The sequence below is a fragment of the Pedobacter frigoris genome (genome assembly GCF_032678645.1).
Lineage (GTDB): Bacteria > Bacteroidota > Bacteroidia > Sphingobacteriales > Sphingobacteriaceae > Pedobacter > Pedobacter frigoris_A.
The window spans coordinates 1-57,671 of sequence record NZ_JAVTSP010000005.1 but is presented as its reverse complement, the minus strand read 5'-3'; the positions used below and the strand labels follow the sequence as shown (position 1 = coordinate 57,671).

Genomic DNA, 57,671 nt, shown 5'->3' with positions numbered 1-57,671 from the left:
TACGGTGACTGATAAGTTTGGGGGCATGTCTCCAATCTTATTGCCTATGGTAATTTGCGGACTTGGTATTATTTTCTCTATCATAGGAACCTGGTTTGTAACAATCAAAGATGAAAATTCGAATGTTCAGAATGCATTGAACCTGGGAAACTGGTCATCTATTGTGATCACGGGTATTGCATCTTATTTCATTGTAATGTGGATGCTTCCTGAAAACTTAAGTCTTCGTGGCTATGAGTTTTCAAACGTGAATGTTTTTTATGCCATTATCGTCGGACTTGTAGTTGGAACAATTATGAGTATCGTGACGGAGTACTACACAGCTATGGGTAAAGGACCGGTTAATTCGATTATACAACAATCTTCAACCGGACATGCGACAAATATCATCGCCGGATTATCGGTAGGTATGAAATCTACTGTAATTCCAATCCTGGTTTTAGCCGGAGGTATTATGGCGTCGTACTATTTTGCAGGACTCTATGGTGTGGCTATAGCCGCTGCTGGAATGATGGCAACGACTGCTATGCAATTAGCGATCGATGCGTTTGGACCGATTGCTGACAATGCAGGAGGTATTGCTGAAATGAGCCAGTTGCCGCCGGAGGTACGTGAACGTACAGATAATTTAGATGCTGTGGGTAACACGACAGCTGCTACCGGAAAAGGATTTGCAATTGCTTCCGCAGCATTGACGTCATTGGCGCTATTTGCTGCTTTTGTAGGTATTGCAGGCATATCAGCAATAGATATCTATAAGGCCCCTGTTCTTGCAGGTTTATTTGTGGGTGGTATGATCCCGTTCGTATTTTCTGCGCTGTGTATTCAGGCAGTTGGTAAAGCTGCTATGGATATGGTACAGGAAGTGCGCAGACAATTCCGGGAAATTCCGGGAATTATGGAATATAAAGCAAAACCTGAGTATGAAAAATGCGTAGCCATTTCGACCAAAGCATCTATTCGTGAGATGATGATGCCTGGTGCAATTGCGCTGATCACCCCGGTTGTTGTAGGCTTTACATTTGGGCCCGAAGTTTTAGGAGGTCTGTTGGCAGGCGTTACTGTTACCGGTGTATTAATGGGTATTTTCCAAAGTAACGCTGGTGGTGCATGGGACAATGCAAAGAAATCATTTGAAAAAGGTGTGGAGATTAATGGAGAAATGTATTACAAAAAATCTGAACCTCATAAAGCTTCTGTAACTGGTGATACCGTAGGTGATCCATTTAAAGATACATCCGGACCTTCTATGAATATTTTGATCAAATTGATGTCCATTGTTTCTCTGGTTATTGCACCTTATATCGCAATCGCCACTTCTGATGCAACAACAATGCAGAAGGGAGTAGTGGAGATGCAGCAGCAAATGCAGCAACAATTGCAAGAGCAGATGAATCAAATGATGCAGCAGACGCAACAAAACACCATTGATTCAGCACTTGAGTTCCCATCAAATCCTACTGAGGCGGAAAAACATGTAGCTATGGTCTTGCAAAAGATGAGGGCGCAAAGAGAACAAATACAGAAACACGCTGATCAGGCAACATCAGAAACTACGATTGACACCGTACCATAACATTATAATTGTTACCAATAAAAGGGATTTTGAAAAAGAATCCCTTTTATTTTTTAATATATTTTATTTAGGTTTGACATTCAAATTACAAATTAAACGACGCTATAAATACACTTTAAACTAAACTTTAAACTATGAATTTTAGAAAGTCAATTGACTTACTTACAAAAGAAGCGGCAGAGAGTGGCGAAGGATCCCTAAAACGGACCCTTGGCCCGGTGAATCTGGTAGCTTTAGGGATCGGTGCAATTATCGGTGCTGGCTTATTCTCTATCACCGGATCAGCTGCAGCCAATAATGCAGGCCCTGCTATTACCATCTCTTTTGTCATTGCGGCATTAGGATGCGCCTTTGCTGGTCTTTGCTATGCAGAATTTGCTTCTATGATCCCTGTAGCAGGTAGTGCCTACACCTATTCTTATGCCACCATGGGTGAATTTATCGCCTGGATCATAGGTTGGGATCTTGTACTTGAATATGCTTTAGGTGCAGCAACCGTTTCCATTAGCTGGAGTAGGTATCTGGTCAAGTTTCTGGCATATTATGACATTCATCTCCCCGCTCAGGTAACCATGTCTCCTTTTGAACATGCTACGCTGATGGATGGAACTGTTGTTTCAGGAATGTTTAATCTGCCTGCTGTATTTATCATTGTATTGATGTCGTTCGTATTGATCAGAGGAACAAGCGAATCTGCATTTATTAACGGTCTTATAGTAGCCATTAAAGTTGTAATTGTTTTCATATTCATCCTTTTGGGATGGAAATACATCAATTCTGATAACTATTCTCCTTATTTTATCCCTGCTGACAAAGCTGGTCACGAAAGTGTATTTACACATGGATGGGGAGGCGTCATACGGGCAGCCGGAATTGTATTCTTTGCCTATATAGGCTTTGATGCTGTTTCTACAGCAGCTCAGGAAGCAAAAAATCCGAAGAAAGATATGCCTATTGGTATCCTGGTTTCGTTATTTATCTGTACTATTCTCTATATTCTTTTTGCACACGTAATGACAGGTGTTGCCAACTATGACATGTTTAAAGGTCAGGATGGTATCGCTCCAGTTGCTGTTGCGATTGACAATATGGGTGTTAAAGATGCTGCCGGAGTCGTTACTCCAGCTTATCCATGGTTAAATAAACTAATTATCCTGGCTATTTTGGGAGGCTATGCGTCAGTTATCCTTGTAATGCTATTGGGACAATCAAGGGTATTCTTCTCGATGAGTAAAGATGGATTATTACCTAAGGTTTTCTCAAAAGTGCATCCTAAATACAGCACCCCTGCAAAAAGCAATTTATTGTTCATGGTGTTTGTGAGTTTATTTGCAGCATTCGTACCTGCAACTGTTGTTGGTGAGATGACCAGTATTGGAACCTTGCTTGCCTTTATCCTGGTATGTGTTGGTATTGTTATTTTAAGAAAACGTATGCCTGACTTGCCTAGGGCTTTCAAAGTTCCTTTGGTTCCACTTATCCCTATTTTAGGTGTACTGGTATGTTTGGGAATGATGGTATTCTTGCCACTAGATACATGGGTACGTTTATTGGTATGGATGATCATAGGTATCAACGTATATTTATTCTATGGAATGAGAAATAGTTTGCTTTCTGATAACCAACACAAAACTTTGGTGAAGAGTACCAAAACAGTTTCTTATGTAGGTATGGGACTTTCTGTTCTATTGGTTATTGTTGCAATAATCCACCATAGCATCACTAACGGAACAGATGTAGGATTGTACTACTTCTCATTGATCTTTGCGGCAGCACACATTGTGTTGTATTTGTACCGTTCGATGACCGCTGGTAATGTTCAGATAAAATAATTATTGAATTTAAATATTAAAAGCCACTCTTAACAGGGTGGCTTTTTTTGTTAGATTTAATTCTACCTTTGTCAGATAAAATTAACTGCTATGGAATTTAATTTCAGCCAAATCTTATCTACCTCAATGGTACTTTTTGCCATTATTGATATCCTGGGAGCGATACCCGTTGTGATTGAACTGAGAAAGAAAGCCGGTCACATTCAATCCGAAAAAGCCGCCATCGTAGCCACAGTATTAATGATAATTTTTCTGTTTGCAGGAGAAACGCTTTTAAAAGTGATAGGATTAGATGTAGAGTCTTTTGCGATAGCAGGTTCATTTGTGATCTTCTTTATTGCCATGGAGATGGTATTGGGACTAACCATCTTTAAGGAAGGTGATGCACCTGAAACAGTTTCTATTGTTCCCCTTGCCTTCCCGTTGATTGCAGGAGCAGGTACCATGACTACATTGCTATCTTTAAAAACTGAATATGCCACTCAAAATATCATTGTTGGTATCCTGATCAATATGCTATTTGTATATTTTGTGCTAAAGAATACCGAGCGTCTGGAAAGGTTATTCGGGAAATCAGGATTGAATGTACTACGGAAAGCATTTGGAATTATTCTATTAGCAATCGCTATAAAACTGTTTAGGAATAATACCGGACTATAACCAACCTGATTATCGACTGTCAATCTTCCGTATGATATGAGCCTTTCGTTAGACCTAAGGTCTAACAAAACTCTGAGGAGAGTCTGACAAGAGTCTGATCTGTTATAAGCTATTATGCAGCCTAAATTATTGTTTGATCAAGCGAGCAGCGAACATTGTATCCGATTTGCTGTGATACCCTTTGATCAGTTCCATCTTTTCGAGCTTTACCGGAAGATTCTGAAGCATCCACTCTACTACCTCTTCATTTTCCTGCTTAAATACCGAGCAGGTAATATAAACTAAGGGTTTTCCTTCCTTAAGGTATTTAACTACATTTTCTGCTATCGTCTTTTGCAGTTTTGAAAAGTAACTGATCTTGTGCTCATCAAAATAATAAAGCATCTCCGGGGTACGGCCCCAGGTGCCTGAGCCAGAACAAGGTGCATCCAGTATGATCCCATCAAACTCATAATGATGCAAATCCTGCTCATTGTTTTGCAATAAGTCCAGCACTTTCTTCTGATATTTTTTCACCCCTGCTTCCTGGAAACGTTCGTCCAGGTTATTTAGGCTGTTTTCACGAATATCACTGACCAGTAACTGCACAGTGGGTTCCAGATCATACAGCAACAAAGATTTACCTCCGGAGGCTGCACAGCAGTCCCACCAATAGTCCCAGGCTTGAGGCTGAAAAAAAGAGCTGGTTTTTTGCGAAGAAAGATCCTGTACCTGATGGTATTTTTGATCAGGAATTATTTTCTCCAGTTTAGTACCATTAGGTAAAGCAACAGTTTGATCTCCAATAATCTCCGGATCAATTCCTTCTTGCTTTAAGGTAACAACAAACTGTTCAAGTTTACTTTTTTGCACGCGGACAAACAAATCCGGCTGGGTAAAAAAAGATTCATAAAAGTCTTCTTTTTCCAGACTTTGGCTGAGGTTCTCATGAAAACAAAATACGTCTGCCAGTTTAAAATCAGGATGGCTTTCAACAATCAATGCGATTTTATCACTCACTGACAACTCCAACTGTCCTTGAAGTTCAGGCAATTTTGAAGCTATGACTAAACTGGAAGTCTGATTGCATAAAAAATCCCCTATTGCCAAACGGAGAATCTGGTCAGCCTTTGGCATTGCTTTTCCCAGGCGGAAAAAACTATATATATATCGTGTTGCCCATCTGCGATCAGATGACCCCATCTGTTTGTTTTGCTTGAAATAAGCAAAAAGAAAACGGTGTAAAGGTGTAGCACCATCATATTTATCGAAGATCTGTTCAAATGCCCTTATTTGATGTTCTACTCTCATTCAATAATGTTTAAAGCAAAATTCTGGTACCTAAGCAGCATCAGACTTGTATTGATAAAGCCAAGCTTCTCATTGTAATAAAATGAAAATCTGTTGTGCAACCCTTTATATTTTTCTTTGGTTAAATGCGACAGATAATCTGTTCCGTGTTCTGCCAGCAGCTTTGCAAAGTAAAAGCCAACATCGAAACCTTTGAATGCATACTCTCCTGGTTCAAAATTAAACTGCTGCCGATATTTTCTGATAAAACTATTGACGGCGCTACTGGTATAATCGATCTTAAAAGAAGAAGTCACGGCTGTGCGCAATGCCTGCAGCTTGTCTACATTATAGTTTTGTTTTACCCAATCCGGATGGCCATACAAATCAATAGCTAAGCCGGCATTTTTTATTTTGACCAGTTTATCTATGGTAGGAACAACAAATTTTCTATCATCACTACTTACAACGATTACATATTTCTTATTCTTAATCAACTTTGTCTCCATTGTAAATACGGAAGCAAACTCTTGAAAGGTAAATTGTTTTCTACTGTTTGTAAAATAAGCCCTTATAGGAGCTGCCATCACCTCATCATCCGGAGCTTTGGGATTAATGAGAACAATAATAGTATTTGCTGGATTATAAGCAGAAGTAATATAGTCTCCCAGTTTATTGGCATGTAGATCTATATTATTTACTATAGAAATAAGATTGGGATTGTTAAATTCAACAGGATGTGTAGCTGCCAGTGGATTTACGACAGGAATATTTTTCGAGATCGAATATTTAGTAATGTGTTTCAAACCTTCAGGGAACACAGGGCCAACAATCAGATTGCTACCACTTAAATTCCCATCTTCAATTAACTCATCAAGATGAGCATTACTATTACGTGAGTCAAACACCTTAAGCTTAAAATTAAGGCCAAGTGAAGCCGCGGAATCTACCCCAAGTTTAAAGCCCTGATAGAAATCAATAGCCATAGCTGATTTCTCAATCTCGGTTTTAGTAGCAGTTTTTAGTTTAAGGTCATTTAACCTGAAAGGAACCAGCAAAGAGATATTAGCCTGCGTAAACTTTAACGCAGGCTTTTCTATTTCTTTCTCTACCTTGGGAATATCGGGCTTTTTAACAACTGTCTTCTGTACCTTTGGTGAACAGGCCGAGATGAACAGTATAATAAAAATAATTAAGCAATATTTATTCCCACTCAATTGTAGCTGGTGGTTTTGAACTAATGTCATATACAACGCGGTTAATTCCTTTTACTTTGTTAATTATTTCATTAGAAATTTTAGCGAGTACTTCATATGGCAAATGACACCAGTCTGCTGTCATCCCATCTACAGATTCAACTGCACGTAAGCAAATTACATTTTCATAGGTCCTCTCATCTCCCATTACACCTACAGAATGTACCGGAAGGAAGATTGCTCCTGCCTGCCATACTTTATCATATAAACCAGCTTCTTTCAGGTTATTGATGTAAATGGCATCTGCTTCCTGTAAAATGGCTACTTTTTCAGCCGTTACATCTCCAAGAATTCTGATGGCTAAACCGGGACCAGGGAAAGGGTGACGACCAATAATGAAATCTTCCAGTCCGAGTGACCTTCCAACTCTTCTTACTTCATCTTTAAACAAAGTATTCAATGGCTCTACCACCTTAAGTTTCATGAAATCAGGTAAGCCACCTACGTTGTGGTGAGATTTGATGGTTGCTGAAGGACCTTTAACAGATACGGACTCAATTACATCCGGATATATAGTGCCCTGCGCAAGCCATTTCACATCTTGCACAAGATGTGCTTCATCGTCAAATACTTCTATAAATACACGCCCTATCGCTTTACGCTTTAATTCAGGATCTTTTACATCTGCAAGCTGACTTAAAAAACGCTCCTTTGCATCAACACCTTTTATATTCAGACCAAGGTGTTTGTATTGTTCAAGAACAGCTTCGTACTCTCCTTTTCGTAACAATCCGTTGTCTACAAAAATACAATGCAGGTTTTTACCGATAGCTTTGTGAAGCAGGATTGCAGCAACACTTGAATCTACACCTCCCGAAAGAGCAAGAACCACTTTATCATTACCCAGTTTCTCCTGAAGTGCAGCAATAGTTGTGTCTACAAATGCATCCGGCGTCCATTCCTGCTTACAACCACAGATGTCTACAAGAAAGTTCTCCAACAATTGTTTACCATCAGTGCTATGTGTTACTTCAGGGTGGAATTGTATGGCGTAAGTTTCAGAATCTTTAACCTGGTAAGCAGCAACCTTTACGCTGTCTGTACTTGCAATCAGTTCAAAGTTTTCAGGTACTTTAGTAATGGTATCACCATGTGACATCCAAACCTGTGAACCTGTACTGATATTTTTAAATAATTTATTATTTGAAGCTACATAATTCAGGTTAGCTCTACCATACTCACGAGTTGAAGATGGCTGAACGTCTCCACCTGAATGCTGTGCAATGTATTGTGCACCATAGCAAACAGCAAGTACAGGATATTGGTTATGAAACTTTTTTAAGTCAATCTGTGGTGCGTCTTCCTGACGAACAGAGTATGGACTACCTGAAAATATGATGCCTTTAACGTCAGATGAGATTTCAGGAATATTATTGAAAGGGTGAATTTCGCAATAAACATTTAATTCGCGTACCCTGCGGGCAATTAACTGTGTATATTGGGAACCAAAATCGAGGATTATGATTTTTTCTAGCATGGCCAAAGTTAAGAATATTTAATTACTTCTACACCGAACCGGTTTAGAAAATCTACCCCTTCATCACTTGGCAAGCCTTTATATTCAGCATAAGAGTCTTTGTAAAAGACCGTTTTTATCCCGGAAGATAAAATAAGCCTCGCGCAGGCTATACATGGGGAAAGTGTAGTATACAGTGTCGAACCACTTATTTTAGAACCATTTTTTACGGCATACAGGATCGCATTCTCCTCTGCATGCAAAGCCAGTGAGCAACTACCTCTCGAATCCCGGGCACAGCCAGTATCCGGCCATTCCTCGTCACAATTATGTGTTCCCGCAGGCGGACCATTATAACCTATAGAAATAATCCTTGTATCCTTAGTGAGCACTGCCCCTACCTGTGCCCGGACACAATGAGACCTGAAAGCCAGATCTGTTGCCAGATTCATATAAATATCTTTGAAACTTTTCTTCATCTAATTAAAATAGGGTTGCAAATATAAGTGAAAAGAAAAGAGGCTGTATCATTAATCATGATCAGCCTCTTTTCTTTTTATAAGGATAAAAATTAGTGCCCGCCAGAAATCTTCTTATCGAAGGAAATTCCTTGCTTCCTTAAAATCCCACTTACTGTCCATGCATAGTATGCCAAGTAAGCAAAACAAAGGATACCTATGATATAGCTATACTGAATACCCGTAAATTCGGAAACATATCCTTGTAACCAGCTGATAACCCCGCCACCCATAATCATCATGATTAAAAAGCTACTTCCCTGACTGGTATGTTTACCCAAACCGCTAACAGCAAGTGTAAATATACATGGCCACAGTGTACTGCAGAATAACCCGACACTCGTAAAAGCGTAGACACTTACCATGCCGGTTGTGAACATACCAATAATTAAGGCAGTGATACCAACAAAAGAGAAGATTAACAGCATTCTTGCCGGGTTCCCTTTACTTGCCATATCGGCAATAATTAATACTAAAATAATTAATCCGTAAACATAGAATGGAGCCAGATCATGGTTAAACATTGCATTTACGCCTAAAAAGATACCAAAAGCTAAATAAGGGGCGATGAATCTTAATACTTTTTGTTTGTTTACATTATCTGTAAAGGCTTCAACCGCGCCGGTCCACCTTCCAATCATCATACTTGCCCAGTATAGAGAGATATAAGGCGCAATGTCTTTTATTTTGAAACCAAGGTCTTTTTCCATGTAAGCAGGAAGATTACTTGCTGTAGAAACTTCAACACCTACATAAACAAAAATGGCAATCATCCCTAATACCAGCTGAGGGTATTTTAAAGCTGAGCCTTTTAAACCGTCGTCGTCGATTTTAGCTTCTATCAATGTTGGTTTATCAGGAAGTGAAGACATTTTTAAAAATATTGCAACCAGGATAAAAGCTGCACCTAAAATCAGGTAAGGGATTTTTACACTTTCGATACTCACATTTGCACCGTCTTCCGAAATTGAACCAAAGATTGCGAAACTTACGATCAACGGTCCTATTGTTGTTCCGAAGTTGTTTATTCCTCCTGCTAATGTTAAGCGCTGCGATCCTGTTGTAATCGGGCCTAAAGCAATGGCCAATGGATTGGCAACGGTTTGCTGTAGCGAAAACCCGAGTGCTACGATAAATAATCCGGATAACATCAAAGGAAATGAACCTAAATTTGCCGCTGGATAAAATAATAATGTACCCACTGCGGAGATAACCAAACCTAATGCTAGACTATTCTTATACCCGATGGTATTTACAACATCCTTCTTTATCAGCATAGATATACCCATATAAATCAGAGATCCTACGGTATAGGCGATGTAGAAAGCCAATGACACCAACTGACTCTGGCTTTGAGACAAATCAAAAGCATGCTTAAATACAGGGATTAAAATGTCGTTACTTGCAGCTACGAATCCCCAAAAGAAGAATACCGTAACTAAGGGTATAAACTGGGCCCATTTTGTTTGTGATTGCTGTTCCATATATGTTTAATAAAAATTTGGTTCTCTAAACATAAATAAAAAAAATTGTAAGGTAAAGCATTGACATGCTAAAACGGTTTATTTTTCCCAAACCTCAAACAGGAGACAAATCAACAGCTAATATTATATTCCATTTACAGGGTGACTAATAGAACATTTCAGAGATAAAACTTCACAAAAAAATAACTGTACTTTATGTTTAAAATTGCATATTAGCATAATATATAAGGTTTAGCCGAATGTTTGAAGCAATATTACAAGGGATAGGTGCGGGTATTTTATTTTCGTTTTTAACGGGTCCCGTGTTTTTTTCCATGATTAAAACAAGCATAGAAAAAGGTTTCAAAGCAGGATTTTCATTAGCTATAGGTGTCATTTTCAGCGACATCATCTTCATTACACTAACTATATTCAGTTCTCAATTTGTCGACTACAATTCCGAATACAATCAATATGTTGGAATCATAGGGGGTCTGTTTCTTTTTGGGATAGGCCTTTATTATTTATTCAATAAAGTAAAGGTCAACTATGATATTTCCGAAACTGTCAGGATCAAAAAAAGAGGATATATATTAAAGGGTTTTTTAATGTGCCTGCTTTCTCCTTCTACCCTAATGTTCTGGATTATGGTTGGAGGGATAATTTCTGTTCAGCTCCACTATGATATGACAGAAAAAGTTGTTTTTTTTGTCATCGCTATGGCAACTCAGCTTTCTGTAGACTGTGTCAAAACTTATTATGCAGCCAAATTGCGGTACCGGATTAAAGAAAAAAACATACAGACTCTAAATAAAATAGCAGGAGCGGTAATCATCATATTTGCAATCCGCATTTTCATTGAGGTAATTCTAAAATACTATAAATAAAAAGAGGCTGATCATTCATCATGACCAACCTCTTTATCTTTAAAAGTGCTTATCTGCTAATAAGCTCTTTGATTATTGCCTTCTTTCCAGTTTACAAAAGCTTTATTCACTACTTTATTCCCTCCAGGTGTTGGATAATTTCCTGAGAAATACCAATCTCCTGTATGATTTGGACATGCCACATGAAGGTTATCCAACGTCTGGTAAATCACCTCGACTTCTGCATTGATGTTTTCAGGAGTAATGATCTTTGTGATCTGCGCTGAAATTTCTTGCTGAGTAAATGGTCTGTAAATATCCTTAACGTGGTTAGTTATCTCCTCTTTAGGTAACAACAATGAGGATTTACATTTCTGATATACTTCTTCAATAACGTGCTCCATACCACGGGCCTTCAGCAATTGAATTGCTGCTTCAAAAGCAACAAACTGCCCCATCTTCGACATATCGATACCATAGCAATCCGGATAACGGATCTGAGGTGCAGAAGAAACGATAATAATCTTTTTAGGATGTAATCTATCGATGATCTTAATGATACTTTGTTTTAGTGTTGTACCACGAACAATAGAATCATCAACCGCAACCAAAGTATCTGTATGGTTTTTAATCACCCCATAAGTTGTATCATAAACATGGGCTACCATGTCTTGCCTGTCTGCATCCTGAGTGATGAACGTTCTTAACTTTACATCCTTTATGGCCAATTTCTCCACCCTTGGACGCATAGAAAGTAATTCGTCGAGTTCTTTATCATCCAATACATCTTTTCGGTGTAACAATGCTTCTTTTTGGAAATCTCTGATATAAGCATGTAAACCATCTACCATTCCATAAAACGAAACCTCGGCAGTATTAGGGATAAAAGAGAATACTGTATTTTTTAAGTCTGCGCTTACAGCATTTAAAATCTGTTTGCATAATAATGCACCGAGGTGCTTACGCTCTTTATATATTTCAGCATCACTGCCTCTTGAGAAATAAATCCGTTCAAATGAACAGGCTCTCTTTTCCTGAGGTTCTCTAAAGATTTCCTGAGTTACTGTACCATTCTTTTTTACAATCAGGGCATGTCCTGGCTCAATTTCCTTTACATCCTTGAATGCTATATTGAAAGCTGTTTGTATAGCCGGTCTCTCAGAGGCCGCTACAACGATCTCATCATCCTGATAATAGTAGGCTGGACGAATTCCAGAAGGATCACGCAATACAAATGCATCTCCATTACCTACAATACCTGAAATCGCATAACCGCCATCCCAGTTCTTTGCGGAACGTCTTAGTATTTTTGCAATGTCAAGGTGTTCTGAAATTTTATGTGTGATCTCAACGTTGTCGAGCCCTTCTTTTTTGTATTCATCAAACAACTCCTGATTTTCATCATCAAGGAAATGCCCTATTTTTTCAAGCACTGTAACAGTATCCGCCTTTTCTTTTGGATGTTGGCCCAGTTCGTATAATTGTTCCAATAACTCATCAACATTAGTCATGTTGAAATTACCGGCAATAACGAGGTTACGAGTCATCCAGTTGTTCTGACGCAGGAATGGATGACAGTTTTCGATGCTGTTCTTTCCATGTGTTCCGTAACGCAAGTGTCCCAGTAAAACTTCACCAATAAAACTAACATTTTGCTTTAACCATTCCGCATCCTGCATTAATTCAGGAGTTTCATTCTGGATGTCTACAAATTTGTTTTGCACATATCCAAAGATATCTGCAACAGCATTTTGAGCCATTGAACGGTACCTGCTAATGTAGCGGTTTCCTGGTTTCACATCCAGTTTAATGGTTGCAATACCGGCTCCATCCTGCCCACGGTTGTGCTGCTTTTCCATTAAAAGATAAAGCTTATTTAGTCCGTAAAGTGCAGTCCCGTATTTTTCCTGGTAGTATGAGAGCGGTTTTAAAAGGCGGATAAAGGCTATTCCGCATTCGTGTTTTATCGAGTCACTCATTAGGTGTGTTATTTGAGCCGCAAATTTACCGTTAAAAATAATTAGAACCTAGAAAGAAATAGAATCTTTCATTCAGATTATAATTTAGTGTTTAAACATCTAAAAAATTGGGGTTGAGATCTACATGCTCAGAGTGAACTTCCTCACCAAAAAAGATCGAAGCATGTTCATCGAACGTATTACGATCCCCCGACGTAAAGAATGATTTAAAGCTATCTCTACCTATAACTGAGGAAATTTCAGGATGATTCGAGAGGTAATTCTCGAGACTGTTTGCAACAATTTCTCCCTGACCTAACAGACCAATGCCTTCGGGAAGTATAGCTTTGATTTTAGGGATGAGCAAAGGATAATGAGTACAGGCAAGAAGGAGGCAATCTATATCTCCATTCTTTTGCAATAACTCCTCTACATACTTTCTCACAAAATAATCTGCTCCCGGATCAAGATGTTCATTGTTTTCAACCAAAGGCACCCACATTGGACAACTCTGCTGGAATACATTAATTTCAGGGAAGAATTTTTTAATCTCTAAAAGGTAAGACTGAGAATTGACAGTTCCCCTTGTTCCCATTACTCCTATTGTTTTAGAATTGGTATAGGCCCCAACAATTTCTGCGGTCGGCCTGATCACCCCCAGTACTCTATGATTTGGATATTTAACCGGAAGTACTTTCTGCTGGATTGACCGCAGTGCTTTTGCTGAAGCTGTATTGCAAGCCAATATCACAAGTGGACATCCCTGCGCAAACAACCACTCTACACACTCTAACGTATATTGGTATACCGTTTCAAAAGAATGGTCACCATAAGGCGAACGGGCATTATCACCGAAGTAAATATAGTTGTATTGAGGTAGCTTCTTGGCTATAGATTTAAATACAGTCAGGCCACCGTAACCAGAGTCAAAAACACCAATAGAATGTTTAGTATCCATTTAAAAAAAAGCGGGACCGGATTTTATCATCCGGTCCCGCAATTTAAATATTTTTACCCAAACCTTTCATTCAGGTCTAAGTCTTATTTCTGTAAATTACTTTTTAGGCGCAGGGGCTGTTGCTGCTGCTGTCAAAGGAATGCCTAATTTAGTCTTTACTAAATTGGTAATATCTTCTCCACCATCCCAGTATACCAAAGCTTGGTTTGCAGTATCAAATACATAAGCAAAACCTTTTTCTTTAGACACAGCTTTAATCGCAGCATCAGCTTTCACTTGAATTGGGTTAAACAACTCTGCATTTTTTGCTTCCATTTCTTGCTGAGCTTTTGTTCTTGCATCAGTGATGCGTTTTTCAAGATCCTGCAATTCAGCACCCTTTGTCTGCAAATCTTTACCTACGGCTTCTTTATTGGCTTCGCTCAAGGTTTTTTCTAAAGCCTGAGCAGCCTGATATTTGCTTTGGTATTCAGCGATCATTTTCTCAATATCAGCAGTTTTTGTTTTATTCAAAGCTTCAAGGGTTTCTTTGGCTTTTTTAACTTCAGGCATCGCTTCAATAATCATAGCTGAATTCAAATGTGCCAATTTTTGTTGTGCACTTGCAACGTTAGCAGTAAACAATAATCCTGCTGCTACAAAAAATGCGTTCATTAACTTTCTCATCTCTATTTTTCTTAATAATTGTTTTTTAGTTTATTTATATTCTTACTGAAGGATTGAACCCGGTTTGTAGCCTAATCTTGTGATTACATCATTGCTGACATCGTAAGTACTGCTTGCATAAATCATCATTGTAGCTTCGCTGCTTTTATCAAAAATAAAATCAAGCAATTTCACTTTCGCAACTTCAGATACAGCTTTCGCAACTTTTGCCTGTATGGGATTCAATAATTTTGTGCGGTTTTGAAAAAGCTCGCCTTCCGGTCCAAAAATCTTACGTTGAAATTCTTTCGCCTGCTTTTCTTTTTCAATAATTTCGTTCTCTCTTCTCTTACGCATATCTTCAGTGAGCAATACCTGATCTGCCTGATAAGTCTTATACATTTTATCAATTTCCGTAAAATTATTATCTACCTGTTGCTGCCATTGCTGAGACAACACATTCAATTGATTTAATGACGATTTATATTCCGGCAAATGTTTCAATATATATTCTGTATCTACATATGCAAACTTTTGTGCAAAGGCACCAAGTCCGGCAAATAATAAAAAGCAAATTAAAAAGTACTTCTTCATTTTCTTAAGCATTAATTAGTTAAATCCACCTAGTTGCTGAGCGATGCTGAAATGGAACTGACCTTTATTGGCATCAGGTAAACCAGGTATCTTATCAAATCCGTAACCATAATCTATTCCCAACAGTCCGAATATCGGTAAAAATATCTTTGCTCCCAAACCTACTGATCTTCTAACATTAAATGGATTAAAATCACTGAATTTGTTCCAGGTATTACCAGCTTCAGCAAATGCTACCACAAAGGCTGTTGCCTGCTGACTTGCAATAACAGGGTATCTTAGCTCCATTACATATTTTGTAAATATTGGGCTTCCTGAGTTCTGAGCAATCGTTGGGTTCGCTCCAACAGGGATTACTGTATTATTAGCATATCCACGCATAGCGATCAATTCCGATCCCTGTAAGAAGTCAAAACCTTGCATACCATCTCCACCTAATTTAAATCGCTCAAAAGCCGACTGTCCAACCTCGCGGTTATATAAACCTAAGAAACCAAACTGAGCCTGAGCTTTTACTACCAATTTTCCTGCCAGTTTCTGGAACCACTGTGATTCAAATTTCCATTTATGGTATTCTGTAAACTTATAACGTTGCTTATCAGACGCGGTTGAATAGTTTAATTTGTTAATTAATGAATATGGAGGAGTAGCTTGAATAGTGAATCTGAAATAAGATCCTTCCGTAGGGAAGATCTGATGATTTCTGGAATCCCTGCTTAGCTCCTGAGTTAAGTTGAAGTTATACGAGGTACCTGAACTGAATAGATATCCCGGATAATTGTTCAAAATATACTGTTGTGCATTAATTGAGTGACTCAACTGGAAATAGTTATCAGGGAAGTTCAATCTTCTACCCAAACTAACAGTGACACCGTTCAAACGTATTTTTTGGAATCTTGAATCCGTTACATCTGCACCATTTGATTGCAATGAAGTAAATGCACTAACTCCAAAACTGATTGGCTTCTTACCACCTAACCAAGGTTCTGAGAAAGAGAAACTGTAAGACTGGTAATACTTACCATTGGTTTGACCACGCAAACTCAATTTCTGCCCATCTCCTTTAGGGAGTGGTTTGTAAGCATCAAGATTAAACAGATTCTTCAACGAGAAGTTATTAAATGTAAGTCCAAGCGTACCGATGATATTACCACCACCGAAACCACCCGACAATTCAATCTGATCCGAAGGTTTTTCTTCTACTGTATATTCGATATCTACCGTACCATCCGCAGGATTTGGTTTAGGAACCGGATTTGTTTTTGACTCATCAAAGTTACCCAGGGCACCAATTTCACGTACCGTACGAATCAGCGCAGCTTTAGAGAACTTCTCTCCTGGCTTAGTCCTGAGTTCTCTCAACACTACCCGGTCATTCGTAATCGTGTTACCCTTAACAGTAATGCGGTTATTAGTATACTGTGGACCTTCATAGATACGCATTTCTAATTCTACAGTATCATTATAGATTTTAGTCTGTACAGGATCTACCTGAAAAGTAAGGTATCCATCATCAAGATAAACGCTGGAAACATCATCTCCGTTAGCACTACCTCTTAATTTCTTTTCTAATTTTTCTTCACTAAATACCTCGCCCTTTTCAATACCCAAAACTCTTTCTAAAGTTTGTGTATCGTATTTTGCATTTCCAACCCAGGTAATATTTCCAAAATAATATTTAGGACCTTCATAAAGATCTATTTTAATACCTACAGCTTTCTCGCTATACTGATAAACGCTATCCTTTAAGATCACCGCATCACGGTAACCATTGTCCTGCATTTTTGCAATTAGTTTAAGTTTATCTTCTTCGTATTTTTCTTTATTAAACTTCCCAGATCCAAACACTTTGTAGAACGCTTGTTGTTTAGTCTTTTTCAGGAACTTTCTCAATTTTGCGGACGAAAAGTCCTTATTACCTGTGAAGTTGATTTCGTGTACTTTAACTTTCCTCCCCTTCTCAATAAATACTTGTAAAACCATACCGTTTTCCATATTAGGATCTGGTTTAGTCTTATAGTCTACAGAAGTAAAGAAATAACCCTTGTCAAGTAAAAACTTCTTAATCGTAGCAGTGGTTGAATTGTATAAATTATCATTTATGATTGCCTTGCCACTTTTTTCATTGATCTTTTCAAGGATATCCGTTTTTTGTGATTTACTTACCCCATTGATCTCAAAAGAAGCCAGACGTGGACGTTCAACTACATCAATATCGAAGAAAACAGAATCACCCTCAATTTTTGTAATGTCAAGTTTTATATCATCAAATAAACCCTGGGCCCACAGAATCTTAATCGCATTGGAAGTTGCTTCTCCTGGCAATGTTATAGTCTGTCCTTTAATAAGCGTTGAAAGCGTTATGATTACGTCTTTTTCCACATGTTTCGTTCCGCTTAATGTTGTTCCACCTATGATGTATTCTTTAGGATTGAAATAATCAAGATCCAACCCATTAACTTTTAAGCTAGGCGGCGTAGGATTTGGCTGAGGACGTGTGATCTGTGCCATTGACGGTAACCCGATCAATAACAATAATATGAGTTGATATATTCTTTTCATTTACAATCTAAAAATCGATGCTAAGTTAATTTAAACACATGTTAAAAAGTGTTAAAAGTAAAATTAGTTCAATTGTTCACTAATTTTACCAAAGCGGCGTTCGCGTTTTTGGTAGTCTACAATAGCCTCAAACAAATCTTCTCTTCTGAAGTCGGGCCACAACGTATCTGTAAAATACAGTTCGGTATATGCCATTTGCCAAAGCAAAAAATTACTTATTCTATGTTCGCCACTTGTCCTGATCATTAGCTCAGGATCAGGAATATTTAATGTTGTTAACTGAGCCGCAAAATTCTCTTCATTAATCTCATCTATACGAAGACTTTGATCCTTAACAAGCTGAGCCAATTTTTTTGCTGCTTCTATCAGCTCCCATTTTGCACTGTAACTTAAAGCAAGTGTCAAGGTACAACGTGTATTACCCGCCGTTTTATCCATAGCACTTTTTAAATCTTCAATACATTTTTGTGGGAGAGAGGCAATATCACCTATAGCATTCAGCCTGATGTTATTTTTTGTAAGCGTTGCTGTTTCCTGATTTATGGTAGAGATCAATAATTCCATTAAAGCATTAACCTCTTCAATAGGTCTGTTCCAGTTTTCGGTAGAAAAAGCGTAAACTGTAAGGTGCTTTATTCCTATATCTGCACAGCCTTCCACAATGTCCTTCACGGACAACACACCACTTTCATGACCAAAGTGCCTGAATTTACCCTGATTTTTTGCCCATCTTCCATTACCATCCATGATGATTGCAATGTGCTCTGGCAAGCGTGTAACGTCAATTTGTTCTTTAAATCTCATTAATTCTGTGCAAATATGCCTAAAATGTATAACATTTTTGGGACACAAAGGTATAAGATATGCCAATACCTACAAACATATATGTATCTCTTTTTCTAAAATCACCTCTCTGTGTACTAGGAGCCCCATAACCAGCAACCTCGGAAGGATTGGAAAGCATTTGCCTGATTAATAAATTATTATCAGTCGGCCAGTTCGAATTATTCGGATTCGGATATTTGGTACTCACATCATCAAGATAATCTGTATAAGCGGTCCGGTATCCAATCTGGGTAAATAACCCCCAATTTTCCTTTAATCTAAATTTCATACCAACACCATAAGGAACAGTTAACGCATAATTCTTATAGGGTTCTGCCTGTCCTTCTGTTTTATAAAATCTCAGTTTATAGGTTTCATCACCTAGTATAGAGTTTTTTGGATAACTTGCTTTTGGGCTAAAGAAAACGCCACCTATACCAGCGTAGATATAAGGACTAAATCCTTTAGTCCCTCCTCCGGCAAAATATTCCAGAAAATTAAAATCTACCTGAAGACTCACTTCATTTAATCCCGTATTGAAATTTAATCCCCTATTTCTAAAATCTTCATTGTATGATTTAAGATCATCGGCCTTTATTTTACCATAGGTGTAGTGAGCGCCAAGAGCCCAATAAGGGTCAAAATTTATTTTCACATAACCACCGGCAGAAACACCACTTAATTTTAGGGGTTTCGTTTGATTCAGGTCTCCAAGATAACCCGCCCCACCGCCATGGATACCAAGCTCCCATGTCTGAGCTTTTGAATTCACGCCAAACAGGGAAAGCAGAAAAAGGTAAAATAATGGTCTTTTATATTGCATTCTAGTAATTCCGGGTATCAATGCCCCAAAGTAATTTATTCCTTAACGTAGTTAAATAGCTTTCATTGTTCAAACGAATAAGATTCACGTGAAAAGCAGCTTTATGCAGCGTCACCTTTACGGACCGGTCTACAGTCTCAGTTCGCGAATCACAGGAAACCAGGAATTTCGAACTCCTGGCCTCTATCTCGAATGTCAAAGAGACATCATCAGGAATAATAACAGGACGCACATTCAAATTATGAGGGGCAATTGGTGTAATTACAAAATTCTGAGAGCTTGGATAAATGATTGGGCCACCGCAGCTTAGAGAATAAGCGGTAGATCCAGTGGGAGTAGCAATAATTAATCCATCTGCCCAATATGAGTTTACAAATTCATTATTCATATAGGCATGGATGATCATCATCGCTGAATTATCTCTTCTGTGAATTGTCACATCATTAAGTGCAAAGTTCTCGTCACCAAACAATCCTTGTTTAGATTCCAGATTTAGCAGGCTTCGTTTATCCAACGAATATTCCTTATTTTGCAGCGCTTGTATGGCTGTTTTGATTTCGTCCTTATTGATACTTGCTAAAAAACCAAGTCTTCCAAAGTTGATCCCTATCACTGGAATTCCAGAATCACGGACTAGAGATAGCGTATCCAATAAAGTACCATCTCCTCCCAGACTGATCAAAACATCTGTCTTATTTAATAATTCTCCATGGCCTGAAAAAACCTCGATATTAATTGGAAGCTTAATCTTATCTTTTATGAAATCAAGGTATTTTTTGTAAACCAAGATTGGCGTTTGGCTCGACTCAAGAACATTAAATACTTCCTGCACATAGGGCAAAACACTGTTATTGAATTCTCTACCGTAAATTGCAATCTTCATTAAGTTATGTTGGTTTTGTAAGCTATGTTATTTTTTTATCAGATATTTATCAATATAGCGTACAAAAATAGGAATTAAACATTTAAGTAATTCATAAATGAATTAAACCTGTCTTCGGTCCCATTATCTGAGATTGTACTGTTAAAGACTGCCTTAACCTGATAATTATAGCGTTCAAAAGAAGCGATAATACCCGAGAGATCTGTCTTATTGATCTTTAACGTAACCTCCAGTTTAGTAGAATCAGGGAAAGACTGTACATAAGACGATAGTACCTGCGCATTATCCGCTTCAACTATTTGAGCCATATGTGCCAGAGAATTATTTCGGTTACTGATTTCAAGTACGATAATTCCCCCGTATTCTTTAACAGCATAAATATTAGAAGTATATTCGAGCAGGTTATTAATCGATATCAAACCCAGGTAATTTTTTTTATAATCCAGAACAGGTACAACAGAAAGATGCAATTGATTAAATAGCCTGATGATATCGTAAACGTGCGCATCTTCGTAAACAAATGGATTCAAGACAGACAATGACAAGCCTCCTATTGGCTGACTGGCATCTCTGACTTCTATCAATTCTTCTTCAGCAAGCAGTCCTAAAAACTGCGTTTCATTTACAATAGGCAAATGGTACAATTTGAACTCAATCATCCTTTCCAAAGCTTTCTGAACAGAATCAGACGTTTTTAGAGGGGGAATTGAATTGGATATGAGCTCTGATGCAAACATTTATTTAAGTAAAACTCTATTTAAAAATTTCTCCAGGTAACCGTTAAAAACCTCAGGTCTTTCCATCATTGGTGCGTGACCACATAAATCTACCCAATTCAATTCTGAATTCGGCAAAAGTTCATGAAATTCTTCAGCTACTTCTGGTGGAGTTACTTTATCCTGCTTTCCCCATATCAAAGAAACAGGAATAGTTATTCTTGAAAGATCTTTGGCCATATTGTGTCTGATCGCAGATTTTGCTAGTGCCAGTATGCGTATTACCCTCGATCTTTCATTTACACTCTTATACACTTCGTCGACAAGTTCTTTAGTTGCCGTAGCGGGATCATAAAAAGTAAATTCCACTTTTTCACGCACATAATCATAGCTTTCTCTTCTTGGGAAAGATCCTCCAAAGGCATTTTCATACAAACCCGAACTCCCCGTAAGCACAAGCGCCTTCACATTTTCCTGATGCGACGTTGTAAATACGAGTCCGACATGTCCGCCTAAGGAATTTCCAATCAACACTACCTGTCCTAACTTTTTATATTTTATAAATTTGTTGATGTATTTGGATAAACTTCTTACTCCCAACGTGAGGATAGGAAGTTCATAGATTGGCAAAATAGGAACAACAATATGATATTTGTCTTTAAAATGATCTATTACCGGCTCCCAGTTGCTCAACTCACCCATTAAACCATGAAGTAATACCAGGGTCTCACCTTTTCCAGCTTCTATATATTTAAACCCGTCTTCTTCTATTACTTCGTATGTCATATAAATAATTATGTATGGTATGCTACTAAGTTAGTAGACTAAAATTAAATTAATGTAATTTAAAATATTATTTTTAAGAAAAACGGTCAAATTATTATAAATCAGCAGCAGAATTTATGCCAATTGTGATTTAACAATTTCTGCAATCAGTTTTCCATCGGCTTTACCAGCCAGCTCCTTATTCGCCAACCCCATTACTTTACCCATATCTTTAGCTGAACTTGCTCCGGAATTTTTAATAATTACCGAAATCAATTGCTCTATTTCTGCTCTGTCAAGTTGCTTGGGCATAAAGGCACTGATCACCTCAACTTCTTCCTCCTCTATAGTACTCAGATCTTCCCTGCCTTGCTGCTTATAAATATCTGCCGATTCTTTACGTTGTTTAATCAACCTCTGTAAAATTTTCAGCTCTGCTTCTTCAGTGATCTCTTCCGCAGATCCTTTTTCAGTTTTGGCCAACAATAAAGCTGCTTTAATTGCTCTTAAACCTCTTAATCTGGCTTGATCCTTCGCCAGCATAGCCTGTTTTATTTCTTGATCTATTGTATTTGATATCATATAATTCCTTATTTTCTGTCTATAATCGTTCCTGTAGCCTGTGCAGCAGGCATGATTAACATATCATTTATATTCACGTGTGCAGGTCTGCTCACAACAAACCAAATTGCTTCCGCAATATCGTTCGCAACAAGCGGTTCCAATCCATCATAAACTTTTTTAGCCCTTCCTTCATCTCCTTTAAAACGAACTTTGGAAAACTCTGTTTCTACCATCCCAGGGTTTATAGCGGTCACCTTAATGCCATGCGGCAGCAAATCGATTCTCATTCCCTTATTTAAGGCATCAACCGCATGTTTTGTAGCGCAGTAAACATTTCCGTTAGGGTAAACTTCCTGTCCGGCTATAGAACCAATGTTAATAATATGACCGCTCTTTTGAGAAACCATCCAGTTTGAAACAATCCTGGTAGTATACAGCAAGCCTTTCACATTTGTATCTATCATGGTATCCCAATCTGCTACATTCCCCTTATCAATGGGATCCAGACCCTGACTTAACCCAGCATTGTTGATGAGTACATTTACTTTTTTCCATTGGACAGGCAACGTTTCCAATCTATAGGAAAGATCTTCCTGATCTCTGACATCGGCAACGATACGTTTAACCTCGATAGCGTACTTATCTTCGAGATGCTTTGCTGATTCAGCCAGCAACTGCTCTCGTCTTGCAAGCAAAATTAAATCATAACCCTGAGCTGCAAACAAGTGAGCGCAAGCAGCCCCAATACCCGAAGTAGCTCCTGTAATTAATGCAATCTTTGACATCCTTGATTTTATTTATTGAACAAAGCTATAATTTTTTTGAAAGCTACAGCTACTCAAAAAATAAACTGAATGTAACGTGACGTAACATGAGTTTGTCTATGGGCGCCGCATAACGATTAGGCTCGTCTTTCAGAACACTATTTAAAGAATAAGATAACTTAAGCTCCGGAGACATCTTAAAATACTCGAAATAGAGATCAAATCCCAAACCAGTTTCATAAGAGATAAAGCTCCGTTTATTGTTTAAAAATTTCTCGGCAGGATCAGTTACCAGATCATTGTTTGTTTTCTTTTTTGAAGATATATCTGTCGAATATTTTGCACCCCCCAGGATATACGCCCTGAAATTATTTCTTCTGTTTGATTTTATCTTCAATCCCAGCGGAAATTCAACAAGTGTTGACTGCACTTTTTTTTCAATATCAAATTTGGATTCTGTGAACTGATAGGACATAATCCGATCATTAAATACCAATATTGGTGTAAACCTCACATCTGCATTTTCACTGATCCGCTTATTTACCACAAAACCAATCCCAAATCCCGCAGATGGTTTCGATGATATTGCAATTAACGGTGAGGTCATAACTGTAGGATCAACGTCTGGATACGGATTCCTCCAATCACTCTTCTTTAAGATTTTATATTCTGAGGACAGGTATTGAAAGGTAAAACCAAAGTGTATGTTATCATCATCTACACCGCCTCCCCAATTTTGGGCTTTCAAAGACACCGATACAAATAAGCATAAAAGAAGTAAGGCGGACTTTAATTTCATTTTGTACCTGTGTAAATTGCACTTATACCAAACGTTAGTCTCCTGTCTTTAGTATTCTCAAACCCTACCTTATCCATGAGAGTTGTAAATTCTTTTCCGTCAGGAAATGCTGAAACAGATTCAGGAAGATAAGTATATGCACGGCTATCCTTAGAAAACATTTTCCCAAGCATAGGAGTAACGTATTTAAAATAGAAATTATAACCTTGTTTAACCGGAAACTTTCTGGGTTTAGAAAACTCAAGAATAACGATCTTCCCTCCTGGTTTTAAAACACGATGCATATCCCTGAGACCTTTTTCCAGATTTTCGTAATTCCTAACGCCAAAAGCGACTGTTATCGCATCAAAATGGTCATCGCTAAAATGCAGACCTTCGGAATCGCCAACCTGAACAGAGAAAATATGCTGTAAATCCCTGTCATGAATTTTTTTTCTGGCTACTTCCAGCATTCCTTCGGAAATATCAACACCAATAATTTTTTCAGGTTGAAGAATTTTTATAGCCTCAAATGCAAAGTCACCAGTACCTGTAGCAACATCAAGCATAATTCTGGGTTGAAGTGACTTTAGTTCTCGTATAGCCTTCTTACGCCAGATAATATCAATTCCCAGGGACATAAAATGATTTAAAAAATCATAAGTTTTAGAAATATTATTGAACATACTGGCAACTTGCTCCTTCTTTGTTGCCGTCTCAGATTGATATGGTGTGATGTTTTCGTTCATGGTGAGCCGCAAAGATAAGTATTGTTGAAAACTAATTTTCTACCTTTGTCAAATGATTATAAAATCAGCAACATTTATTTGCAGCAATACAAAGGTTTCAGCATTGCCTGTAGCCAATATGCCGGAATATGCTTTTATTGGCCGGTCAAACGTAGGAAAGTCCTCTTTGATCAATATGCTGGTTAACCAGCATGGTTTAGCCAAAACATCCCAAAGGCCTGGAAAAACGCAATTGATCAACCACTTTTTAATTAATGAAAAATGGTACATCGTAGATTTACCAGGTTATGGGTATGCCAAGGTTTCCAAAAGCAGCAGGGAAAAATGGGAAAAATTCATACGCAATTACATCACAAAACGCGAAAGCCTTCAATGCGTATTTGTCCTGATAGACAGCCGCCTTGAACCTCAAAAGATAGACCTGGAATTTTGCTGCTGGATGGGTGAAATACAGATTCCATTTGCACTTGTATTTACAAAAGCAGACAAGCAATCCACCGTTAAAACCGATCAAAACGTTGCCTCATTCAAAAAAGCTCTGGGGGGCTGGTTTGAAGAAATCCCGCCTTACTTTGTTACTTCAGCCGAAAAAAATGTTGGAAGAGACAAGGTTTTAGATTTCATAGAGGAAGTTAACCATGATTTTGTAATGCCCATTTTAACTCCAAAAGACGATCAATAGCCATAAACATGAAGAAGTATTTTTCATTGGTGCTCTTTGCACACTCTGTTTTTGCACTGCCATTTGCATTAATAGGTTTTTTCCTTGGCATAACAACCACTGAAAATCCATTCAACTGGATGTTACTTCTGCAGGTGTTGTTATGTATGGTATTTGCCAGAAATGCAGCTATGGCATTCAACAGGTACCTCGATAGAAATATAGACGCTAAAAATCCGCGCACGCAAATGCGGGATATACCAGCAGGAAAAGTATCTGCAAATGAAGCATTGATATTTGTCATCATCAATTGCATACTTTTTATCGCCACAACAGCTTTTATCAATTCCCTCTGCTTTTATTTATCTCCTGTAGCTTTGTTTGTGGTATTGTTTTATAGCTTCACCAAAAGATTCACTGCATTGTGCCATATGGTTCTTGGCCTGGGTTTGTCTCTTGCGCCCATAGGGGCGTATATAGCAGTAACAGGCGTGTTTAATATCGTTCCGGTTCTTTATTCTTTCGCTGTATTGTTTTGGGTAAGTGGCTTTGACATCATTTATGCCTTACAGGACGAAGATTTTGACAAAACTGAAAAGCTTCATTCTATACCTGCGGCAATGGGCATTAAAAATGCACTAAAACTATCAGTGGTACTTCATGTTTGCTCAGCACTATGTGTGATATTACCTGTATTTTTCACTTCTTTTAGCTACTTCTATTATCTGGGAATAGCTTTCTTTTGCTTTATGCTTATTTACCAGCACTTACTGGTTAAACCAAATGACATCAGCAAGGTGAACCGCGCATTCGCAACTACCAACGGATATGCTTCCGTAGTTTTTGCAGCCTGCTTTCTGATCGATGCTTTTCTGAGAACCAATTTTAATTTTTAACGACTATGATTAACCTGACCATACCTAAAAAGAAAAGAAATTATATCCCCCAGGACCTTCAAATCAAATGGGATAATCTGGAACCAATATTAAATGAACTACTGGTTCGCCCCATAGAAAACGTAAACGAGCTTGAACAATGGCTAAAAGATAAAAGCGAACTGGAAGCGGCATTGGAAGAAGATTTTGCATGGAGGTATATTAAGATGAGCTGTGACACAGCCAATGAAAGTCTCGTAAAAGATTTTCAATATTTTGCTACGGAAATAGAACCAAAAATTTCTCCTGTTGCAAATCAGCTAAATCAAAAGTTCAATGACAGTCCGTTTATTGATGAGTTGGATCATGACAAATACTTTGTTTTCATAAGGGCCATTAGAAAAGCTATTGAGATTTACCGTGAAGAGAATGTTGAACTGCTCACCAAGCTGCAGGTAACACAGCAAAAGTACCAGTCTATCACCGGAGCGATGAGTGTGACTATTAATGATCAGGAGTATACACTGGAACAAGCTGCTAATTTCATAAAGGACCCAAATCGTGAAGTCAGACAACAGGCATGGGAGACGATCCAGCAACGCCGGTTGGTGGACAAAGACGAATTAAACATTCTTTTTGATGAATTGGTTGCCATGCGTCATCAGGTTGCATTAAATGCAGGCTTTGAAAATTACAGGGATTACATGTTTCAGGCATTAGGGAGATTTGATTATACACCTCAGGACTGTTACCATTTCCATGAAGCGATTGAGAAACAAATTGTTCCCATTTTAAAAGAACAGGCTGCCAGTCGTGCCGAATCTCTGGGAATCGAAGTGCTGAAACCTTGGGATATGGACGTAAGTACTACCGGAAAACCCGCATTAAAGCCATTTAAAGATGGCGCTGACTTAATCGACAAAAGCATAGATTGCTTCAATGCGATCAATCCTCAGCTTGGACAAATGCTGGCCACAATGAAAGCCAATAATCTTTTTGATGTAGAAAGCAGAAAGGGTAAAGCGCCGGGCGGCTACAACTATCCCCTTGCAGAAACAGGTGCCCCTTTCATTTTTATGAACTCAGCAAACTCTTTGAGAGACCTGACAACAATGGTCCACGAAGGAGGTCATGCAATACACACTTTCCTAACAGCAAACCTGGAATTAAATGATTTCAAACATTGTCCATCAGAGGTAGCTGAACTGGCTTCAATGAGTATGGAGCTTATTTCTATGGACAACTGGCACATTTACTTCAGTAATGAGGAAGATCTTATTCGTGCTAAAAAAGAACAGTTGGTAGACGTGCTTAAAACACTGCCTTGGGTTGCCGTAATCGATCAGTACCAACATTGGATTTACACAAATCCAGGACACAATGCAGCAGATAGAGAGGAAGCTTTCAAACAGATTTACGCACGATTCGGAGCAGGATTTACGAACTGGGATGGATTAGAAAAAGAATTTGGTAATGTATGGCAGAAACAGCTGCACCTCTTTGAGGTTCCCTTCTATTATATTGAATATGCGATTGCCCAACTTGGGGCGATTGCCATATGGAAAAATTACAAGGAGAATCCAGAGAAGGCTTTGCAGCAATACCTGGCAGCATTAGCCTTGGGCTACAGCAAACCCATCAATGAGATTTACGAAACAGCGGGCATTAAGTTTGATTTTAGCCTGAGTTATGTTGAACAACTTGCTACTTTCGTGAAAGATGAATTACAGAAATTAGGTTAAGTTTACAACTTAATTTTTAAGTTTGAATACGACAACCTTAACCTAACACAACAATGTATGTTTGAAAAGCTTTTCAGAAAAAAATCAATTACCAAAATATTAGAAGATGCTGAAAAGGGATATGGAGAGCACGGAACATCTTTACATAAAACACTTGGAGTAAGGGATCTTACTGCATTTGGTATTGCTGCCATTATCGGTGCAGGTATTTTCAGCACCATAGGAAAGGCGAGTGCAGACGGAGGTCCGGCAGTTATATTTCTTTTTATTTTTACGGCCGTAGCATGTAGTTTTGCAGCCTTTGCATATGCTGAGTTTGCCTCAATGGTTCCTGTATCGGGTAGTGCATACACATATTCTTATGTGGCTTTTGGCGAATTGGTAGCCTGGATAATAGGCTGGTCATTGATCATGGAGTACGCTATTGGCAACATAACTGTCGCCATATCCTGGTCCGATTACTTTACGGGATTACTCTCTTCCATTCAGATTCCAGCCCTAAACATAAAAGGCATCTATCTTCCCGATTGGATGACCATGGATTACCTAACAGCTTTTAACGGGCATAAGCACGCCGAAGCATTGCTAAATGCAGGAAAAAGCTTTGCAAATTTAGATGAGGCTACCAGAATCGCAAACAATGCCTGGATTACCGCCCCGCGAATAGGCAACTTTCACCTTGTAGCGGATCTTCCGGCACTTGGGATTATTATTTTTATTACCTGGCTTGTTTACAGGGGGATGAAGGAATCCAGGAATGCAAGTAATGCAATGGTGATCGTTAAGCTTGCTGTTATCCTATTGGTGCTCTCTGTGGGGATTTTTTATGTAGACACCAGCAACTGGAATCCTTTTGCTCCTAATGGGGTCTCAGGAGTCTTGAAAGGTGTTTCGGCAGTATTTTTTGCCTATATAGGCTTTGATGCCATATCGACGACTGCGGAAGAATGTAAAAACCCACAACGGGATCTCCCGCGGGGGATGATGTGGGCCATCATCATTTGCACAATTCTATATGTTGCTATTGCTCTTGTCTTAACCGGGATCGTAAACTACAAACTCCTAGCCGTTGGTGATCCCCTTGCGTTTGTCTTTGACCAGATAGATCTAAAATTAATGAGCGGCATTATTGCCGTAAGTGCAGTTTTTGCGATGGCCAGTGTTCTTTTGGTATTTCAAATGGGGCAACCCAGAATATGGATGAGTATGAGCAGAGATGGTCTGTTACCAAAGTCATTTTCCAGGATCCATCCTAAATATAAAACACCTTCCTTTGCGACGGTAGTTGTTGGATTTGTCGTTGCCATTCCTTCCCTTTTTATGAACCTGACCATTGTAACTGATTTATGTTCCATAGGTACCTTGTTTGCATTTGTCCTGGTATGTGCCGGTGTGCTTGTTTTACAAAACAAACCAGACATTAAGAGAGGAAAATTTAAGATTCCTTATCTCAATTCAAAATTCATTGTCCCTGTAATGTTTATCGGATCTATACTTTTTGCTTTTACAAACTACAAAACAGAGACGACAGCTTTCATACTGAATAAGCCAAAAATATATGAACCTGTTAGCTTTATCACTTCATTAAGTACTCCTGAATTGAACACAATTAAAGAAGAAATAAAAGCCGTTAAGATCAAACAAGGAATATTAAATACTAATGTAGACGCAGAGGCCTACCTCAATAAGCTATCCCAATCACAGTACGAACAATTCCTGAATAACTCATCTGTTGACTATAATAAAAAATATGAAACAGGTTGGGGATTGTTTAAACATAAAATACCTATGTGGATATTTCTGATGATTTGCGTTGTAATCAGTTATTATTGTGTTACAAAGAACTTATCGCTCATTCCTGTACTCGGCCTGATCAGTTGCCTGTACATGATGTGTGAACTGGGGATATCAAATTGGATAGGCTTTGGAATTTGGCTTATAATAGGCCTGGTCGTTTACTTCCTTTATGGTTTTAAACACAGCAAGCTCAATCTTCAAAGCAATCCCCAATAAGGATAAAAAGCCTCTCACCTAAACAAGAAATATAATAGTCAGGCTTGAAAACCACATAAATGTGATAGGACTAACAAAACCAGTCTACCGCAATATAAATTGTAGAAATAAATACCCAATAAATCAATTTTTTGAGGAATAAACTATTTTTTTAAAAAATATTCTACAATTTGAGAATTTTTCTCTACATTAGATAGTATTAAAACCTAACAGGATTTCCTGTTAAAATTGCCCTCCTAATTATCCCTATAAAATTGTTGGTCGGACGACCGCAATAAAGGCTCCGCCCGGAGCCTTTTTTTATGAACTATACTGGCAGCCTATTCAACTCAATGTCATCAGGCGTAACAAATATCAATGGCACCTTTTCTACATCAACATAACTGGAATCTAATCCGAAACTACGTTCTTCAGAAAGACTAAGCCGCTTCAATACAAAATAATAATCCATGATGGTCCGCTCATAGAAGCTAAGTTTGGAAAATTTAGACAAATGCTTCTCCAACAATACAAACCTAAAATCCCCTGCTATTTTATGCTTATTGAGAGAAGTATACTGACTTGTAATATCCACCTCGCCATTCTTCACCAATTCTTCTATGACTTTTCTGTAAAGCAGATTTACCCTTTGCTCAACCCTAAACCCGAGTTTAAAATCGATGCGTATCAATTTACCTGGAATAAGAAATTCAACTTTATAATCCCGGGTATACGGTTCATCCACCACATCAACATGAACCAACCAATATATATCTGCCCTTTTGGGTTCTTTTTGGATAATCGAATAAATAATCTTTGATTCTATTTCGGTTTTAAAATTCGCACTGGTAAGGTAAACCAGCTGTGAAGAATACTTAGGGACAGAGATGTCATTACTCAATTCGCTGATAATCGGATAATAATCTTCAATCTCGACATATTTTACAAAGCGGTTTTTAATCTTTCTCGCAACATACCAGCTCCACATTACAGTAAACAACGCCATCCCTATCATCACAGTTACCCATCCTCCATGAAAGAATTTCGCCATGTTACCAATCAAAAACGTCAACTCCAAGACACCATAGATCATCAGAAAAATCACAATGGCATACAATGGAATCTTTTTACGTTTCATATAGGCCGCAATGAGTATGGTAGTAGCAAGAAAAGTAAGATTAATGGCTAGGCCATAAGCTCCCTCCATTGCTCCTGAACTTTTAAAAATCAGCACAATACCCAGACATCCCGCCCATAGTATCCAGTTAATCGAAGGGACGTAAATTTGTCCTTTTTGATTACTGGGGTAATTGATTCGAACCTTCGGCCAAAGATTCAGTCTCACGGCCTCAGAGATCAGTGTAAAAGACCCCGTGATCATAGCCTGACTGGCAATAACAGCCGCACAGGTGGCAAGCGCCACCATAAACAACAAGTACTGAGCCGGTACAATTTCGAAAAACGGATTAAGTGAGGAATCATAATTCCCATGCTTAAGCACCCATACACCCTGTCCCAGATAATTAAGGATCAGCATCGTTTTTACAAAAATCCAGCTCACCCTTATGTTCTTTCTACCGCAATGCCCCATATCTGAATACAATGCCTCAGCCCCGGTTGTACACAGAAATACTCCTCCTAATATCAACAATGCCATAGGGTTATTAATGAGAAGATTGACCGCATAATACGGATTCAAGGCCCTAAGAATACTAAAATCCTGTAAGACAAAGAGCAACCCTAAAACCCCCAGCGTACCAAACCAGAGGAACATAACCGGCCCGAATAACTTACCTACCAAATCAGTCCCGAATTGTTGAATGATGAATAAAACTGTAATAATGGCAATAACTATAGGAATAACCTGAACATTAGGGAATTTCAATTGTAACCCCTCTATAGCCGAGGTTACAGTAATACTAGGCGTAATAATCCCATCTGCCAGCAATGCACAGCCACCAATTACGGCTGGTATTACCAACCATTTTGCATTCTTTCTCACCAGTGAATAAAGTGAAAAAATACCACCCTCCCCTTTATTATCAGCCCTTAATGTGATTACAACATACTTAACCGTGGTCTGCAGGGTTAAAGTCCATATGATACAGGAAAGCGCACCAAGCACAAGATTTGTATCAATGTTTTGGCCTCCATTTACAACTGCATTAAAAATAGCTTTAAGAGTATATAATGGGGATGTTCCTATATCTCCGTAAACAATACCTAAACTAACCAGTAGTCCACCGGCCGTGAGGGCGTTTAATTTCTTTTGACTCGTCACTTTTCAATTTAAATTAGGCGATAAAATTACAGTAATTATGCACTATAAATGCAATATCGACAGGTTTTTAATCTTTTAAAGAGTTAAAAAACTCAATAAACCAGCACTCACAAACGCTAGAACCTGTTAAATATTGTTAAATATTTATTTAATGAACAAAATCATTGATTTTTTTGTTTTATTATTTATATTTTTGGCAATATCCAAACATGAGCAAGAACCATAGAATAGCGTTTCTCCTGAATATCTTTTGCATAATATGCATCAGTGTTTTCGGCAGCGCCAATGTTTTTGCCCAAAAGCCAGATAGCTCTATCAATTCGATCAGATCTAAAAGGATCAATAAAACACCTCAGATTAAAGTCAACATTCCCACTTATAAGCCTAAATACAATCTGGGCTTCATTCAGTATAGTGATATTATATCCAGCGCCAAGACCATCACCCAGGCACCCGCTAAGCAAGACAAAATTCTTTCTGTAATAAAAGTTTATCCGAATCCGGTCGACGACCAGATCAATTTATTACTGAGACTGGATAAAGAATCAAATCTTTCTGTCAAGATTATGGACCTTCTGGGAAATGAGGTAGTGACACTTTCAAATGAACGAATTTCGTCCGGAGAACAAACTAAAAGCTACACCATCCCTAATCGCCTCAATACAGGAATCTACTTCCTTAAAATCGTTGCCGGAAATGAGACGGTAGTAAAACGCATATCTGTTTTATAATTTCATTATTACTATTTATGCCTCTCGTCATGCTGAATTTATTTCAGCATCCCGCACTTGCTATTCCGCTTTTCTCTTCCGGGATCCTGACCTCGAAAGAAGCTGCGAAGCAAACCAAGCCCTTCAGCTCAGCGAAGGTAAATAAATTCAGGATGACGATCGGTTTAAGACAACTCAAATAACGACCGTCTCAGTATTCTTTCTTATTTTTGTGTATGAAGATAATTGCAATCGGACGTAACTATGCAGCACACGCAAACGAGCTCAATAACCCTATCCCCGAAAATCCTGTCATATTTCTTAAACCTGATACTGCAGTATTAAAAGACAACAAGCCTTTTTATATTCCCGATTTCTCATCTGACATACACTACGAGCTTGAAGTAGTTTTGAAAATATGCAAAGAAGGGAAACACATATCAGAGAAATTTGCCTCAAAATATTACGAGGAGATTGGTCTTGGCATCGACTTCACAGCAAGGGATATACAATCTAAACACAAAGAGAAAGGCTTACCCTGGGAACTTGCAAAAGCATTTGACAATTCTGCAGCCATTAGCAATTTCATTCCAAAAAGTGAAATTTCCGATTTACATGATTTACAGTTTGAGCTAAAAGTAAATGGAGAAAGCAGACAAAATGGAAATACTAAAAACATGCTGTTTTCATTTGACTTCATCATTTCATTTGTATCCAGGTATATTACCTTAAAAAAGGGCGACCTCATCTTTACCGGCACTCCCGAAGGAGTTGGAAGAGTTCTGCATGGAGATAAACTTGAAGCCTCTATGGAGGGCATTCAATTACTTAGTTTTGATATAAAATAACTTTAATGATCCGATTTCTTTTAACATTTACCGTCTTAATCACATACACATTAACTGCTCAAAGCCAACAAATATTCAGCAACAGTAAATATCCACTTGTTGATTTTAGAGCTCCTTTAGACATAGTTCCACCTGCACTTGCTGGCTCTTTTGGTGAGTTAAGAGCCAATCACTTTCATTCTGGAATGGACTATAGGACTAATCAACGTGAAGGGTATCCGGTCTATGCTATTGCAGATGGCTACATTTCAAGATTGCGTGTTCAGAATAGCGGTTTTGGTCTTGCGCTTTACATCAACCACCCAAATGGTTATACTTCTGTGTACGGCCACTTACAGCGATTTGGCGCAAAAATAGCTCAACAAGTTAAGTCTCTGCAGTACCAGAAGAAATCTTACGAAATTGATGAATTTCCGAATTCCCTGCTGATACCCGTGCGAAAAGGAGATGTGATAGCTTACACTGGAAATACCGGGAGTTCTGGTGGCCCGCACCTGCATTTTGAGATCAGGGATACAAAAACTGAAGCTACAATAAATCCGCAGCTCTTCGGCCTGGATATCCCCGACAACATCCCTCCTGTCATTTATTCAATGTATATATACCGTTTAAACAAAAAAGCTTTCAATGAAGCCATTCCAAAACAATATTTCCAGGTAACAGGGGCAAATGGTAATTACAGGCTCAACAAAGTAAACACCATCAACCTCAGCGGAGAGGTTGGTTTCGGCATTGTAGCGACTGATAAACACAATGGTGCTTCCGGAACCAACGGCGTGTACTCAATAGAACTTGAATTAGACGACAAACCAGTATATACTTCCGCACTGGAAAGATTTCAGTTTGAAAACAGCAAAGCTATCAACTCTCATATCGATTACCCAACTTATATCACAACAAAAAAAAGCATACAAAAAAGCTTTGTTGATCCAGGTAACCCTCTTCAAATTTATAGCAACTTAATAAATAACGGCCGTATTGAATTTACCGATGGAAAGATTCATAAGCTTAAGTATACTATCACAGATGGCAAAGGAAATAAAAGTATACTTTCATTTAATGTTCAATCAGATGCAAAAGCAATCATCGAGGCTCCACAGGCTTCCGCTGGTTCAACCATTTATGCCTACAACAACCTAAATGAGTTTAATACAGCTGAAGTAAAAGTAATTCTCCCAAAAGGAACATTATATAACGACCTCAACTTTCAATATAAGAAACTAACTAAACCTGCCGTCAATGCTTATTCTGCGGTACACCAGATCCACAACAATCTGACACCTCTTCATACTGGTTTCGAAATATGGATAAAAGCAGACAGCACCTTAAATAAATATAAAGAAAAGGCCCTGATCGTAAATACAGGAAGAGGATCGCAAGGTGGATATTTTGAAAATGGTTATGTAAAAGCCAAGCCCAGAACTTTTGGCAGTTACTTTATCTCCATTGATACCATACCACCAACCATAATTCCTGTAAATATCGCTGATGGGAAAAACATGAATGGAATCTCGAAAATGTCATTTAAAATAAGAGATAACCTTTCAGGAATAAAAAGCTTCAATGGCTATATAGACGGCAAATGGATATTAATGGAATTTGACACAAAAACAGCCTCATTATGGCATACTTTTGATGAAAAAACAACTTCAGGAAAACACACCCTTGAGGTCATTGTTTCGGACATGAAAGACAACAACAAAAATTATTCAATTACTTTTTATAAATAACCTCATGAGTGAATTAAAAGAAGGCCAGAAAGCTCCTGATTTTTCCGCGAAAGATCAAAATGGAGATACCATATCCTTAAGCCAGTTTGCAGGCAAAAAAGTAGTACTTTATTTCTATCCAAAAGATGATACTCCGGGATGTACAGCCGAAGCGTGTGATTTTAGGGACAATTACCAGGGTCTGACAGCTCAGGGCATTGTTGTCCTCGGCGTAAGTGTAGATGATGAAAAATCACATCAGAAATTTGCTGCAAAATACAGTCTGCCATTTACTTTAGTTGCCGACCCTGATAAAAAAATAGTTGAAGCTTACGGGGTATGGGGCGAAAAGAATATGTATGGTAAAAAATATATGGGAACCAACAGGACTACTTTTATAATCGATGAAAATGGAGATATTTCACATATTGTCAAGAAAGTAGACACCAAGAATTCAACAGCACAAGTGCTGGAACTGCTGGCAAAAAAATAGTGCTGAAACCAAAATCAGCTGCAGGTTCTTAGAACTTGCAGCTGCTATAGTGTTTAAATCTGCTGCTCCGTCCTTACCAAAAACTGGATTTTCTCATACAGTTCCGCAGCCCTGAATGGCTTCGATATGTAGTCATTCATCCCTATTGACATGCATTTTTCATATTCACCTTTAATGGTATGTGCGGTCATGGCAACTATGGGCACAAACCTTTTATAGGAATCTATTTTACGTATTTGTATAGTAGCTTCATAACCATCCATTTCTGGCATCTGCAAGTCCATCAATATAATATCAAAATCAGCCCTATTATACTTATGTAAAGCAATTTTCCCATTTTCAGCAACGGTGGTATCATAACCATGCTTATGCAATAATTTAAGCACCAGCAATTGATTAATTGCATTGTCCTCTACAATAAGAACCTTTATCCCTTTACCGTCTTTCCTGTTATCTTCATTTTGGCGCGAATTCTCTTCTATTCCTTTTTCATTTTCAGATAAATTCTGCTTTGAAAAAGGCATACTAAAATAAAACTCCGACCCTTTCCCCAAAATGCTATCCACCGATATTTTACCACCCTGTAGGGTTACGAGTTGCTTTACAATACTTAAACCTACACCCGTTCCTCCAAATTTGCGCGACATGCTATTTGTCCCTTGTTCAAAGACATCGAAGATCTTTTCTATTTTCTCTGATGGTATACCTATACCTGTATCTTTAATTCTAAACTCTACCAGAACATGGTTTAAATCCTCTTTAAGTTTTGCCGCAGAAATTACAATGCCGCCCCGTTCTGTAAACTTGATCGCATTTGAGGTCAGATTCAATAGAATCTGAGTAAGTCTAACAGAGTCACCATAGAGTATTTTCGGTATATCTTCATCAATCGAATACGTTAAACCTACCTTTTTAAACCTGGCATTCGGTTCTGTAAGCATAAAGATCGACTGGATCGTTTCGTTCAGATTAAATGGCAAAATCATAAAATTAATTTCGCCGGTTCCTATCCTGGAGAAGTCCAGGATATCATTAAAAGTCATCAGTAAATGATCGCCTGATTTAATGATCATTTTGATGGACTCCTGCTGATCCTTATCATTTAGTGATTCCTCTAAATGCCTGGCAAATCCGAGGATTGCATTCATTGGCGTACGAATCTCATGACTCATATTAATTAAAAAATGCTGTTTGGCCTTTTCTGACTGCTCTGCCCGTTCCTTTTCCCTAATTAAATGTTTTTCAGTAAGCTTTAGGTCTTTGATATTTTTATACAGCGTATCAGCCATATCATTAAATGCAGTCGCAAGAATACCTATTTCATCTTTGGAGTAAACCTCTACGCGACTTCTCAGTTCACCTCTTTTTATTCTTTCTGCTCCTGCGGCAATGGCATCAAGTCCTTTTCTAAGATTCTTATTAATAGATATCGCAATCAGTATGATACTCAAACCTATCGCCAATGACGCCGCTAAAACCAATTCCAGCATCAATTCTGTCAGCGCTGGCGACCATAGTACACAAATTTCTATAGTTACCAATAACGCTGTAAAACCAATTGCAAAAAACAGTTTCTTGGAGATAGAAATATCATTCAGTCTCCTGCGTAAGTTGGAAATGAACATAATAATGCGTTAAATTATGCAACCCTATTTCTTTACATGTAGATAAAAATAGGTTTTTGCTACTAAATCCGCTTTTATTAAGGCTGTTCATTTCGTTCAACTGTCGCCAACCAAAATATCTTCAAAAAATTAAGGGGTGATCCTATTCGAATCACCCCTTAATAACTATAAATTTATCTAGGAATTAACCTCTTGATTTAACTTTATGGCCGGCTGATGCAAAATAAACGATATATAAATAAGCTGGGATCATCGCATATAAAAATGCATGTTGAAAATCGATGTGTAATTTATCTTTCATAAAACCATACAGCAAAGGCCAAACCGCCCCTCCTGCAATACCCATAATCATAATGGCCGAGCCGGTTTTGGTAAACCTGCCGAGGCCTTTAATACCTAGAGGGAAAATAGCAGGCCACAATAATGAATTGGCCAGACCTAGCAAAGCTACAAACCAAAAGGAAATTACTCCACTAGTAAATACTGAAAGTACGGTAAATAAAATACCCACACTTGTACAAACCCTAAGTGCCGCTTGCTGACTGATGAATCTTGGTATCGTAATGATCCCTATTAAATAACCTACCAACATAAATCCTAAAGTAAATGCCGTAGCATTGTCTCTAAATACCTGAGGTACTGCACCCAGTTCCCTTGCATACGTTCCAATGATATCTCCTGCCATAACCTCTACAGCCACGCAAAAGAAAATCGCCAGCGATCCTAAAAACAAATGCGGATAACTGAATATGGTTTTAGAACTATTCGAAGCCTTTTCATTAACATCTTCCTCTTCAGTATTTACTTCAGGCAGACTAACAAACTTAAGGCCTATTGCAAACACTGCCAGCATAATTGCCAATGCGATATACGGTGCATGAAGCTGATCTAACAATTCATTTAAGATCGTTTGTTTCTCCACTTCAGTTGTAGCTTGGACCAGACGTGCCTCAGCTGCATTTGCACCTTTTAAAAGTAGGCTACCAAGTACAATCGGTGCAATCATCCCCGCTGCTTTATTACAAAAACCGGCTATTGCTATACGTTGCGCAGCACTATCAATTGGCCCGATGATACTTAGATAGGGATTCACCGCAGTTTGCAGCAAAGCCATACCAGAACCCTGCACAAAAATTGCTGTTAAGAATAAAACATAACTACTTTTTTCCGCTGCCGGAATAAATATCAAAGATCCTACCCCTAAAACTACCACACTCAGCACTAAACCATTATGAAAGCCGATCTTCTTAAGTATCCATGAACTCGGAATTGCCAGGAAAAAGTAAGCAATATATGAGGCAAAGGTTACCAGAAATGCCTGTAAGTCACTGTCCAGATCAAATGCCTTTTTTGCGAATGGAATTAAAGAGCCATTAGCCCATGTTATAAAGCCTAAGATGAAATAAAACGCACAGCATATCACCATTGTAAATACAGGTGTTCTGTTTTGAGGTTGGATTTGGTTCATTAGTTGGTTTAGATTTAATTTTGTAAGGTGCTCAGTTTTTAAGCTACTAAAAACTTCAGACGCTAAAGTATAAAAATATAAACAAGATCAAATCTACTTTTTCTACGCAAACGTTTGTCTAAAAAACTTCTTACAATATAAATCCATAAATTCTATCCAATACCCTTCACACATATAGCTTTTGTTCTTTTTCCACAAAGTAACTGATCCGCTTAGTAGCTCCCGTTTCTTTCCTAATCACCTCCTTGCCATTACTTTTGAGCTCCTTTTGCTCATACACTTCAAAATGCTTTGACAATTCATTTTTTTTCCTCCATTTGAGAAAGTCAAAACTATAAATCCTGCATTCCTTTATAATTTTTTTCAGCTTTTCTTCAGGTATCTTTTCAATAATGCTTTCCGGATGCACTTTGCTTCGGTACAATACTTCATTCTTGATGATATTTCCCACTCCGGCAAAAATATTCTGATCTAAAAGTACGTCACAGATTTTCTTGCCGCTCAGATTTTTTATTTTTTGAAGTGCTTTCGATGGATTCCACTGATCGCCCATCACATCTGCCTCCCAATCATAAACCTCATCTAAAGGCTGATCAATACGTTTAACCGTACACACGTAGAAATAAACATCATCATCATTAAAATGCAATGCTATTTTTGGATTTACCCGTTTTGGTTTGTGAAACTGATAGCTGCCAAACAATCCAAAGTGAATCCTGATCGTGAAGTCATTGAAACATACCAGGAAATGCTTACCCCAGCTTTTAAAGTCCATTATCTTCTTATGATGGATTGCATCCATGTCCACATCAGCATACCCTGATGCCTCCAATACAACCTTGTGTTTGAGATAAGAGATCTTTTCCTTTAAAATGACAATTGATGGTCCTTCTGGCATAAACTGGTTTTCTTATAAAACCAGAATCGTCTAACAATGTTTTTATCCGGGGCTTAGGTTTTTTAAACCCCGGTCAATTCGACAATAATCCTGGCTTCAGAATTCTTAAAGGCTTTAGCAGGAATCCTGAATTCTAATCTTTTCAATCCCTCCACTTTCATGTCGTACTCCAATGGCGGTGGATCTTTAGATACTATTTTGGTTTCCACATTTTTTAGGTCTTTAATCATCACCTTAAGCGACTTGCCATTTTGTTTCAATAATACTCCCCCTTCAATCACTTCAGCATCTGCCTGCGTCATCATTGCCCAGGTAATGCTTTGCGTCTGATCAGACAATTTCAACAGGTCTTCAACGACGAAAGTCTGTGCATCCTTTCTTTTAAAATTCCGTGTTGCAGCGCTAAGCTGGCCCTTAAAAACAGCGGTCAGGTCAAAGCTAGCCTCCGGATTATTTTTCGAATCTTTGAATTGAATCAGTGGCGCAAAACCACTGGCATTGTGCAATTGCTCATTTATAGTTAAGGTACTGTGTCCAAAATTATTCTTACTCAATAAAGTCCATCGTGGACTGCCCTGTGCGGAATTCCACAATCCGTTTACGCCGATGACATTCTCCAGCTCAAGGTAGTTTTGCATCCCAAGATCTACTGACCACCTCACTCCATTCAGTTCAAACACAAAAGAGCCAGCATCCATATTTCCATGGCTCAGGTTCGCAGCTCCTCCTTTTGCGCCCAAGTAAAACCCAGATTTATCCTTACTTGCAGCTCCGAAAATCACAACCGGGTTTACACCATCTCCCTTATAGTTTACAGGGAGCTCTTTCCGGCTTGTTTCTTTCGATTTGACCATCCAAACCAATGCTGCGCCATTTAATTTTGATGTGTTTTTACCATCTGTATCTGATTGGCCAACCAGATCTTTTAGTTGATTTTTATCAAAATAAACAGCATTACCAGATTTATGTGCAAACCAGGACAACAATTCCTGATTTTCAAGATTGTTGTTGCCTCCGCTGCCTGAATCAAAATAATTATAGTATAAGCCCGAAGGACCCGCCAGTTTTTTCACAAACAAAGCACTTTGAACGAATCCGGGTGATTGCGCAATACCAAAATCAGTTCCAAAGGCACTTTCCAATGCGGAAATCGTAATCAGCGTATAGGTAGTGCCATAAGCCCAATAAGACGCTCCCTCCGGATAAGCCCCATCAGGTGCGTATGCTTTTAATGCCCTGGGAATATTTTTCAATGCTCTTGATATGATTTGTGCAGATAGCTCAGGTTCCTGATCAGCAACAGCCACAGCAGCAGCCACCATACCTCCGTGACACACCTGGTTCCAGTTATTCGTGCCTGAAATCCAACCTTTGGGATTCTCCTTTAAACTCGGGTTCAATGCCTTGTTGATCAGCGCAGCCCTGACGATTTCCCTTGTAGACTGTGGTAAATCACCCAATGTCCAGTCTAATCCAATTGAAACAGCATAGGCCATTTCGCCGACATCTAAAAAATGACTGGGATTCCAGTCAGAATAACCACACACATTCAACAACTCGGCCTCCGCACGATTCAAAAAACGTGGCTCCTTTGAAATGGCGTAGACACTGGACAGTGTTCCTATCCGCTTTACAGCTTCTCTGGAAACACTCAGCAGACGCCTCCCCTCCAGTTTTCTTTCTAAAACCGGGATAGTTAAAAGTGCTTCTGCATTTTTGTACAGGAATTGGTAATAGGCCTTCAAAGCATCATCTTTAACTACTGCAGATTTAATTTCGGCTAAAGATTCATCCGTTAATATTAAATGAGGACCATTCTTTCTAAGGTTTGCTTTGATCCATGTTGCTGTGACTACCGTATCGGCTAAAGAAGTTGGTTGGTTTTGAAAGGCCAGAACTGGAGTTACAGCTGTGATTAAAATGACCATAAATAACAGTAGAGAGGATTTGATTAACTTCATGATATCGAGAATAATTTCGTTTGATCTATTATGAAAACGTATCCAAATCTAAATGTAGAAATAAATCTTTATTTCCTTTAAACCTCCATAAATACATTTCATCCAGATATTTACTTTTTTTCTAACTATCTGCATGAATACTTGCATAGTTTATATAAGTTTGTCTTATTAATAAACAAACCCCAATTAATGAAACATACAATTAAAGAATTAGAAGATATCGCTGCTCAGGTAAGAAGGGATATCGTTAGAATGGTACATGCCTGCCAATCGGGCCACCCTGGTGGATCATTAGGCTGTGCAGATTACTTTACTGCACTTTATTTTGAGGTAATGAACCACTCTACTGATTTTACTATGGATGGAAAAGGAGAAGACTTGTTTTTCCTTTCAAACGGACACATTTCTCCGGTTTTTTATAGTGTTCTTGCCAGATCTGGTTATTTTGAAGTTAGTGAACTGGCAACTTTCAGAAAACTGAATTCAAGGTTACAGGGACACCCTACTACTCACGAAGGTCTTCCTGGAATCAGGATCGCTTCAGGTTCTTTGGGACAGGGCATGTCTGTTGCTATCGGAGCAGCCCAGGCAAAAAAACTGAATAAAGACCATTCTATTGTATATTCTTTACATGGCGATGGTGAATTGCAGGAAGGACAAAACTGGGAAGCCATCATGTATGCGCCTTTCAATAAGGTTGATAACCTGATCTGTACTGTAGATTATAATGGTCAGCAGATCGATGGGCCAACTGAAAAAGTTCTTTCTCTTGAAAACCTTCAGGCTAAATTTGAGGCTTTCGGATGGCACGTGATCAATTCTGATGGTAATGATATGGATGCTATCGTAAAAGCTTTGCATTATGCAAAATCATTAACCGGAAAAGGGAAACCAATCCTGAACCTGATGAGTACCCAAATGGGATACGGTGTTGACTTCATGATGGGATCTCACAAATGGCATGGTGTGGCTCCTAATGATGAGCAATTGGCAACAGCTTTGGCGCAATTAACAAGTACCCTGAAAGATTATTAAGATAGAAACTAATGAAAAAGTATACATATACAGAAAAAAAAGATACTCGCTCTGGTTTCGGAGCTGGATTACTGGAAGCAGGGAAAAAAAATCCTGAGGTAGTGGCACTATGTGCTGACCTTATCGGTTCTTTGAAAATGGATGCATTTATCAAAGAGTTTCCTGAGCGTTTTTTCCAGATTGGTATTGCTGAAGCAAATATGATCGGCATCGCTGCCGGATTAACCATAGGTGGTAAAATTCCTTTCACAGGAACTTTCGCCAATTTCTCTACAGGCCGTGTTTATGACCAGATTCGTCAATCGGTAGCCTATTCTGATAAAAATGTAAAAATCTGTGCTTCGCATGCTGGCCTAACGCTGGGTGAAGATGGCGCTACTCACCAGATCCTTGAGGATATAGGTTTGATGAAAATGCTTCCTGGAATGACGGTAATCAATACTTGTGACTACAACCAAACCAAGGCAGCCACTATTGCTATTGCAGAGCATCATGGCCCTGTTTACCTGCGTTTCGGTCGTCCTGTAATCCCTGTATTTACTGATCCTGATCAGAAATTTGAAATCGGTAAAGCATGGATGGTAAACGAAGGTACTGATGTAACGATCATCGCTACCGGCCACATGGTATGGAAAGCAATTGAAGCTGGTGAAAAACTAGCTGAACTTGGTATAGATGCTGAAATCATCAATATTCACACCATCAAACCTTTAGACGAAGAAGCTATTCTAAAATCGGTAAAGAAAACAGGTTGTGTAGTTACTTGTGAAGAGCATAACAAATATGGAGGACTTGGAGAAAGTGTGGCAAGATTGCTTTCAACTGAATTACCTACTCCTCAGGAATTTGTAGCGGTGAACGATAGTTTCGGTGAAAGTGGCACTCCTGATCAGTTGATGACTAAGTACGGATTAGACAGTACTAACATTATTGAAGCTGCACAAAAAGTGATGAAAAGAGCAGGTAAATAACCAATAGCAGCTAATAAAAGAAAAATAATGAAGCAGGTTGAAGATTCAGAGATATTAGAGAAATTCTCCAATGAAAAAACTCGTAATGAAGCTTTCAACCTGCTTTTAAATAAATATCAGCAAAAAATTTACTGGCACATCCGCCGACTGGTGATTAATCATGATGACACGGATGATCTTGTTCAGGACGTATTCATCAAGGTCTGGAAAAACCTTGAAAAATTCCGCAGCGACTCTCAGCTGTACACATGGATTTACAGGATTGCCACCAATGAATCCATCACCTTTCTCAATAAAAAGAAACAACAAAACAATACTCCTATGGATGAAGTGTCCGGTGAACTGGCTGAAAGCCTGGTCGCAGCCTCTTATTTCAACGGAGATAAAATCCAGCTCAAATTACAGAAGGCTTTATTGACTTTACCGGAAAAACAACGCCTGATATTCAATATGAAATACTTTGATGAGCTTAAGTATGAGGAAATTGCTGAAATTACAGGAACGAGTGTAGGGGCTTTAAAGGCATCTTTTCACATCGCCGTAAAAAAAATTGAAGTTTTTATGCTAAATGAAGACATTACCTTTTAAACCTTTTGCCAATTAATACATCAATAGATACATAATGGAACAGAATTTAGAAAATAACGATTGGAAAAAGGAAGCCCCGCTATTGGCGAGCATGCCTCTAAACAATCCTTTCTCAGTTCCTGAAGGGTATTTTGAGGGGTTAGGTAATGAAATTTCCAACGCTGTATATCTTGAGGGATTGAAAGCAAAAGTAAATGGCAGTGGATTTAACACGCCAGAAAATTACTTTGACGGACTTAATGAAAATATTAACGCCGCTATTTTTGCTGAAAAGCTAAAAGCAGCGATTCCACAAGAGGGGTTTGAAGTCCCTGCTAACTATTTTGAGCAAATGCAATCCAGCATTCTTGCCAAAACAGTTCAGAGCACTCAGGTAAAAACGGAGCCAACTATTCTTCGTTTATGGCACTCTAAATTGGTTAAATATGCATCAGCAGCCTGTTTTGTGATTATTGCCGGTGTTGGTACAATTTATTTAAATAGTCAGCACGCAGATCCAAAATCACTTACTGCTGAGTTGTTTACTGAACAAATGCTGTACGATATTGATGAGGATGTAATTATTGAACATATCGAAGCTACTGAACCTAAACAGGCTCAGGCATCTGCTTCAGATGTTGCACTTGAGAGTTATATTCTCAACAACTATTCACAAAATGAAATCGCTGGTCTATAATTAACTATATATAATGAAACACATAATTATCATAGCGCTGTTCTTTTCCCTGCCATTCTTTGCCTTGGCGCAAAGGCCAGGAGGCGACAGAGGTGATGAGATTGAAGCTTATAAAATTGCCTTTTTAACGCAGAAACTTGACTTAAGTCCGGAAGAAGCAAAAATATTCTGGCCAATCTACACCAGCTGGCAAAAACAGCAATCTGATCTGCGTAAAGAACGTCAGCAAAAGATGATCAGTTTCAGAAAAATCACTGAAATAGAAGAGTTATCTGATAGTGAAGTGCAGACCTTAATTCAGAATGATTTTGCGATGAGACAGAGAGAATTAAACCTGGATGTCATCTACTATCGAAAGTTAAAGACTAGTCTTCCAATAAAAATTGTCGGCAAATTCTACCGTGCCCAGGAAGCCTTTAAAAGAGAACTCCTGAACAAGTACAGAGGCGGCAGACCGCAGTAAAAAGAATAATTTCGTAAGTTTGTGCCATGCTTACACAACGTCAGTTATTTCTGCAGCACAACGCACAAACTACTTTAGAACCACTTCTTCTCGAGTTTACAAAAGCAAGCGGGATGTATCTATATGATACCGAAGGTAAAAAATACATGGATCTGATTGCCGGTATCGGTGTCAGCAATGTAGGTCATTGCCACCCTGCGGTTGTAGATGCTGTAAAACAACAGGCCGAAAGTTACATGCACATCATGGTTTATGGGGAATTTGTACAAAGCCCACAGGTTAACTTTGCGAAAGCCCTTTCTGAGGTACTTCCTGAAAACCTGAATTCTACCTATTTTGTTAATTCAGGTGCCGAAGCTGTTGAAGGTGCGATGAAATTAGCTAAGCGGTATACACACCGAACTGAAATTATTGCCTGTAATCATTCCTACCATGGGAGTACACAAGGAGCTTTGAGTTTAATGGGAAATGAAGAGTTTAAACAAGCATACAGACCATTATTGCCCCACATCAAATTCATCAACTACAATGTAACGGCAGATCTGAATCAGATTACTAATAAAACCGCAGCTGTATTCATTGAAACCATACAGGGCGAAGCAGGTATTAGAATTGCCGACAAAGCCTGGTTTAAAGCCCTTAGAGAAAAATGCACCGCTACAGGCACATTGTTAGTCTTAGATGAAATTCAATGCGGTTTCGGGCGTACAGGAAAGCTTTTTGGGTTTGAGCACTTTGACATTGTTCCTGATATCTTGCTTTTAGCAAAGGGCATTGGAGGCGGTATGCCTATCGGAGCATTTGTCAGCTCAAGAGAGATTATGATTTCTTTGGCTACAAATCCAATATTGGGCCATATCACTACATTCGGTGGCCACCCGGTTAGCTGTGCTGCAGGCCTTGCCACACTTCAGACAATTTTGAAAGAGAACATTGTAAGCAACGTAGAAGATAAAGGAAATCTCTTTAAAAAGTTATTGAAACATCCGGCTATAAAGGAAGTCCGTGGTATAGGTCTAATGATCGCAATAGAATTTGAAGATTTCCTGACCAACAAAAAGATCATAGACGCCTGCATAGCAGACGGTGTTATCAGCGACTGGTTTCTGCATTGCAGCAATTCCATGCGCATTGCACCGCCATTGATCATTACCGAAAAAGAGATTGAAGAAGCTTGCAGGATTATACTGAAGAATATAGCGCAATCGGTAATATAATCAGCATATCACTCTCGTCATCCTAAACATTCACGTCATCTCGACGATAGGAGAGATCTTTTGGCTAGACATGATTCAAGAGATCTCTCCTATCGTCGAGATGACGACTTTCAGTAAGGAAATGATGAATTCCAGACTAACTCATCTTCTGTCTCTTGATCAAATAAGCTTGTAGTATCGGGAAAAAACCTTTGCTGATATCTGCATCGATCATATCGATCTTGTATTGTGTGCATTTCAATTGTATAGCCTGTCTGTAAGCATTCATTTTTTCCAGATACGCTTCTCTTACCTTGGAAGCATGGGCTTTAAGGACCGTCCCAGTTTCCATATCCACAAATTCATAAGGCCTGTTCTCAAACTCAAAATCTACTTCCTTAGCTTTGTCAGTCACATTAAAAATGATCACTTCATGTTTATTGAACTTCAGGTGCTGTAAAGCCGAAAATAAGGCCTCTGTATGATTTTCATCCTGCATCGTATTCAGCATATCACTAAAAATAACAACAAGTGAACGTTTATGAATGAGTTCTGCAATCTGATGCAGCGCTTGCTCCACATTTGTTTTCACATCCATTTTCTTTGCCCGGAGGGTCTGCTCAAGATGTGTAAACAGATATTTCTGATGTGTAGTGGTAGACTTTGCAGGTGTATTTAAAATCAAGTGATCTGTAAACAGACTAAGACCAAAGGCATCCCTTTGTCTCTTAAGTAAATAAATAAGGGCCGCTACTGCTTCTATCGAGAAATTGAGTTTATTATAGCCCTCCACAGGAAAATACATAGATGACGATACATCTATGATAAACTGACAGCGCAAATTGGTTTCCTCTTCGTAACGCTTACTAAATAGCTTATCTGTTCTCGCAAACAGTTTCCAGTCTATGTTTTTGACACTATCGCCAACATTATACAATCTGTGTTCTGCGAATTCAACGGAGAAACCATGAAAAGGACTTTTATGCAGTCCCGTAATAAACCCTTCAACTACCTGCCGGGCAAGCAATTCTAAATTACTGTTGAAGTGTGAGGCTTGTTCATCAAATGGTGACTGCATGATGTAAATATAAAAAAAAAGCGTTCATAAATTTATGAACGCTTTCTAAAGTATGTTGTGTTGTAAAGATTACAACTGTTTGTCTAATTTCTGTGCCAATACAGATTTTGGAACTGCACCAACTTGCTTATCTACAACTTCACCATTTTTGAAGTACAATAATGCAGGAATGTTGCGGATACCAAATTGGGTAGAGATTTGAGGATTGTTGTCAACGTTTACTTTACCAACAACTGCTTTCCCTTCATATTCTTTTGAGATCTCGTCTACAACTGGTCCTACCATGCGACATGGTCCACACCACTCTGCCCAAAAATCAACCAAAACGGGTTTATCTGATTTTAATACAACTTCCTCGAAGTTTGCATCTGTAATTTCCAAAGCCATAATTTCTATTTTTTATTTTGCAAATATATAATCAATTGTAATGCCATCAATTTACTAATGTCAAAATGACATTAGTTCAACTTAGGGTTAACGTTTAAAGTTTCTAATTGTTCTAATAAATCATTGCAAGGATTGATTTTAAGTGATTTGGAGGGCATTTTGATGTTTACATTTTGCTCCCTGTCGTAAATTTCAAAAAGTAGCTGACAATTCTGAATATCTGTAGTTGCCTTATTGTCTTCCAGGATGGCATGAATCTGACTCATAAAATCATCAGTAATCCGTTCTATCGGAACTTGTATGGTAACGCTCTTTGCCAATTTATCACGTAATTCAGAAAGCAGGTTAATCGAAGTGATCTTAAACTCCCAATCCCCTTCCTTTCTAAACCGCTCTCCCACTCTGCCCCTGATCTGCAAAAAGTATCCTTCCGTAAGGAATTGCTTAAACTTGATAAAATCATCACCAAACAAGGCCAGCTCACAACTGTCATCGTAATCTTCAAACATCATCGTTCCGAATGGTTTACCCGTCTTCGTCATTCGCTGAGCAGCCATAACCACCAAACCACCTACTACAAGCTCACGGTTTTTGATACCTTCAAATTCCGCGAGCACCTCCTCATTGGTGTCCCCACTTCGGATCTTATTCACAATGGAAAGGTGTTTCACCTTTTGCTGGCAGAAACGATCTAGTTCCAGGCGATAGTTATCCAGAGGATGCCCGCTCAGGAAGATTCCAATAGCATCTTTTTCATATTTCAGACGGTCTATCAAGCTCCATTCAGGAGCTACCGGTAGTGAAGGTTCAGAAATCAGATCTGCTACACCTCCTCCAAACAAAGAAGACTGAGAGGACGACTCATTATTTTGAAAGTCATTCGCATATTTGATCAGCTTTTCAATGCCATTCATCCTATCGTTCATCCCCACGAAAAAGTACTGTGCCCTGTGCGAACCAAAGCCGTCAAAAGCTCCGCTATACACAAAACTCTCATATGCTTTTTTGTTTACCGTACGAGTATTCGATCTTCTGGCAAAGTCATACACATCAGCATACATCCCTTTAGCGACACGCTCTTCTATGATACTTTCAACAGCCTTATCTCCCACCCCTTTAATTCCAGACAATCCAAAACGAACTTCGCCCTGGGCATTTACGGAGAACTTAATATCAGACTCGTTGACATCCGGTCCTAGTACCTGCACCCCCATCTGCTTACATTCTTCCATAAAGAAAGCTACCTGCTTGATGTCACTCATGTTGTTGGAAAGAACCGCAGCCATATATTCCGCAGGATAATGTGCTTTGAGATAGGCAGTTTGGTAGGCAATCCAGGCATAACAGGTAGAGTGCGATTTATTAAAAGCATAGGATGCAAATGCTTCCCAGTCTTTCCAGATCTTTTCTAATGTAGCTGCATCATGTCCTTTTTCAGCTGCCTGAGCCACAAACTTAGGCTTCATCTTATCCAGTACATCCTTCTGCTTCTTACCCATTGCCTTACGCAAAACGTCGGCCTCACCCTTAGTAAAACCAGCGAGCTTTTGCGACAAAAGCATCACCTGCTCCTGGTAAACTGTAATTCCGTAAGTTTCTTTTAAGTATTCCTCACAGGCATCAAGGTCATATTTAATTTCTTCCTCACCATTCTTTCTGCGTACAAAGCTTGGAATATACTCCAGAGGTCCCGGTCTGTATAATGCGTTCATCGCAATCAGGTCACCGAAAACCGTAGGTTTTAGCTCCTTCATGTATTTCTGCATACCATTACTCTCGTACTGGAATATACCAATCGTCTCACCTCGCTGGAACAACTCGTAAGTCTTCACATCGTCTATCGGAAAAATATCAGGATCGAGCTCTATTCCATGTCCCAGTTTCACCAGCTTTACAGTGTCTTTGATCAGGGTTAATGTCTTCAGCCCAAGAAAGTCCATCTTCAGCAATCCGGCACTTTCAACAACAGAGTTGTCAAATTGGGTAACATATAAATCTGAATCTTTCGCCGTTGCCACGGGCACGAAATTGGTAATGTCATCGGGGGTGATAATTACCCCACAGGCATGAATACCAGTATTTCTTAATGAACCCTCCAGGATCTGTGCCTGCATGATGGTCTCAGCAGTCAGGTTTTTAGCCCCTGCCATGGCCTTCAGTTCCAGAACCTTCTCATATTCATCCGCACGCAGCGCTTCTTTCAGTACCTTTTCCTCCAGGTTGAAGATCTTTGCGAGCTTCATGTTGGGAATCAGTTTCGCTACCTTATCCGCTTCAAATAATGGCAGGTCCAGCACTCGCGCTGTATCTCTTATCGAAGACTTAGCCGCCATCGTACCATAAGTAATGATCTGAGCTACCTGATTCGAACCGTATTTCTGAATTACGTAATCCATTACACGTCCGCGGCCCTCGTCATCAAAGTCGATATCAATATCGGGCATCGACACACGGTCAGGATTCAGGAAACGCTCAAAAAGGAGATCATACTTAATCGGATCGATGTTCGTAATCCACAGGCAATAAGCCACTACAGACCCTGCTGCAGAACCACGGCCCGGACCCACAGATACATCCAGATTTCTTGCTTCCCGGATAAAATCCTGTACAATCAAAAAGTATCCAGGATAACCCGTTTTTTCGATCGTCTGCAGCTCAAAATCCAGTCGCTCAATAATATCCGGGGTCAGTTCCCCATATCGTTTCTTAGCACCCTCATAAGTCAGGTAGCGCAGGTATTTATTTTCTCCGCGTTTACCTCCGTCTTCATCATCCTCAGCCACTAAAAACTGCTCCGGAATATCAAATTTAGGCAAGAGTACCTCACGTGCCAGTTTAAAGATCTCAATCTTGTCTACAATCTCCTGGATATTCAATATGGCTTCAGGAAGATCGGCAAACAGGGCTTTCATTTCATCAGAAGATTTGAAATAATACTCCTGATTAGGCAATCCGTATCGGTAACCGCGACCACTTCCAATCTGCGTGGCCTGCTTTTCTCCGTCCTTTACACACAATAAAATATCATGTGCATTTGCGTCTTTTTTGTTGATATAATAAGTATTATTGGTCGCCACCAATTTCACCTCATGTTTCTTTGCAAGTGAAATTAAGGATGCATTCACAATATTCTCATCGTCCTGATTGTGGCGCATCACCTCCATGTAGAAATCCGAACCGAATTGTGCTTTCCACCACAGTAAAGCATCTTCAGCCTGGCGCTCACCGATATTTAACAACTTGCTGGCAATCTCCCCATAAAGGTTTCCCGACAAGACAATAATGTCCTCTTTGTATTTTTCAATGGCCGCACGGTCAACTCTGGGCACATAATAGAACCCTTTGGTATAAGCTATGGAAGAAAGTTTTGCAAGATTGTGATAGCCATTCTTATTCTTGGCCAGCAACACGATCTGATAACCGTTGTCCTTTCTCTTTTTATCTTCGTGATCATCACACACAAAGAACTCACATCCAACGATCGGTTTTATGATGGTTTCTGTAGGCTCTTCTCCTTTTTCTACTGCAGCCGCATTCTTGGCTTCAGCGCCCTTGTTATAGTTCAGCACCTGGTTTACAAAATGGAAGGCACCCATCATATTCGCGTGGTCAGTCATCGCAACTGCCGGCATTTTCTGCGCAGCTGTAGCTTTGATCAGGTCTGGGATATTGATGGTGGATTGTAGTACTGAAAATTGTGTGTGGTTATGTAAATGGGCAAAAGCAGCATTTTTAAGCTCCTCTTTATTAACCTGTAAAGTTTCTTTCGAAGGACCGCCACTGGTTTTCTTAAGGCGCTTTCTGATATCATCTGACGCAGCTTTCAGATTGATATGCGTTAGTCCAACCTTATTTACAGAACCTGGGTTATGTTCTTTAAAGCGTTTTAGATAATCCGGTGTACATTGCAACTGATCCTGTCTGAAAATCTCCAGTTTAATCAGCTGTAAAAAACAACGCGTAGTAGCCTCAACGTCGGCGGTAGCATTGTGAGCTTCAGAAAAAGGCTCTCCAAATAAGTATTGATGTAACTCCGTTAAGGTGGGAAGCTTAAACCTTCCTCCTCTTCCTCCCGGAAGTTTCAGCAGGTCGGCCGTGGTCTCCGTACAGGTATCCAAAACAGGCATTTGTGCAAGCGGACTTTCGACACCCATCCTATGCAATTCACAGCCCATAATATTGACGTCAAATCCGATATTCTGACCAACAATAAATTTTGATTTTGCTAAAGCGGCATTAAATTTCTCTAAAACTTCAGCAAGCACGATCCCCTGTTCTTCAGCAAGTTCGGTAGAGATACCGTGAATCCGCTCTGCATCATAAGGAATATTAAATCCATCCGGCTTTACCAGGTAGTCCTGGTTTTCAATCAGGTTTCCTAATTCATCGTGAAGCTGCCAGGCAATCTGTATACACCTTGGCCAATTATCCGTATCGGTAATTGGCGCATTCCAGTTACGTGGTAAACCTGTAGTCTCAGTATCGAAAATTAAGTACATAGCTGTAGTAAAATTGCTCCTTTCAGAAATCAAAAATGATTGATCAAAAATAAGGAATTTTAACCGCCTAATGTCAGACGTTGATAAAATTAGTTTGGATTATGCATGCACAATTTCCAGGGCTGGTGTGCTTTTGTGCTCCTGAGATACCAGCTTAGCAGTATCATAACCCTTTTCATGGCAACGCTCGATAATAGCAACCAAAAGCGCTTCATCAATTTCGGGTTTCCGCGCCATAATGAAAAGATGCTTATGCTTCGGATGACCTACAACAGTATAAGAATAATCGGCGGCCAGTTCAATCACCCAATAATCCATTTTAAAAGGCCAAATGATCTGCGCCTTCATTTTTGCATTTCCCGTACCTCTTACTACAGCCAGTTTTGAACGTACATACTTCTGCTTTTCTTCTCCGGGAACTCTATATGTGGTAAATGCCGCATAATATCCATCTGGGTGAATGACATAGGTCTGAATAGTTTGCTTCCAATCCTTATCCAAAAAACCAGGAATAGAATACAGAGAAAACCACTTCCCTGCATAGGCCATAATATCAACTTTTTGTACCGGTACATTATCCATATTACCCCCCTTATTTATCTCTTTGCAGCAAATGTAAATTCTTTATCATAAAACCAATGGCTTAGAATAAAGTTTTCAAAAGCATTTTTTTAACTAAGCTAAATTTATAACTTCGGCATGAAGAGATTCATTTAGTTACCTAACCAAAGTACATAAGAAAATGGATTTGCACAAAAATAAAATGCAAATTCTGTAACCTTTAAAATTTTAATACTATGAAGATAACGGTTGTAGGTGCAGGAGCAGTAGGCGCCACTTGCGCGGATAATATTGCCAGAAAAGAGTTAGCAGAAGAACTTATTCTATTAGACATCAAAGAAGGATTTGCAGAAGGCAAATCAATAGACATGATGCAAACAGCCGCTTTACTAGGCTTCGACACAAAAATCAAAGGTGTTACCAATGATTATGCAAGTACTGCGGGATCTGAAGTTGTTGTCATTACCTCCGGACTTCCGCGTAAACCTGGAATGACCCGTGAAGAATTGATCGGCATTAATGCCGGTATCGTAAAAGGTGTTACCGAGAATATCTTAAAACATTCTCCTGATGCAATTATTATTGTGGTATCCAATCCAATGGACACCATGAATTACCTGACATTCAAAACATCAGGCCTGCCTAAAAACCGCATCATCGGAATGGGTGGAGCATTGGACTCTTCAAGGTTCAAATATTACCTGAGTCAGGAACTTGGATGTTCTCCTTCAGACCTTAATGCTGTTGTGATTGGCGGCCATGGAGATACGACCATGATCCCTTTAATCAATCACGCAACCTGGAACAGCATCCCTGTCACCCAGTTGTTGAGCAAGGAACAGCAGGATAAAGTCGTAGCAGCTACGATGGTTGGCGGAGCGACATTAACAGGTCTTATAGGAACTTCAGCATGGTATGCTCCTGGTGCGGGTACAGCTGCAATGGTTGAAAGTATTGTTAGGGATGAAAAGAAATTAATCTCCTCCGGAGTATACCTTGAAGGTGAGTACGGACAAGAAGATATTTCGTTGGTTGTCCCTGTCATTCTTGGAAAAAATGGGGTTGAAAAGATCCTTGATTTTAAATTGAGCAGCGACGAACAAGCTACATTTAATAAAAGTGCTGATGCTGTGAGGAACATGAACAATGTACTAACTGAGATGAAATTGATATAATAGATGAGGACAATCACTGTTCCCCTTATTTTAATAAGCTTACAAGACGACGGTTTCCACTTATTAGTGGAAATTGTTGTTTTCGGGCAGAAATTACTTGCCGTTGTAGATACCGGAGCTTCCAGATCGGTATTCGACCAAACCTTTATCAAAGCACACCTCAAAGACCTGGAAGCCCCTGAAGAAACACATGCGACTACGCTATTTGCTACCTCCAGTACTTTCCAGGCCCTCATACCCAAACTCAAAATAGGCCGGCTGAAGCTTCAGGATTACAACGCTGTTGCCCTCGACCTCGAAACTGTAAATCAGGCCTATCAAGATCTAGGACATCCACAGGTGATCGCCATTATTGGAAGTGACTTGTTACTGAAATATCAGGCTGTCATCAATTATAAGAAAATGAAGCTCTACCTGTATGAGTCTTTTTGATTCTCAATTCTTTCATATTCATTTCTTTTAAATTTCCTTATAAACATTTTGCCCGTCATCTCGAACGAGGCACGAGGAGAGATCTTTGTCGCCTCCAACCTTAAAAGATCTCTCCTGAGGTCGAGATGACGAACCTCTCCGCCCTTTACTTCATAAAATCATTCCTCAGCAAATCGAGCATCCTTTCCAGGATCCCTTCAATAGCGTCACATACCTTTGGCTTCGGTCTCCTGTTATTATCCAGACTTTTCAACGAAATCTCTTCAGTACCAACTGTGGTCACATTCGCCGCGAAGAAACCCATGGTGGCTTTCATCTTGCCCTTCTCTACAGGAAATACGCCCGTGCGGATAAACAGTTCGATGAACAAAGCCAATTGGCTTACCGACAAACTAAGCGGCAATTTAAAATCAAACTTCTCCGCCCTTTCTTTAAAGTTCTGCACCGGCTCAGCAACATGCTCCTTCACAAACTCAGTTAAATAAACCAATTCACCTGAAATGTAATGCTCCAGCAATTCCCTTATTCCAGGTCTGCCTGGCTTATAAAACACATTGGGTTTTACATCCAGAGGTTTTATTTCTTTCAAATACCAATTAAACCGCAGCACCTGCTCCTTCACCGTTTGATGACCATCTACATCCGCAGCGATGAATTTCCTGCACCAGGTAAAAAACGTACTCTTATTAAAGTTCAGGTAAATGAGTTCAACTACCATTTTCCTGTTCCAGTCTTTGATCTTATTGCTTCTGAGTACTCTTAACAGATGTGCCATTAGCAATTTGGTATACTTCTGCTCTAAGTAACTACAGGTTTCCAAAACACAATGACCGGAAACATAATCCAGAATCAGGTCCTGCAACAACACATCCACTTCCTTCGAACGCAGCTTGGCCAGCAATACATTCCGGTCTTCCATCAGCTGTCTGGCAGAGCCGATCCTGAAACTATCCGGCACCGGCAGACTCAGGTCAAAATACTTGCTCAGGTCTTTTTCGATGTAATTCAGAATGGTTTTCACTCCAGCTTTTAGGTGCATATACACATCAATACACCCTTCACACAACCTTACTTCGCTAAAAATTTCAGCAGCTTCAGGCCTGATGATTGCATAAATCAGGTCCAGAATATTGATAGCGCCACTTACATGCAATTGGATATATCTTTCCAGATGAGGATCATCATATTCATCACACAGCACATTTTTAATGGTGTCAGTGATCCTCGAGGTTTCAATGTCAATGCTGAGCTTTAGTTCTTCAATAGGGCTTGTTTTTAATGTAGTTTCAATGTTTTTAGGATGAAGGTCGTTCTTTAACAATCTTTCAAACTGCGTTAATTCAAATTTTGCTTTGTTAGTCATAAATAATTAGAAAATATTAAAATTTTTATTCCTGCTTCGGCTTAGTTAGCCGTTTTAGCATTGTATCCTCACCGATATAAAAAACTTTAATCTTCCCTATGACCGAAAAAACCGCATTGGACTGCGGTTTTTTTTCATTTTAAAGCGGACAGCTTGTGCTGAACTCGTTTTGCTTCGCAGCTGCTTCGTGGTCAGTATGATCCTATCAGCTTAGACGCAACCACTCTGGCTCACCCCAAGCTATTTACAGTATGAACCAGAATTAAAATATTGTTGTGAAAAAGGGAGGAGGCTAGTAGTGGCCTCTTAAGGAGAAAATATTAAGAACAATAATTTCAGTTCCATCGATTTTATAAACCAGCCGATGTTCATTATTTATTCTTCGCGACCATCTTCCGGATAATTCATGCTTTAGCTCCTCGGGTTTGCCAATTCCTTCAAAGGGACTTTCCTGAATAGCTAATATCAATTGCTGAATTTTCTTCTGAACTGGTTTGTTACCAGATTTTTCCCAGTATTTTAAATGCTCTTTTGCCTTTGGGGTTAAGATTACTTCCACAGATTATTGACATCTATTTTAATACCCTTACCGTTTTTGATATCTTCCTCACCTTGAAGAATCATCTTTACAAATTCAGGATCATAAGGACTGCCTTCAACCTTAAAATCAATCTTCAACGCTTTCATAAAAGCCTTAATAGCAGCCAGCTGCTCTTTGGTTTTTGGTTGTACAATTAGCGTTTCCATATTACAAAAATAGCAAATATTCTGCCAATAAGATACTGCTCCAATATTCTGATGAACACCTCCCTTAGATACCAATTCTTTTACTGCCATAATCACTCGTACTTAGACTGCAAATATAAACAATATTTCAAATATTAACCAATAATTAATTATTTGTGATATAAAGCAATATCTTGCAGAAAATTCCAATATTCTGAATTCCCTTTCACTCAAAATAAATCAAAGAACTCGTTTTTTTGCGGTGGCCAGCCTGTGCTGACCTTGTCGTTACGTCATCCTGAACTCGTTTCAGGATCCCGGAGTAGAAAGTCCTCCTCCCCAATTCTTTGGCTGTTTTCTCAAAAAATTGACTTGGTTTGCCCCAGCCGTCACGCTACTTTTATATCTTCCCTCCCATATCCTTTATCATTTTTTCTCTCTTCAATAAGTGCTCGGTCTGTATCATCCTGATTTTTTCCAGCAAATCATTCTCTTGCTTCAACTTCTCTCTTTCCTTTTTCAAAAACTCCAGCTCCATCATCACCGATTCGTAGAGTTTCTTATAACTAAGTCTCATAATGTTTAATTTTCTTTTCCTCCATACACCAACGCATCCTCCAAAGTCTTAACACCGTCACCAATCCTCATATCCACATCATCTACTCCATCGAACAAAGAAATATACCCGCGGTTGACACGGTAAAGCTGCCACAACACCTCCGGCGTAAACTGCTCCAGATCCAGAACAGTCTCTATCCCAAACTCAGCGATAAACTCC

Annotated in this window: 54 protein-coding genes (1 of these 54 running past the window's edge); 21 read left to right on the top strand and 33 right to left on the bottom strand. The window is 39.0% G+C overall.

Going from position 1 to position 57,671, the window contains the following annotated elements; all coding sequences use genetic code 11:
* From R2Q78_RS16405 to R2Q78_RS16395, 3 genes are all read left to right on the top strand, one after another.
* Positions 1–1,576, top strand: partial view of a sodium-translocating pyrophosphatase gene (locus R2Q78_RS16405; RefSeq protein ID WP_316793622.1) — the 3' portion only. It extends 818 nt beyond the left edge of the window; the window shows 1,576 of its 2,394 coding nt (coding positions 819–2,394); its start codon lies off the left edge, out of view; it ends in the stop codon at positions 1,574–1,576.
* Positions 1,577–1,710: 134 nt separating this feature from the next.
* A complete protein-coding gene (locus R2Q78_RS16400; protein ID WP_316793621.1) occupies positions 1,711–3,408 on the top strand; it encodes an amino acid permease in 1,698 nt (565 codons plus the stop codon).
* A 90-nt stretch (positions 3,409–3,498) separates the two neighbouring features.
* Positions 3,499–4,068, top strand: a complete 570-nt coding sequence (locus R2Q78_RS16395; RefSeq protein WP_316793620.1) for a MarC family protein — start codon at positions 3,499–3,501, stop codon at positions 4,066–4,068.
* Between the two features lie 126 nt (positions 4,069–4,194).
* On the opposite strand, the gene R2Q78_RS16390 is transcribed toward R2Q78_RS16395, so the two are convergent.
* The 5 genes from R2Q78_RS16390 to R2Q78_RS16370 form a co-directional block, all read right to left on the bottom strand.
* On the bottom strand, positions 4,195–5,358 hold the full coding sequence (locus tag R2Q78_RS16390; protein WP_316793619.1) for an RsmB/NOP family class I SAM-dependent RNA methyltransferase: 1,164 nt from the start codon (positions 5,356–5,358) through the stop codon (positions 4,195–4,197).
* The gene (locus tag R2Q78_RS16385; protein ID WP_316793618.1) at positions 5,355–6,584 is read right to left on the bottom strand and encodes an amino acid ABC transporter substrate-binding protein; all 1,230 of its coding nucleotides are present in this window, start codon (positions 6,582–6,584) and stop codon (positions 5,355–5,357) included. Before R2Q78_RS16385 ends, R2Q78_RS16390 begins: the two co-directional genes overlap by 4 nt.
* Positions 6,541–8,070, bottom strand: a complete 1,530-nt coding sequence (gene guaA / locus R2Q78_RS16380) for a glutamine-hydrolyzing GMP synthase (protein WP_316793617.1) — start codon at positions 8,068–8,070, stop codon at positions 6,541–6,543. Before guaA ends, R2Q78_RS16385 begins: the two co-directional genes overlap by 44 nt.
* An 8-nt stretch (positions 8,071–8,078) precedes the next feature.
* A complete protein-coding gene (locus R2Q78_RS16375; protein WP_316793616.1) occupies positions 8,079–8,528 on the bottom strand; it encodes a dCMP deaminase family protein in 450 nt (149 codons plus the stop codon).
* Positions 8,529–8,620: 92 nt separating this feature from the next.
* Positions 8,621–10,051 (bottom strand): MFS transporter, encoded by a 1,431-nt coding sequence (locus tag R2Q78_RS16370; protein WP_316793615.1) that lies wholly within the window; start codon positions 10,049–10,051, stop codon positions 8,621–8,623.
* A gap of 239 nt (positions 10,052–10,290) precedes the next feature.
* Here R2Q78_RS16370 and R2Q78_RS16365 point away from each other — a divergent pair, with 239 nt between their 5' ends.
* Entirely contained in the window at positions 10,291–10,917 is a 627-nt protein-coding gene (locus R2Q78_RS16365) for a LysE family translocator (protein WP_316793614.1), read from the top strand.
* Between the two features lie 56 nt (positions 10,918–10,973).
* Here the strand turns inward: R2Q78_RS16365 and R2Q78_RS16360 are convergent, their stop codons facing one another.
* From R2Q78_RS16360 to ubiE, 14 genes are all read right to left on the bottom strand, one after another.
* Entirely contained in the window at positions 10,974–12,875 is a 1,902-nt protein-coding gene (locus R2Q78_RS16360) for a class II glutamine amidotransferase (protein WP_316793613.1), read from the bottom strand.
* 91 nt (positions 12,876–12,966) lie between these two features.
* The gene (murI, locus tag R2Q78_RS16355) at positions 12,967–13,812 is read right to left on the bottom strand and encodes a glutamate racemase (RefSeq protein WP_316793612.1); all 846 of its coding nucleotides are present in this window, start codon (positions 13,810–13,812) and stop codon (positions 12,967–12,969) included.
* A gap of 96 nt (positions 13,813–13,908) precedes the next feature.
* Positions 13,909–14,478 carry an OmpH family outer membrane protein gene (locus R2Q78_RS16350; protein ID WP_316793611.1) on the bottom strand — a complete coding sequence of 190 codons (570 nt, stop codon included), beginning with the start codon at positions 14,476–14,478 and terminating at the stop codon, positions 13,909–13,911.
* Between the two features lie 42 nt (positions 14,479–14,520).
* Positions 14,521–15,051, bottom strand: a complete 531-nt coding sequence (locus tag R2Q78_RS16345) for an OmpH family outer membrane protein (protein ID WP_316793610.1) — start codon at positions 15,049–15,051, stop codon at positions 14,521–14,523.
* Positions 15,052–15,066: 15 nt separating this feature from the next.
* Positions 15,067–17,613: an outer membrane protein assembly factor BamA gene (bamA, locus tag R2Q78_RS16340; protein ID WP_316793609.1), complete on the bottom strand. Its 2,547-nt coding sequence runs from the start codon at positions 17,611–17,613 to the stop codon at positions 15,067–15,069.
* Positions 17,614–17,676: 63 nt separating this feature from the next.
* Positions 17,677–18,417 carry an isoprenyl transferase gene (locus R2Q78_RS16335; protein WP_316793608.1) on the bottom strand — a complete coding sequence of 247 codons (741 nt, stop codon included), beginning with the start codon at positions 18,415–18,417 and terminating at the stop codon, positions 17,677–17,679.
* A 19-nt stretch (positions 18,418–18,436) separates the two neighbouring features.
* Complete coding sequence (locus R2Q78_RS16330) at positions 18,437–19,261, bottom strand: DUF6089 family protein (RefSeq protein ID WP_316793607.1); 825 nt, start codon at positions 19,259–19,261, stop codon at positions 18,437–18,439.
* Position 19,262: 1 nt separating this feature from the next.
* A complete protein-coding gene (locus tag R2Q78_RS16325) occupies positions 19,263–20,144 on the bottom strand; it encodes an NAD kinase (RefSeq protein WP_316793606.1) in 882 nt (293 codons plus the stop codon).
* Between the two features lie 74 nt (positions 20,145–20,218).
* Entirely contained in the window at positions 20,219–20,881 is a 663-nt protein-coding gene (locus R2Q78_RS16320) for a CBS domain-containing protein (RefSeq protein ID WP_316793605.1), read from the bottom strand.
* Positions 20,882–21,646 (bottom strand): alpha/beta hydrolase, encoded by a 765-nt coding sequence (locus tag R2Q78_RS16315; RefSeq protein WP_316793604.1) that lies wholly within the window; start codon positions 21,644–21,646, stop codon positions 20,882–20,884. It lies immediately after the preceding gene.
* Positions 21,647–21,760: 114 nt separating this feature from the next.
* Positions 21,761–22,207 (bottom strand): GatB/YqeY domain-containing protein, encoded by a 447-nt coding sequence (locus R2Q78_RS16310; protein ID WP_316793603.1) that lies wholly within the window; start codon positions 22,205–22,207, stop codon positions 21,761–21,763.
* 8 nt (positions 22,208–22,215) lie between these two features.
* Positions 22,216–22,974 (bottom strand): SDR family NAD(P)-dependent oxidoreductase, encoded by a 759-nt coding sequence (locus R2Q78_RS16305; RefSeq protein WP_316793602.1) that lies wholly within the window; start codon positions 22,972–22,974, stop codon positions 22,216–22,218.
* 49 nt (positions 22,975–23,023) lie between these two features.
* A complete protein-coding gene (locus R2Q78_RS16300) occupies positions 23,024–23,752 on the bottom strand; it encodes an outer membrane beta-barrel protein (RefSeq protein ID WP_316793601.1) in 729 nt (242 codons plus the stop codon).
* The gene (gene ubiE, locus R2Q78_RS16295; protein WP_316793600.1) at positions 23,749–24,480 is read right to left on the bottom strand and encodes a bifunctional demethylmenaquinone methyltransferase/2-methoxy-6-polyprenyl-1,4-benzoquinol methylase UbiE; all 732 of its coding nucleotides are present in this window, start codon (positions 24,478–24,480) and stop codon (positions 23,749–23,751) included. Before ubiE ends, R2Q78_RS16300 begins: the two co-directional genes overlap by 4 nt.
* Before the next feature lie 52 nt (positions 24,481–24,532).
* On the opposite strand from ubiE, the gene yihA reads away from it, so the two are divergent.
* Genes yihA through R2Q78_RS16275 form a run of 4 tightly spaced genes read left to right on the top strand, consistent with a single transcriptional unit; the run spans position 24,533 to position 29,771 of the window.
* A complete protein-coding gene (gene yihA / locus R2Q78_RS16290; RefSeq protein WP_316793599.1) occupies positions 24,533–25,162 on the top strand; it encodes a ribosome biogenesis GTP-binding protein YihA/YsxC in 630 nt (209 codons plus the stop codon).
* Positions 25,163–25,170: 8 nt separating this feature from the next.
* Positions 25,171–26,037 (top strand): UbiA-like polyprenyltransferase, encoded by an 867-nt coding sequence (locus tag R2Q78_RS16285; protein ID WP_316793598.1) that lies wholly within the window; start codon positions 25,171–25,173, stop codon positions 26,035–26,037.
* A gap of 5 nt (positions 26,038–26,042) precedes the next feature.
* Positions 26,043–27,758, top strand: coding sequence for a M3 family oligoendopeptidase (locus tag R2Q78_RS16280; protein ID WP_316793597.1), 1,716 nt, complete (start codon positions 26,043–26,045; stop codon positions 27,756–27,758).
* 57 nt (positions 27,759–27,815) lie between these two features.
* Positions 27,816–29,771, top strand: a complete 1,956-nt coding sequence (locus R2Q78_RS16275; protein WP_316793596.1) for an amino acid permease — start codon at positions 27,816–27,818, stop codon at positions 29,769–29,771.
* Positions 29,772–30,078: 307 nt separating this feature from the next.
* Here R2Q78_RS16275 and R2Q78_RS16270 read toward each other — a convergent pair whose 3' ends face one another.
* Entirely contained in the window at positions 30,079–32,031 is a 1,953-nt protein-coding gene (locus R2Q78_RS16270) for a KUP/HAK/KT family potassium transporter (protein WP_316793595.1), read from the bottom strand.
* A gap of 209 nt (positions 32,032–32,240) precedes the next feature.
* Here R2Q78_RS16270 and R2Q78_RS16265 point away from each other — a divergent pair, with 209 nt between their 5' ends.
* Genes R2Q78_RS16265 through bcp form a run of 5 tightly spaced genes read left to right on the top strand, consistent with a single transcriptional unit; the run spans position 32,241 to position 35,791 of the window.
* Positions 32,241–32,762, top strand: a complete 522-nt coding sequence (locus tag R2Q78_RS16265; protein ID WP_316793594.1) for a T9SS type A sorting domain-containing protein — start codon at positions 32,241–32,243, stop codon at positions 32,760–32,762.
* Between the two features lie 29 nt (positions 32,763–32,791).
* Positions 32,792–32,944, top strand: a complete 153-nt coding sequence (locus tag R2Q78_RS16260; RefSeq protein ID WP_316793593.1) for a hypothetical protein — start codon at positions 32,792–32,794, stop codon at positions 32,942–32,944.
* Between the two features lie 33 nt (positions 32,945–32,977).
* Entirely contained in the window at positions 32,978–33,589 is a 612-nt protein-coding gene (locus R2Q78_RS16255) for a fumarylacetoacetate hydrolase family protein (protein WP_316793592.1), read from the top strand.
* 5 nt (positions 33,590–33,594) lie between these two features.
* Positions 33,595–35,319: a M23 family metallopeptidase gene (locus tag R2Q78_RS16250; RefSeq protein WP_316793591.1), complete on the top strand. Its 1,725-nt coding sequence runs from the start codon at positions 33,595–33,597 to the stop codon at positions 35,317–35,319.
* Between the two features lie 4 nt (positions 35,320–35,323).
* Positions 35,324–35,791: a thioredoxin-dependent thiol peroxidase gene (gene bcp / locus R2Q78_RS16245; RefSeq protein WP_316793590.1), complete on the top strand. Its 468-nt coding sequence runs from the start codon at positions 35,324–35,326 to the stop codon at positions 35,789–35,791.
* 53 nt (positions 35,792–35,844) lie between these two features.
* Here bcp and R2Q78_RS16240 read toward each other — a convergent pair whose 3' ends face one another.
* The 4 genes from R2Q78_RS16240 to R2Q78_RS16225 form a co-directional block, all read right to left on the bottom strand.
* A complete protein-coding gene (locus R2Q78_RS16240) occupies positions 35,845–37,416 on the bottom strand; it encodes a response regulator (RefSeq protein WP_316793589.1) in 1,572 nt (523 codons plus the stop codon).
* Between the two features lie 184 nt (positions 37,417–37,600).
* Entirely contained in the window at positions 37,601–38,884 is a 1,284-nt protein-coding gene (locus R2Q78_RS16235) for a sugar MFS transporter (RefSeq protein ID WP_316793588.1), read from the bottom strand.
* A gap of 166 nt (positions 38,885–39,050) precedes the next feature.
* On the bottom strand, positions 39,051–39,782 hold the full coding sequence (locus R2Q78_RS16230) for an endonuclease (RefSeq protein WP_316793587.1): 732 nt from the start codon (positions 39,780–39,782) through the stop codon (positions 39,051–39,053).
* A 62-nt stretch (positions 39,783–39,844) separates the two neighbouring features.
* The gene (locus R2Q78_RS16225) at positions 39,845–41,743 is read right to left on the bottom strand and encodes a heparinase II/III family protein (protein ID WP_316793586.1); all 1,899 of its coding nucleotides are present in this window, start codon (positions 41,741–41,743) and stop codon (positions 39,845–39,847) included.
* Between the two features lie 189 nt (positions 41,744–41,932).
* Between R2Q78_RS16225 and R2Q78_RS16220 the strand changes: the two genes are divergently transcribed.
* Genes R2Q78_RS16220 through R2Q78_RS16195 form a run of 6 tightly spaced genes read left to right on the top strand, consistent with a single transcriptional unit; the run spans position 41,933 to position 46,693 of the window.
* Entirely contained in the window at positions 41,933–42,778 is an 846-nt protein-coding gene (locus R2Q78_RS16220) for a transketolase (RefSeq protein ID WP_316793585.1), read from the top strand.
* A gap of 11 nt (positions 42,779–42,789) precedes the next feature.
* Entirely contained in the window at positions 42,790–43,749 is a 960-nt protein-coding gene (locus R2Q78_RS16215) for a transketolase family protein (protein WP_316793584.1), read from the top strand.
* A 27-nt stretch (positions 43,750–43,776) separates the two neighbouring features.
* Entirely contained in the window at positions 43,777–44,337 is a 561-nt protein-coding gene (locus R2Q78_RS16210; RefSeq protein ID WP_316793583.1) for an RNA polymerase sigma factor, read from the top strand.
* 34 nt (positions 44,338–44,371) lie between these two features.
* Positions 44,372–45,013 (top strand): hypothetical protein, encoded by a 642-nt coding sequence (locus R2Q78_RS16205; RefSeq protein WP_316793582.1) that lies wholly within the window; start codon positions 44,372–44,374, stop codon positions 45,011–45,013.
* Between the two features lie 13 nt (positions 45,014–45,026).
* On the top strand, positions 45,027–45,476 hold the full coding sequence (locus R2Q78_RS16200; protein WP_316793581.1) for a hypothetical protein: 450 nt from the start codon (positions 45,027–45,029) through the stop codon (positions 45,474–45,476).
* A gap of 26 nt (positions 45,477–45,502) precedes the next feature.
* On the top strand, positions 45,503–46,693 hold the full coding sequence (locus R2Q78_RS16195) for an aspartate aminotransferase family protein (protein ID WP_316793580.1): 1,191 nt from the start codon (positions 45,503–45,505) through the stop codon (positions 46,691–46,693).
* 136 nt (positions 46,694–46,829) lie between these two features.
* Here the strand turns inward: R2Q78_RS16195 and R2Q78_RS16190 are convergent, their stop codons facing one another.
* The 4 genes from R2Q78_RS16190 to R2Q78_RS16175 form a co-directional block, all read right to left on the bottom strand.
* Positions 46,830–47,750 carry a DUF58 domain-containing protein gene (locus R2Q78_RS16190; protein ID WP_316793579.1) on the bottom strand — a complete coding sequence of 307 codons (921 nt, stop codon included), beginning with the start codon at positions 47,748–47,750 and terminating at the stop codon, positions 46,830–46,832.
* Between the two features lie 69 nt (positions 47,751–47,819).
* Entirely contained in the window at positions 47,820–48,137 is a 318-nt protein-coding gene (gene trxA, locus R2Q78_RS16185; protein ID WP_136835311.1) for a thioredoxin, read from the bottom strand.
* A 71-nt stretch (positions 48,138–48,208) separates the two neighbouring features.
* Positions 48,209–52,636, bottom strand: a complete 4,428-nt coding sequence (dnaE, locus tag R2Q78_RS16180) for a DNA polymerase III subunit alpha (protein ID WP_316793578.1) — start codon at positions 52,634–52,636, stop codon at positions 48,209–48,211.
* Positions 52,637–52,735: 99 nt separating this feature from the next.
* Positions 52,736–53,218 (bottom strand): lipocalin family protein, encoded by a 483-nt coding sequence (locus R2Q78_RS16175; RefSeq protein ID WP_316793577.1) that lies wholly within the window; start codon positions 53,216–53,218, stop codon positions 52,736–52,738.
* 215 nt (positions 53,219–53,433) lie between these two features.
* Here R2Q78_RS16175 and mdh point away from each other — a divergent pair, with 215 nt between their 5' ends.
* On the top strand, positions 53,434–54,372 hold the full coding sequence (mdh, locus tag R2Q78_RS16170) for a malate dehydrogenase (RefSeq protein ID WP_316793576.1): 939 nt from the start codon (positions 53,434–53,436) through the stop codon (positions 54,370–54,372).
* 3 nt (positions 54,373–54,375) lie between these two features.
* A complete protein-coding gene (locus R2Q78_RS16165; RefSeq protein ID WP_316793575.1) occupies positions 54,376–54,804 on the top strand; it encodes a retropepsin-like aspartic protease in 429 nt (142 codons plus the stop codon).
* 145 nt (positions 54,805–54,949) lie between these two features.
* Here R2Q78_RS16165 and R2Q78_RS16160 read toward each other — a convergent pair whose 3' ends face one another.
* From R2Q78_RS16160 to R2Q78_RS16140, 5 genes are all read right to left on the bottom strand, one after another.
* Positions 54,950–56,167, bottom strand: coding sequence for a hypothetical protein (locus R2Q78_RS16160; RefSeq protein WP_316793574.1), 1,218 nt, complete (start codon positions 56,165–56,167; stop codon positions 54,950–54,952).
* A gap of 292 nt (positions 56,168–56,459) precedes the next feature.
* Positions 56,460–56,726, bottom strand: coding sequence for a Txe/YoeB family addiction module toxin (locus tag R2Q78_RS16155; RefSeq protein WP_316793573.1), 267 nt, complete (start codon positions 56,724–56,726; stop codon positions 56,460–56,462).
* Positions 56,717–57,004: a DUF2683 family protein gene (locus tag R2Q78_RS16150; RefSeq protein WP_316793572.1), complete on the bottom strand. Its 288-nt coding sequence runs from the start codon at positions 57,002–57,004 to the stop codon at positions 56,717–56,719. The genes R2Q78_RS16155 and R2Q78_RS16150 overlap by 10 nt, the downstream gene beginning before the upstream one ends.
* A gap of 289 nt (positions 57,005–57,293) precedes the next feature.
* Positions 57,294–57,470: a hypothetical protein gene (locus tag R2Q78_RS16145; RefSeq protein WP_316793571.1), complete on the bottom strand. Its 177-nt coding sequence runs from the start codon at positions 57,468–57,470 to the stop codon at positions 57,294–57,296.
* Positions 57,471–57,475: 5 nt separating this feature from the next.
* The coding region (locus tag R2Q78_RS16140) for a hypothetical protein (RefSeq protein ID WP_316793570.1) at positions 57,476–57,671 on the bottom strand (196 nt) is incomplete at its 5' end.

What these genes read in the sequence shown, in the direction of transcription:
- R2Q78_RS16400 (WP_316793621.1), top strand. Translation starts at nt 1,711, where the DNA reads ATGAATTTTAGAAAGTCAATTGACTTACTTACAAAAGAAGCGGCAGAG.
- R2Q78_RS16395 (WP_316793620.1), top strand. Translation starts at nt 3,499, where the DNA reads ATGGAATTTAATTTCAGCCAAATCTTATCTACCTCAATGGTACTTTTT.
- R2Q78_RS16390 (WP_316793619.1), bottom strand. Translation starts at nt 5,358, where the DNA reads ATGAGAGTAGAACATCAAATAAGGGCATTTGAACAGATCTTCGATAAA.
- R2Q78_RS16385 (WP_316793618.1), bottom strand. Translation starts at nt 6,584, where the DNA reads ATGACATTAGTTCAAAACCACCAGCTACAATTGAGTGGGAATAAATAT.
- guaA (WP_316793617.1), bottom strand. Translation starts at nt 8,070, where the DNA reads ATGCTAGAAAAAATCATAATCCTCGATTTTGGTTCCCAATATACACAG.
- R2Q78_RS16375 (WP_316793616.1), bottom strand. Translation starts at nt 8,528, where the DNA reads ATGAAGAAAAGTTTCAAAGATATTTATATGAATCTGGCAACAGATCTG.
- R2Q78_RS16370 (WP_316793615.1), bottom strand. Translation starts at nt 10,051, where the DNA reads ATGGAACAGCAATCACAAACAAAATGGGCCCAGTTTATACCCTTAGTT.
- R2Q78_RS16365 (WP_316793614.1), top strand. Translation starts at nt 10,291, where the DNA reads ATGTTTGAAGCAATATTACAAGGGATAGGTGCGGGTATTTTATTTTCG.
- R2Q78_RS16360 (WP_316793613.1), bottom strand. Translation starts at nt 12,875, where the DNA reads ATGAGTGACTCGATAAAACACGAATGCGGAATAGCCTTTATCCGCCTT.
- murI (WP_316793612.1), bottom strand. Translation starts at nt 13,812, where the DNA reads ATGGATACTAAACATTCTATTGGTGTTTTTGACTCTGGTTACGGTGGC.
- R2Q78_RS16350 (WP_316793611.1), bottom strand. Translation starts at nt 14,478, where the DNA reads ATGAGAAAGTTAATGAACGCATTTTTTGTAGCAGCAGGATTATTGTTT.
- R2Q78_RS16345 (WP_316793610.1), bottom strand. Translation starts at nt 15,051, where the DNA reads ATGAAGAAGTACTTTTTAATTTGCTTTTTATTATTTGCCGGACTTGGT.
- bamA (WP_316793609.1), bottom strand. Translation starts at nt 17,613, where the DNA reads ATGAAAAGAATATATCAACTCATATTATTGTTATTGATCGGGTTACCG.
- R2Q78_RS16335 (WP_316793608.1), bottom strand. Translation starts at nt 18,417, where the DNA reads ATGAGATTTAAAGAACAAATTGACGTTACACGCTTGCCAGAGCACATT.
- R2Q78_RS16330 (WP_316793607.1), bottom strand. Translation starts at nt 19,261, where the DNA reads ATGCAATATAAAAGACCATTATTTTACCTTTTTCTGCTTTCCCTGTTT.
- R2Q78_RS16325 (WP_316793606.1), bottom strand. Translation starts at nt 20,144, where the DNA reads ATGAAGATTGCAATTTACGGTAGAGAATTCAATAACAGTGTTTTGCCC.
- R2Q78_RS16320 (WP_316793605.1), bottom strand. Translation starts at nt 20,881, where the DNA reads ATGTTTGCATCAGAGCTCATATCCAATTCAATTCCCCCTCTAAAAACG.
- R2Q78_RS16315 (WP_316793604.1), bottom strand. Translation starts at nt 21,646, where the DNA reads ATGACATACGAAGTAATAGAAGAAGACGGGTTTAAATATATAGAAGCT.
- R2Q78_RS16310 (WP_316793603.1), bottom strand. Translation starts at nt 22,207, where the DNA reads ATGATATCAAATACAATAGATCAAGAAATAAAACAGGCTATGCTGGCG.
- R2Q78_RS16305 (WP_316793602.1), bottom strand. Translation starts at nt 22,974, where the DNA reads ATGTCAAAGATTGCATTAATTACAGGAGCTACTTCGGGTATTGGGGCT.
- R2Q78_RS16300 (WP_316793601.1), bottom strand. Translation starts at nt 23,752, where the DNA reads ATGAAATTAAAGTCCGCCTTACTTCTTTTATGCTTATTTGTATCGGTG.
- ubiE (WP_316793600.1), bottom strand. Translation starts at nt 24,480, where the DNA reads ATGAACGAAAACATCACACCATATCAATCTGAGACGGCAACAAAGAAG.
- yihA (WP_316793599.1), top strand. Translation starts at nt 24,533, where the DNA reads ATGATTATAAAATCAGCAACATTTATTTGCAGCAATACAAAGGTTTCA.
- R2Q78_RS16285 (WP_316793598.1), top strand. Translation starts at nt 25,171, where the DNA reads ATGAAGAAGTATTTTTCATTGGTGCTCTTTGCACACTCTGTTTTTGCA.
- R2Q78_RS16280 (WP_316793597.1), top strand. Translation starts at nt 26,043, where the DNA reads ATGATTAACCTGACCATACCTAAAAAGAAAAGAAATTATATCCCCCAG.
- R2Q78_RS16275 (WP_316793596.1), top strand. Translation starts at nt 27,816, where the DNA reads ATGTTTGAAAAGCTTTTCAGAAAAAAATCAATTACCAAAATATTAGAA.
- R2Q78_RS16265 (WP_316793594.1), top strand. Translation starts at nt 32,241, where the DNA reads ATGAGCAAGAACCATAGAATAGCGTTTCTCCTGAATATCTTTTGCATA.
- R2Q78_RS16260 (WP_316793593.1), top strand. Translation starts at nt 32,792, where the DNA reads ATGCTGAATTTATTTCAGCATCCCGCACTTGCTATTCCGCTTTTCTCT.
- R2Q78_RS16255 (WP_316793592.1), top strand. Translation starts at nt 32,978, where the DNA reads ATGAAGATAATTGCAATCGGACGTAACTATGCAGCACACGCAAACGAG.
- R2Q78_RS16250 (WP_316793591.1), top strand. Translation starts at nt 33,595, where the DNA reads ATGATCCGATTTCTTTTAACATTTACCGTCTTAATCACATACACATTA.
- bcp (WP_316793590.1), top strand. Translation starts at nt 35,324, where the DNA reads ATGAGTGAATTAAAAGAAGGCCAGAAAGCTCCTGATTTTTCCGCGAAA.
- R2Q78_RS16240 (WP_316793589.1), bottom strand. Translation starts at nt 37,416, where the DNA reads ATGTTCATTTCCAACTTACGCAGGAGACTGAATGATATTTCTATCTCC.
- R2Q78_RS16235 (WP_316793588.1), bottom strand. Translation starts at nt 38,884, where the DNA reads ATGAACCAAATCCAACCTCAAAACAGAACACCTGTATTTACAATGGTG.
- R2Q78_RS16230 (WP_316793587.1), bottom strand. Translation starts at nt 39,782, where the DNA reads ATGCCAGAAGGACCATCAATTGTCATTTTAAAGGAAAAGATCTCTTAT.
- R2Q78_RS16225 (WP_316793586.1), bottom strand. Translation starts at nt 41,743, where the DNA reads ATGAAGTTAATCAAATCCTCTCTACTGTTATTTATGGTCATTTTAATC.
- R2Q78_RS16220 (WP_316793585.1), top strand. Translation starts at nt 41,933, where the DNA reads ATGAAACATACAATTAAAGAATTAGAAGATATCGCTGCTCAGGTAAGA.
- R2Q78_RS16215 (WP_316793584.1), top strand. Translation starts at nt 42,790, where the DNA reads ATGAAAAAGTATACATATACAGAAAAAAAAGATACTCGCTCTGGTTTC.
- R2Q78_RS16210 (WP_316793583.1), top strand. Translation starts at nt 43,777, where the DNA reads ATGAAGCAGGTTGAAGATTCAGAGATATTAGAGAAATTCTCCAATGAA.
- R2Q78_RS16205 (WP_316793582.1), top strand. Translation starts at nt 44,372, where the DNA reads ATGGAACAGAATTTAGAAAATAACGATTGGAAAAAGGAAGCCCCGCTA.
- R2Q78_RS16200 (WP_316793581.1), top strand. Translation starts at nt 45,027, where the DNA reads ATGAAACACATAATTATCATAGCGCTGTTCTTTTCCCTGCCATTCTTT.
- R2Q78_RS16195 (WP_316793580.1), top strand. Translation starts at nt 45,503, where the DNA reads ATGCTTACACAACGTCAGTTATTTCTGCAGCACAACGCACAAACTACT.
- R2Q78_RS16190 (WP_316793579.1), bottom strand. Translation starts at nt 47,750, where the DNA reads ATGCAGTCACCATTTGATGAACAAGCCTCACACTTCAACAGTAATTTA.
- trxA (WP_136835311.1), bottom strand. Translation starts at nt 48,137, where the DNA reads ATGGCTTTGGAAATTACAGATGCAAACTTCGAGGAAGTTGTATTAAAA.
- dnaE (WP_316793578.1), bottom strand. Translation starts at nt 52,636, where the DNA reads ATGTACTTAATTTTCGATACTGAGACTACAGGTTTACCACGTAACTGG.
- R2Q78_RS16175 (WP_316793577.1), bottom strand. Translation starts at nt 53,218, where the DNA reads ATGGATAATGTACCGGTACAAAAAGTTGATATTATGGCCTATGCAGGG.
- mdh (WP_316793576.1), top strand. Translation starts at nt 53,434, where the DNA reads ATGAAGATAACGGTTGTAGGTGCAGGAGCAGTAGGCGCCACTTGCGCG.
- R2Q78_RS16165 (WP_316793575.1), top strand. Translation starts at nt 54,376, where the DNA reads ATGAGGACAATCACTGTTCCCCTTATTTTAATAAGCTTACAAGACGAC.
- R2Q78_RS16160 (WP_316793574.1), bottom strand. Translation starts at nt 56,167, where the DNA reads ATGACTAACAAAGCAAAATTTGAATTAACGCAGTTTGAAAGATTGTTA.
- R2Q78_RS16150 (WP_316793572.1), bottom strand. Translation starts at nt 57,004, where the DNA reads ATGGCAGTAAAAGAATTGGTATCTAAGGGAGGTGTTCATCAGAATATT.
- R2Q78_RS16145 (WP_316793571.1), bottom strand. Translation starts at nt 57,470, where the DNA reads ATGAGACTTAGTTATAAGAAACTCTACGAATCGGTGATGATGGAGCTG.